49 protein-coding genes, 6 tRNA genes and 2 other annotated features (2 of these 57 running past the window's edge) are annotated in these 57,671 nt (G+C 26.5%); of the genes, 45 read left to right on the forward strand and 10 right to left on the reverse strand.

Features of this window, described 5'->3' with window-relative positions:
* The 18 genes from BN346_RS16550 to BN346_RS16630 form a co-directional block, all read left to right on the forward strand.
* On the forward strand, window positions 1–63 hold the final stretch of the coding sequence (locus BN346_RS16550) for a Bax inhibitor-1/YccA family protein (RefSeq protein WP_040330092.1). 681 nt of this gene lie to the left of the window's left edge; 63 of the gene's 744 nt are visible here — the last part of the coding sequence; its start codon lies off the left edge, out of view; the stop codon is at window positions 61–63.
* A gap of 246 nt (window positions 64–309) precedes the next feature.
* On the forward strand, window positions 310–723 hold the full coding sequence (locus BN346_RS16555) for a MarR family winged helix-turn-helix transcriptional regulator (RefSeq protein WP_040330093.1): 414 nt from the start codon (window positions 310–312) through the stop codon (window positions 721–723).
* 208 nt (window positions 724–931) lie between these two features.
* On the forward strand, window positions 932–1,993 hold the full coding sequence (locus BN346_RS16560) for an exonuclease/endonuclease/phosphatase family protein (RefSeq protein WP_040330094.1): 1,062 nt from the start codon (window positions 932–934) through the stop codon (window positions 1,991–1,993).
* A gap of 699 nt (window positions 1,994–2,692) precedes the next feature.
* Window positions 2,693–3,262, forward strand: coding sequence for a TetR/AcrR family transcriptional regulator (locus BN346_RS20695; RefSeq protein ID WP_051540468.1), 570 nt, complete (start codon window positions 2,693–2,695; stop codon window positions 3,260–3,262).
* 143 nt (window positions 3,263–3,405) lie between these two features.
* Entirely contained in the window at window positions 3,406–3,558 is a 153-nt protein-coding gene (locus tag BN346_RS21980; protein WP_187372147.1) for a hypothetical protein, read from the forward strand.
* 269 nt (window positions 3,559–3,827) lie between these two features.
* On the forward strand, window positions 3,828–4,310 hold the full coding sequence (locus BN346_RS16570; RefSeq protein WP_040330095.1) for an FUSC family protein: 483 nt from the start codon (window positions 3,828–3,830) through the stop codon (window positions 4,308–4,310).
* Window positions 4,311–4,682: 372 nt separating this feature from the next.
* A complete protein-coding gene (locus BN346_RS16575; protein ID WP_040330096.1) occupies window positions 4,683–5,249 on the forward strand; it encodes a helix-turn-helix domain-containing protein in 567 nt (188 codons plus the stop codon).
* 5 nt (window positions 5,250–5,254) lie between these two features.
* Window positions 5,255–6,157, forward strand: coding sequence for a glycyl-radical enzyme activating protein (locus tag BN346_RS16580; protein ID WP_040330097.1), 903 nt, complete (start codon window positions 5,255–5,257; stop codon window positions 6,155–6,157).
* Between the two features lie 3 nt (window positions 6,158–6,160).
* A complete protein-coding gene (hypD, locus tag BN346_RS16585) occupies window positions 6,161–8,530 on the forward strand; it encodes a trans-4-hydroxy-L-proline dehydratase (protein WP_040330098.1) in 2,370 nt (789 codons plus the stop codon).
* Between the two features lie 31 nt (window positions 8,531–8,561).
* A complete protein-coding gene (gene proC, locus BN346_RS16590) occupies window positions 8,562–9,371 on the forward strand; it encodes a pyrroline-5-carboxylate reductase (RefSeq protein ID WP_040330100.1) in 810 nt (269 codons plus the stop codon).
* Window positions 9,372–9,508: 137 nt separating this feature from the next.
* On the forward strand, window positions 9,509–9,868 hold the full coding sequence (locus BN346_RS16595; RefSeq protein WP_040330101.1) for an arsenate reductase family protein: 360 nt from the start codon (window positions 9,509–9,511) through the stop codon (window positions 9,866–9,868).
* 102 nt (window positions 9,869–9,970) lie between these two features.
* Window positions 9,971–10,047 (forward strand) — tRNA-Arg (locus BN346_RS16600).
* Between the two features lie 6 nt (window positions 10,048–10,053).
* Window positions 10,054–10,129: transfer RNA gene (locus BN346_RS16605), tRNA-His, on the forward strand.
* A gap of 6 nt (window positions 10,130–10,135) precedes the next feature.
* Window positions 10,136–10,210 (forward strand) — tRNA-Gly (locus BN346_RS16610).
* Between the two features lie 4 nt (window positions 10,211–10,214).
* Window positions 10,215–10,288, forward strand: a tRNA-Gly gene (locus BN346_RS16615).
* Window positions 10,289–10,311: 23 nt separating this feature from the next.
* Window positions 10,312–10,387, forward strand: a tRNA-Pro gene (locus BN346_RS16620).
* Between the two features lie 17 nt (window positions 10,388–10,404).
* Window positions 10,405–10,478 (forward strand) — tRNA-Gly (locus tag BN346_RS16625).
* Window positions 10,479–10,716: 238 nt separating this feature from the next.
* The gene (locus BN346_RS16630) at window positions 10,717–12,870 is read left to right on the forward strand and encodes a YhgE/Pip domain-containing protein (RefSeq protein WP_040330102.1); all 2,154 of its coding nucleotides are present in this window, start codon (window positions 10,717–10,719) and stop codon (window positions 12,868–12,870) included.
* Window positions 12,871–12,918: 48 nt separating this feature from the next.
* On the opposite strand, the gene BN346_RS16635 is transcribed toward BN346_RS16630, so the two are convergent.
* From BN346_RS16635 to cysK, 3 genes are all read right to left on the reverse strand, one after another.
* Window positions 12,919–14,661: an ATP-dependent metallopeptidase FtsH/Yme1/Tma family protein gene (locus BN346_RS16635; protein ID WP_040330103.1), complete on the reverse strand. Its 1,743-nt coding sequence runs from the start codon at window positions 14,659–14,661 to the stop codon at window positions 12,919–12,921.
* Window positions 14,662–14,860: 199 nt separating this feature from the next.
* Window positions 14,861–15,403 (reverse strand): serine O-acetyltransferase EpsC, encoded by a 543-nt coding sequence (gene epsC / locus BN346_RS16640; RefSeq protein WP_040330104.1) that lies wholly within the window; start codon window positions 15,401–15,403, stop codon window positions 14,861–14,863.
* Window positions 15,404–15,418: 15 nt separating this feature from the next.
* Entirely contained in the window at window positions 15,419–16,330 is a 912-nt protein-coding gene (gene cysK, locus BN346_RS16645) for a cysteine synthase A (protein WP_040330105.1), read from the reverse strand.
* Window positions 16,331–16,467: 137 nt separating this feature from the next.
* Window positions 16,468–16,723, reverse strand: a binding site (T-box leader).
* Between the two features lie 469 nt (window positions 16,724–17,192).
* Here cysK and BN346_RS16650 point away from each other — a divergent pair.
* A complete protein-coding gene (locus BN346_RS16650; protein WP_040330106.1) occupies window positions 17,193–19,952 on the forward strand; it encodes a hypothetical protein in 2,760 nt (919 codons plus the stop codon).
* Window positions 19,953–20,019: 67 nt separating this feature from the next.
* On the opposite strand, the gene BN346_RS16655 is transcribed toward BN346_RS16650, so the two are convergent.
* Window positions 20,020–20,565, reverse strand: coding sequence for a TetR/AcrR family transcriptional regulator (locus tag BN346_RS16655; RefSeq protein WP_040330107.1), 546 nt, complete (start codon window positions 20,563–20,565; stop codon window positions 20,020–20,022).
* A 74-nt stretch (window positions 20,566–20,639) separates the two neighbouring features.
* On the opposite strand from BN346_RS16655, the gene BN346_RS16660 reads away from it, so the two are divergent.
* The gene (locus tag BN346_RS16660) at window positions 20,640–20,888 is read left to right on the forward strand and encodes a DUF3892 domain-containing protein (RefSeq protein WP_040330108.1); all 249 of its coding nucleotides are present in this window, start codon (window positions 20,640–20,642) and stop codon (window positions 20,886–20,888) included.
* A 27-nt stretch (window positions 20,889–20,915) separates the two neighbouring features.
* On the opposite strand, the gene BN346_RS16665 is transcribed toward BN346_RS16660, so the two are convergent.
* A complete protein-coding gene (locus tag BN346_RS16665; protein WP_040330109.1) occupies window positions 20,916–21,944 on the reverse strand; it encodes an FAD:protein FMN transferase in 1,029 nt (342 codons plus the stop codon).
* Window positions 21,945–22,084: 140 nt separating this feature from the next.
* Window positions 22,085–22,540: an FMN-binding protein gene (locus BN346_RS16670; RefSeq protein WP_040330110.1), complete on the reverse strand. Its 456-nt coding sequence runs from the start codon at window positions 22,538–22,540 to the stop codon at window positions 22,085–22,087.
* 440 nt (window positions 22,541–22,980) lie between these two features.
* On the opposite strand from BN346_RS16670, the gene BN346_RS16675 reads away from it, so the two are divergent.
* From BN346_RS16675 to BN346_RS16705, 7 genes are all read left to right on the forward strand, one after another.
* On the forward strand, window positions 22,981–23,379 hold the full coding sequence (locus BN346_RS16675) for a NusG domain II-containing protein (RefSeq protein ID WP_187372148.1): 399 nt from the start codon (window positions 22,981–22,983) through the stop codon (window positions 23,377–23,379).
* A 10-nt stretch (window positions 23,380–23,389) separates the two neighbouring features.
* On the forward strand, window positions 23,390–23,908 hold the full coding sequence (locus tag BN346_RS16680) for a Gx transporter family protein (protein WP_040330111.1): 519 nt from the start codon (window positions 23,390–23,392) through the stop codon (window positions 23,906–23,908).
* 116 nt (window positions 23,909–24,024) lie between these two features.
* Window positions 24,025–25,359 carry a sigma-54 interaction domain-containing protein gene (locus BN346_RS16685; RefSeq protein WP_242838446.1) on the forward strand — a complete coding sequence of 445 codons (1,335 nt, stop codon included), beginning with the start codon at window positions 24,025–24,027 and terminating at the stop codon, window positions 25,357–25,359.
* 417 nt (window positions 25,360–25,776) lie between these two features.
* A complete protein-coding gene (locus BN346_RS16690; RefSeq protein ID WP_040330112.1) occupies window positions 25,777–26,958 on the forward strand; it encodes an acetyl-CoA C-acetyltransferase in 1,182 nt (393 codons plus the stop codon).
* A 295-nt stretch (window positions 26,959–27,253) separates the two neighbouring features.
* Window positions 27,254–28,798, forward strand: a complete 1,545-nt coding sequence (locus tag BN346_RS16695) for a VanW family protein (protein ID WP_051540469.1) — start codon at window positions 27,254–27,256, stop codon at window positions 28,796–28,798.
* Window positions 28,799–29,424: 626 nt separating this feature from the next.
* On the forward strand, window positions 29,425–30,066 hold the full coding sequence (locus BN346_RS16700; RefSeq protein ID WP_040330113.1) for an HDIG domain-containing metalloprotein: 642 nt from the start codon (window positions 29,425–29,427) through the stop codon (window positions 30,064–30,066).
* Between the two features lie 16 nt (window positions 30,067–30,082).
* On the forward strand, window positions 30,083–31,069 hold the full coding sequence (locus tag BN346_RS16705) for a biotin--[acetyl-CoA-carboxylase] ligase (RefSeq protein ID WP_040330114.1): 987 nt from the start codon (window positions 30,083–30,085) through the stop codon (window positions 31,067–31,069).
* Window positions 31,070–31,146: 77 nt separating this feature from the next.
* Here BN346_RS16705 and BN346_RS16710 read toward each other — a convergent pair whose 3' ends face one another.
* Window positions 31,147–31,650, reverse strand: coding sequence for a metallophosphoesterase family protein (locus BN346_RS16710; protein WP_242838447.1), 504 nt, complete (start codon window positions 31,648–31,650; stop codon window positions 31,147–31,149).
* Window positions 31,651–31,823: 173 nt separating this feature from the next.
* Here BN346_RS16710 and BN346_RS16715 point away from each other — a divergent pair, with 173 nt between their 5' ends.
* The 8 genes from BN346_RS16715 (at window position 31,824) to BN346_RS16750 (ending at window position 40,545) form a co-directional block, all read left to right on the forward strand.
* Window positions 31,824–32,084 carry a hypothetical protein gene (locus tag BN346_RS16715; RefSeq protein WP_040330115.1) on the forward strand — a complete coding sequence of 87 codons (261 nt, stop codon included), beginning with the start codon at window positions 31,824–31,826 and terminating at the stop codon, window positions 32,082–32,084.
* Window positions 32,085–32,699: 615 nt separating this feature from the next.
* Window positions 32,700–33,395, forward strand: a complete 696-nt coding sequence (locus BN346_RS16720; RefSeq protein ID WP_040330116.1) for a DUF8091 domain-containing protein — start codon at window positions 32,700–32,702, stop codon at window positions 33,393–33,395.
* 305 nt (window positions 33,396–33,700) lie between these two features.
* Entirely contained in the window at window positions 33,701–35,203 is a 1,503-nt protein-coding gene (locus BN346_RS16725; protein ID WP_040330117.1) for a YjjI family glycine radical enzyme, read from the forward strand.
* Window positions 35,193–36,032 (forward strand): YjjW family glycine radical enzyme activase, encoded by an 840-nt coding sequence (locus BN346_RS16730; protein ID WP_040330118.1) that lies wholly within the window; start codon window positions 35,193–35,195, stop codon window positions 36,030–36,032. Before BN346_RS16725 ends, BN346_RS16730 begins: the two co-directional genes overlap by 11 nt.
* Before the next feature lie 102 nt (window positions 36,033–36,134).
* Window positions 36,135–36,379 (forward strand) — a binding site (T-box leader).
* Window positions 36,380–36,498: 119 nt separating this feature from the next.
* Window positions 36,499–37,890 carry an asparagine--tRNA ligase gene (gene asnS, locus BN346_RS16735; protein ID WP_040330119.1) on the forward strand — a complete coding sequence of 464 codons (1,392 nt, stop codon included), beginning with the start codon at window positions 36,499–36,501 and terminating at the stop codon, window positions 37,888–37,890.
* A 403-nt stretch (window positions 37,891–38,293) separates the two neighbouring features.
* Complete coding sequence (locus BN346_RS16740) at window positions 38,294–38,740, forward strand: YtxH domain-containing protein (RefSeq protein WP_051540470.1); 447 nt, start codon at window positions 38,294–38,296, stop codon at window positions 38,738–38,740.
* Window positions 38,741–39,186: 446 nt separating this feature from the next.
* Window positions 39,187–39,522, forward strand: a complete 336-nt coding sequence (locus tag BN346_RS16745; RefSeq protein WP_040330120.1) for a hypothetical protein — start codon at window positions 39,187–39,189, stop codon at window positions 39,520–39,522.
* A gap of 171 nt (window positions 39,523–39,693) precedes the next feature.
* Window positions 39,694–40,545 (forward strand): YitT family protein, encoded by an 852-nt coding sequence (locus BN346_RS16750; RefSeq protein WP_040330121.1) that lies wholly within the window; start codon window positions 39,694–39,696, stop codon window positions 40,543–40,545.
* Between the two features lie 312 nt (window positions 40,546–40,857).
* Here the strand turns inward: BN346_RS16750 and BN346_RS16755 are convergent, their stop codons facing one another.
* A complete protein-coding gene (locus tag BN346_RS16755) occupies window positions 40,858–41,028 on the reverse strand; it encodes a DUF362 domain-containing protein (protein ID WP_040330122.1) in 171 nt (56 codons plus the stop codon).
* 514 nt (window positions 41,029–41,542) lie between these two features.
* Between BN346_RS16755 and ymfI the strand changes: the two genes are divergently transcribed.
* The 5 genes from ymfI (at window position 41,543) to BN346_RS16780 (ending at window position 46,380) form a co-directional block, all read left to right on the forward strand.
* A complete protein-coding gene (gene ymfI / locus BN346_RS16760; RefSeq protein ID WP_040330123.1) occupies window positions 41,543–42,283 on the forward strand; it encodes an elongation factor P 5-aminopentanone reductase in 741 nt (246 codons plus the stop codon).
* Window positions 42,284–42,366: 83 nt separating this feature from the next.
* A complete protein-coding gene (locus tag BN346_RS16765) occupies window positions 42,367–42,675 on the forward strand; it encodes a hypothetical protein (RefSeq protein WP_040330125.1) in 309 nt (102 codons plus the stop codon).
* 61 nt (window positions 42,676–42,736) lie between these two features.
* Window positions 42,737–43,429 (forward strand): response regulator transcription factor, encoded by a 693-nt coding sequence (locus tag BN346_RS16770; RefSeq protein WP_040330126.1) that lies wholly within the window; start codon window positions 42,737–42,739, stop codon window positions 43,427–43,429.
* A 1-nt stretch (window position 43,430) separates the two neighbouring features.
* Window positions 43,431–44,825 (forward strand): sensor histidine kinase, encoded by a 1,395-nt coding sequence (locus tag BN346_RS16775; RefSeq protein ID WP_040330127.1) that lies wholly within the window; start codon window positions 43,431–43,433, stop codon window positions 44,823–44,825.
* Window positions 44,826–44,838: 13 nt separating this feature from the next.
* Entirely contained in the window at window positions 44,839–46,380 is a 1,542-nt protein-coding gene (locus BN346_RS16780) for a hypothetical protein (RefSeq protein WP_040330128.1), read from the forward strand.
* Between the two features lie 37 nt (window positions 46,381–46,417).
* On the opposite strand, the gene BN346_RS16785 is transcribed toward BN346_RS16780, so the two are convergent.
* Complete coding sequence (locus tag BN346_RS16785) at window positions 46,418–49,405, reverse strand: vitamin B12-dependent ribonucleotide reductase (protein ID WP_423219657.1); 2,988 nt, start codon at window positions 49,403–49,405, stop codon at window positions 46,418–46,420.
* Between the two features lie 472 nt (window positions 49,406–49,877).
* Between BN346_RS16785 and BN346_RS16790 the strand changes: the two genes are divergently transcribed.
* The 3 genes from BN346_RS16790 (at window position 49,878) to BN346_RS16800 (ending at window position 52,156) form a co-directional block, all read left to right on the forward strand.
* Window positions 49,878–50,390: a gamma carbonic anhydrase family protein gene (locus BN346_RS16790; RefSeq protein ID WP_040330129.1), complete on the forward strand. Its 513-nt coding sequence runs from the start codon at window positions 49,878–49,880 to the stop codon at window positions 50,388–50,390.
* A gap of 412 nt (window positions 50,391–50,802) precedes the next feature.
* Window positions 50,803–51,288, forward strand: coding sequence for a GAF domain-containing protein (locus tag BN346_RS16795; protein WP_040330130.1), 486 nt, complete (start codon window positions 50,803–50,805; stop codon window positions 51,286–51,288).
* Window positions 51,289–51,316: 28 nt separating this feature from the next.
* Window positions 51,317–52,156, forward strand: a complete 840-nt coding sequence (locus BN346_RS16800) for a CvfB family protein (protein ID WP_040330131.1) — start codon at window positions 51,317–51,319, stop codon at window positions 52,154–52,156.
* Between the two features lie 30 nt (window positions 52,157–52,186).
* On the opposite strand, the gene BN346_RS16805 is transcribed toward BN346_RS16800, so the two are convergent.
* Window positions 52,187–54,847, reverse strand: coding sequence for a cation-translocating P-type ATPase (locus BN346_RS16805; RefSeq protein WP_040330132.1), 2,661 nt, complete (start codon window positions 54,845–54,847; stop codon window positions 52,187–52,189).
* 647 nt (window positions 54,848–55,494) lie between these two features.
* Here BN346_RS16805 and BN346_RS16810 point away from each other — a divergent pair.
* Together BN346_RS16810 and BN346_RS16815 are read left to right on the forward strand one after the other, a co-directional pair.
* The gene (locus tag BN346_RS16810; RefSeq protein ID WP_040330133.1) at window positions 55,495–56,829 is read left to right on the forward strand and encodes an MFS transporter; all 1,335 of its coding nucleotides are present in this window, start codon (window positions 55,495–55,497) and stop codon (window positions 56,827–56,829) included.
* A 696-nt stretch (window positions 56,830–57,525) separates the two neighbouring features.
* A protein-coding gene (locus BN346_RS16815) for an MFS transporter (RefSeq protein WP_040330134.1) crosses the window boundary here: on the forward strand, window positions 57,526–57,671 show its 5' end (the start). The gene runs 1,186 nt beyond the window's last position; the window shows 146 of its 1,332 coding nt (coding positions 1–146); it begins with the start codon at window positions 57,526–57,528; the stop codon falls past the right edge of the window.

A 57,671-nucleotide genomic window follows, 5' to 3' on the forward strand; every position in this document is an offset into this window, starting at 1 on the left:
TGGTTATATGTTGAGATACTAGAGTTATTAGTTAAATTATTACAAAACAATAGTGAAAAATAAAAAATATACATAGTGCATTATAATTTGTGATAAAATAGAATTGAATATACTATAGATTCAAATTAACTATATAAATAACTCATTTCAAAAATTGGACATTCTTATAAGTATTCAAGAGTAGTAATAAATACTAAGTTGAATTTTGTTAAATGAACAAATTTAGAGGTGAGAGTATTTTTCTATATATAGAAATTTGTTTAATGATATATATAAAATTAGTTGACTAAATATGTGGAGGAATAATAAATGGAGGAAAATTTAATATCTAATTATTTAAAAGTAGCAAATAGAACCTTCAAAAAATTAGATGAAGAATTAATTAAATTGGGGTTATATAGAGGACAACCATCATTAATTATGGTTTTATATAACAATGAAGGAACTACTCAAAAAGATTTGTGTGAAAAATTATCTGTTACACCAGCAACTATGACTAAAATGGTTAATAGAATGGAGAAAACAGGCTTTATAATAAAAAAGACAGACACAGAAGATTTAAGAGTTAGTAGAATTTATTTAACACAAAAAGCTAAAGATATAAAACAAGATATATTTAGATTATTTAAAAGCTTTGATGAACAATGTTTCTTAAATATAGATGAAAATGAAAGAGATATATTTAGAAATGTTCTAGCTAAAATAGTTAAAAACTTAAGTTAGTAAATTGTAACAAATTAAAGTATGTACTTTGATTTGTTATTTTTATGAGTAAAACTTTAAACAATTCATGTTTCTTGATAAAAGCAAAAATCTTTCAATTTATAAATACATTACTTTAAATTTGAACTTGGAACCCTATAGCTTTGTTCTAAATATTAAAATATGGTATTATTATAATAAAATAAAAAACATAGTGATGGGGGAAAAGATGATAAGAAAAACATTCAAAATACTTATGTGTGTAGTTGTAATTCTATTATTAATAGTAATTGCATATTTAGTTTTTATGACGATTACAGATTATAAACCAGAAGAAGTAATCAATATAGAAATTGAAAACAATCAAAATGATGTTGTTAAATTAGATAAAGAAATGACTTTAACCACTTACAATATTGGATACTGTGGTATGGATGAAGAAATCCATTTTTTTATGGATGGAGGAAGTTTATCGCGTTCCATAAGTAAAGAAAAAACAGAGGCAAATTTAAAAGGAAGTATAGATGCTCTTAAGGAAATAAATGGAGAATTTACGTTTCTTCAAGAAGTAGATATAAATGCAACTAGAAGTTATAAAGTAGATCAGTATGAAGAAATAAAAAATGAATTTAAAGACTTTACTACAAGTTTTGCTATAAACTATAAAACTCCATGGGTTCCAATACCGTTAACAAAGCCACATGGGAAAGTATTGGCAGGGCTTATGAACTTATCAAAATACAAGGTTAATGAGAGCACAAGATATAGTTTGCCAGGACAAGAGAAATGGCCGAGACAATTAGCTGAGTTAGATAGATGTATATTAGTGAATAGAATTCCAGTAGAAAACAGTAAAGAATTAGTATTAATAAATGTTCATTTATCAGCATATGATAAAGGCGGTTTCATAAGAAAGCAGCAGTTGGGTTTTTTACAACAATTTTTGAAGGAAGAATACGATAAAGGCAACTATGTTATTGCTGGTGGAGATTTTAATCATCAAATTCCCGGTAGTGATCCTGAAAAGTTTGAAGCAACAGAGGAATGGCCGTCATGGTTACAAATGATACCAAATGAATTTTTATTAGATGGATATACATGGAAGTTTGATAAAAATACACCAACAGTAAGAACTGCAGGAACACCATATGTAAAGGGAGAAAATTTTAGAGCTATAATAGATGGATTTATAGTATCAGAAAATATAAAAACTATAGATATAAAAGGAAAAGAATTAGATTTTAAGTACTCAGATCATAATCCGTTAACTATAAAATTTAAATTAAGTTAATTAAATTATAAATATGATAATCAAGGAAATTTATTTCTATATTTCCTTGATTATTTTATTTTTATATAAAAAAATTATATAGAATATGATAAAATCAATTTATATAGGAAATAAATTCATATTTTAACTTATAAGTTTTCAATTTTAATTGTAATTTTAGGATAAGTTTATAATATAAAAGGGAGATTTATAATGGATGTTAGATCTCTAACTTTAGGAATATTTCTAATAATTGAAGGATGAAAGATTAATAGTATATGTTTGAAATTATATAGGGTTCCAAGCTAAAATTTTAAATAATAGCTTTCTCAAATGATATTACTAATCGTATAGTTTATTCTATTATAATGTCTGGAACCAATTAACAATTAACAGTTAGCAATTAACAATGATGGTTAATATTATTCACTTCGTTCTTAATATTTATGAATAGAATTCCATGAAAACTATGTTTTTATATTGTTTTCAAACTAATTTGCTTAGCAAATTATCATAAAAATTGATTCAAATAAACTGAGACTTCAGTTTTATCCTTCATTGTTAATTTTGTATAACACTTCAAATTGCTCTTTCTCAACTTAAACATGAATAACTTAAAGTTTAAACTTAAATTCCTATAGTATTGATCAAATATGTATAAGTTAAAAAGTTAGAACCTATAAAAAATTACATATATAATTGAAAAAAAAAGGAGATATTATGCCCAAAATTATTAAGAATTTAGATGAAAATATTAGAAATAAAGCATTTGAGTTGTTTTCAAACAGAGGTTATGATGAAGTAGATATAAAATTGATAGCAAAAGAATGCGGTATGGCTGTAGGCACATTTTATAACTATTATAGTAGTAAGATGGAATTATTCATGCATATATTAAAAATTTCATGGCAAAAAACTTTTAATAAACTTGAGGCTATAGAAAAATTGGACTTAGATTTAAAAGAAAAATTAGAATTACAAATAGAAGTTCTTTATGATGGTATAGAGGATAGACGTGGATTGGGTTTTTATGTTCAACAAAAATACACTTTTTCTAATAATAAGAATATAGAGATGCATGAGTTTATAAAAGAAATATCTCAAAGAGTAACTAAAATTTTTACTCCTCTAAAAAAAATAGAGGCTCTTTCGGAGTTTGAAAATGTAAATGAAAGATTAGGACAGATATTAATTGTTGAAATAACAAAAAGTTTATCTATGAGTCCTAAAGATCGGGAAAATAATATTAAATTTATAAAAGTACTAGTGTTAGCGCTTATAGAAGAATAAACTTCAGGTTTTAGTGAATAAATATTATGCTTTAAGATAACAATAAAAATGAAAGTGTTAATTAAAACATATAGAATCTTTTGAAGCATATAAGATATTCAAAAGGTAAACTTAATTATAAAATCGAGAGGAGTTTATGATTGATGAGTAAAAAAATGCACAAAGGTGAACATGAAAAACTTTTAAAGAAAGCTAGAACGCTTTTAGAAAGAAATATGGGAATAACTGAAATAATGGAAGCAACAGGATTAGGTCAACAAGACATTATGAAAGAACAACAAAAGATGAGAAAATAGAAATTTAAAATTAAAAATAAACAAAAAAGTAAAGATTCTTATTGAGAGACATTTAAATGTTAAATATATTTGAACATATATTCAATATTTAATTATATTTTTCTGTCTTGAAATAAGAATCTTTATTTTTATGGTATTATAAGTTTAATAAATTATATAATATCATCATTTTATGTATAAAAATTTACATTTCATGAAAACATTATTTGAAAATGAAAAAAATTAGCGTATTATATAGTTTGTAAGTAAAATATGTTGAGGAGTTGCTTATGAAGAGAATAGGAATGCGAAATATGAAGACTGGAATAGCTGTTTTCTTGTGTATAGTTATATCAAGATTACTTGGGTTTAAATCTCCATTTTATAGCTGTATAGCAGCAGTTATCTGTATGCAATCTACTGTTGAAACTTCATTTGAAGTAGGAAAAAACAGAATGATAGGTACTGCTATGGGGACATTTATAGGAATATGTTTTTCTTATATAGCACCAAACAGTATTATATTTACATGTATGGGAGTGAGTTTAATTATTTATATATGTGATTCATTACATAAAAATAAATCAATATCGATTTCGTGTATTGTATTTATTGCCATAATGACAAATTTGAATGATAAATCTCCCTTAGAATATGGAACATTTAGATTTATAGAGACAGCATTAGGTATTATTATAGCTGTTCTTGTAAATAAATACATATGCCCATATAAAGAAGAAAAAATTAGTGAAGATAAAATATTAAAAAAATAAAATAAATTTAATTATATAAAAACTATAGAATGATTTTATAATATAAAAATAGTTTTGAAGTAAAATAAAATATATTTATTTTGTACTTATAGTTTAAATGAATAGTATAGACTTTTCTAGATTTTAGAAGAGTTTATACTACAAAATTATAAATTACTACTTATAAAAAGGTGTTGATTTAAGAGTTTAGATATGAAAAATTATAATAAAACTTAGATTTAAACGTTGATACATAATAAATATAACTTAAATTAGATATAATGAAATACATACTTAAAAATTTTACTGAATATATGGACTATTTAAATAAAGTGAAGTATCATAATATTATGAACTAAACATTTCTATAGGGATAATGATGAGGTGTGAAAGTTGAAAAAAGACATAGGAAATAAAATTAAAGAGCTTAGAACAAATAAAAAAATGACACTTAGAGAATTAAGTGAAGGGACAGGCCTTTCAATAGGATTTTTATCTCAACTAGAAAGAGGTCTTACAAGTATAGCTACGGATTCATTAATGAAAATTGCAGAAGCTTTAGATGTTGATTTAAATTATTTTTTTGCAAATCCAAAAAGGAAAAATAGAGTAGTATTAAGAAGTTATGAAAAAGAAGTATTCAAAATTGATAGTTCTACTTTTATAAACTACAATTTAACAACAAATAATAGTGATAAATTTATGTTGCCAAGACTAATAGAAATATTACCTAATAATACTGAAGAAAATATAAGCCAATATAAACATGATGGAGAAGAATTTATATATGTTTTAGAAGGAACCTTAACTTTATGCATAGATAATGATCAACATGAGTTATACCCAGGTGATAGTGCTCATTATAAATCTGATATTATGCATAATTATTCCAATTACACTAATAAGATGGTAAGGATTATTGAAGTAAGTTATCCAAATCAGTTTAAAGATAAGGAGTGATATGATTGAGTAGGGCGTTAATCACTAATATACAGAGATGTTCAACAAAAGATGGCCCGGGTATAAGAACAACTGTATTTTTTAAGGGTTGCCCTTTGCGATGTGTATGGTGTCATAACCCAGAAACACAAAGTTATAATAAAGAAATCATACAGAACAATGAGAAGTGTATTTTGTGCAAAAAGTGTTTACTTGCTTGTCCTAATGATGCTATATCTGTGCATAATAATACAATATGCACAGATTTAAATAAGTGTATTAAGTGTGGCAGGTGTGTAGAATATTGTGTTAACAATGCACGTGATATAGTTGGGGAGGAATATACTCCAGAAGAATTATTAATAGAGATAAAAAAGGATGAAATGTTTTATGAAGAATCAGGTGGAGGTGTAACTTTATCCGGTGGAGAAGTTATGTCTCAATTTGAATTTATAAAAGAATTTTTAGTGCTATGCTATAAAGAAAAGATATCAGTAGCAATAGATACTTGTGGTTATTGTGATTTTCATAAATATGAAAGTATATTAAAATATGTCGATTTATTTTTATATGATTTAAAAATTTTAGATTCAATATTGCATAAAAAATATATTGGGAAAACTAATGATATTATATTAGGCAATTTGAAAAGGTTAAGTGAAGCACATGCAAATATAAATTTAAGACTACCAATTATAGAAGGTATAAATGCAGATATATGCCAAATAGAAGAAATTATTAAATTTATAAAACCTTTAAATATTATAAAAATAAATTTACTGCCTTATCATGATATAGGGGTATATAAGTACTTTAATTTAAATAGGAAATACACAAATATTAAGCTCGAAAAACCAAATGATGAACTTATGAGAAAAATAAAACTATGTTTTGAAAAAGAAGGATATGATGTTCAAATAGGGGGTTAATATATGGAAAGAGGGTTTAATAATAGAACTAGAAATTTAAGAAAACTTAGTGTTGAAACAAAGCCATATATATCAATGGAAAGAGCTAAATTATTTACAGAGGCTTATAAAAAATATGAGGGGAAAGTAGAAGTTCCAGTTTTAAGGGCATTATCATTCAAATACTTCATGGAAAATAGAACACTTTATATAGGAAGGGGAGAACTTATAGTTGGTGAAAAAGGAGAAACACCTCAAGGAGCACCAACTTTCCCAGAATTATGCTGCCATACTTTAGATGACTTTGAAATAATGAATTCAAGAGATAAAATAGCATTTAAAGTGAGTGATAAAGATAAGAAATTTCAAAAACAAGAAATAATTCCATATTGGGAAAAGAGAGCTATTAAAGAAAAAATATTTAATAGTATGACAAAAGAATGGATAAAATGCTATGAGGCTGGTATTTTTACTGAATTTATGGAACAAAGAGCTCCAGGGCATACTGCAGGAGATGGAAAAATATATAATAATGGATTTTTAGACTTTAAAAAGCAAATACAACGAGCATTAAAAGAATTAGATTATAAAAATGATTTAAAAGCATTTGAAAAAAAATCGGAGCTTGAAGCTATGGAGATTTGTTGTGATGCTATAATAATATATGGAAAAAGGTATGCAGAATATGCAAGAGAGTTAGCAGCTAAATCTGAAGATGAAAAAGAAAAAAAAGATTTATTATTAATTGCAGAAAACTGTGATATTGTTCCAGAAAAAAAACCACAAAATTATCATCAAGCATTACAAATGTATTGGTTTGTACATGTAGCAGTTACAACGGAACTTAATATTTGGGATGCTTTTTCGCCAGGGAGACTAGATCAACACTTATACCCATTCTACAAAAGAGATATTGATAATGGAATTTTAAATAAGGAACGAGCAAGGGAACTTTTAGAATGTTTTTGGATTAAGTTCAATAATGAGCCAGCACCACCTAAAGTTGGTGTTACCCTAAAAGAAAGCAGTACTTATACAGATTTTGTAAATATAAATACTGGTGGTATCACAAAAGATGGAAGTGATGGAGTTAATGAAGTGAGCTATTTAATACTAGATACAATGGATGAACTTAAAATATTGCAACCAAGTTCAAATGTTCAAATAAGTAGAAAAACTCCACAAAAATTTTTAAAACGAGCATGTGAAATTTCAAGAAAAGGATGGGGGCAACCAGCTTTTTATAATACAGAAGCTATAGTTCAGGAATTATTACAAATGGGAAAGAGTATAGAAGATGCTAGAGGTGGAGGAGCAAGTGGCTGTGTTGAAACAGGTGCATGGGGCAAGGAGTGTTATAATCTAACAGGGTATTTAAATCTGCCTAAGATATTACAAATAACATTGTATAATGGATTTGATAATATGTCAGGCAAACAAATTGGGTTAGAATTAGGATATGCGAAAGATTTTGAAAATTACGAACAATTATTCCAGGCTTTTAAGAAACAATTGAATTATATTATTGATATAAAAATTAAAGGAAATAATATAATAGAAGCAATATATTCTAAAAATATGCCATCTCCATTTCTATCTATTATAATAGATGATTGTATATTAAAAGGTATGGATTATAATAGTGGGGGAGCTAGATATAACACAAGTTATATACAAGGAGTTGGAATAGGAACTATAACAGATTGTTTGAGTGCTATTAAATATAATGTATTTGATAAGAAAAAGTTTACAATGGAACAATTAATAAATGCTATGGATGATAACTTTGAAAATCATGAATTTATAAGAGGCTTAATATTAAATAAAACACCCAAATATGGTAATGATGATGATTACTCAGATAGCATAATGAAAGAGGTTTTTGAAAGCTTTTATTTAGAAGTTACAGGAAGAAAAAATGTTAAAGGTGGAGTATACAGAATAGATATGCTACCAACAACATGTCATATATATTTTGGAGAAGTAATAGGTGCAACAGCAAATGGAAGGCTTAAAAATAAACCTGTATCAGAAGGTATTTCACCTGAAAAAGGTGCAGATATAAATGGTCCCACAGCAGTTATAAAGTCAGCAGCAAAGATGGATCATTTAAAAACAGGTGGAACACTTTTAAATCAAAAATTTACACCAGAAGTAGTTGCAGGAGAAGATGGGCTTAGCAATATGGCAAATTTGATAAAAACATATTTTAATTTTGAGGGCCATCATATACAATTTAATGTAATTGATAGGAAAACACTTTTAAATGCTCAAAAGAATCCTGATGAATATAAAGATTTAATAGTAAGAGTTGCTGGGTATAGTGATCATTTCAACAATTTAAGTAAAGTATTACAAGACGAAATTATAGAAAGAACAGAACAAAGTTTCTAAAAGTTATAATTTAGGAGGATACGAGGATACTATGAATAAAACTATAGGATTTGTTGGTGCTGGAAATATGGGAAAAGCTATGATTGGAGGAATTATAAAATCAGAGCTTGTTAATCCTAAAAATATAATAGCATCAGTTAAACATGAGGAAAAACTAATTGAATTAAATAGAGAATTTGGAATTAAAACTACTGCTAATTCCAAAGAAGTTGCTAAATTATCAGATATAATATTTTTAGCAGTTAAACCTAATATTTATGATGAAGTTATGAATGAAATAAAAAGTGAAATAAATGAAAGTAAAATAATTATTAATATAGCAGCAGGAAAAACTATAGCAAGTATTGAAAATGTATTAGGAGAAAATGTTAAGGTTGTTAGAAGTATGCCTAATACACCTTCATTAGTCGGTGAAGGTATGTCATCCTTATGTAAGAATAAAAATGTAAGTGATGATGAGCTATTAGAAATTAAATCAATATTTGAAAGTTTTGGGAAAGCTGAAATACTACCTGAAAACTTAATTGATTCGGTAATAGGTGTTAGTGGATCTTCGCCAGCATATGTTTTTATGTTTATTGAGGCATTAGCAGATGGTGCAGTATTAGGAGGTATGCCAAGAAATATGGCATATAAGTTTGCAGCACAAGCGGTATTAGGTTCAGCAAAAATGGTTTTAGAAACTGGAATACATCCAGGTGAATTAAAGGATATGGTCTGTTCACCAGGTGGAACAACTATAGAAGCTGTAAGAAGTCTTGAAAAAAATGGATTTAAATCAGCGGTTGTAGAAGCTATGTCTAGCTGTATGGAAAAATCAAAGGAAATGAGTAAAAAGTAAATATTATATTAAAAGAAGTGTCTCCAATTGATTTTGACGACACTTCTTTTGATAAGTATGCATTGAAAATGCAATACAAATATGATTTAATAAATAATATTAATAAATAATAATTATTTTCAGAGGGAGTTGTAGATATGAAAAATTTATTTTTAGAATATCCCAAATGCACAACATGCAAAAAAGCATACAAGTTTTTGGTAGAAAATAATATAGAATTTGAGGATAGACATATAGTTGAGTTTAACCCTAGTACAGATGAATTAAAAGGATGGATAGAAAAAAGTAGTATGCCAATAAATAAATTTTTTAATACTAGTGGAATTCTTTATAGGGAAATGAATCTTAAAGATAAGGTTAAAAATGGAGATTTTGAAGAACTTATAGAAATATTAGCATCTAATGGAATGCTTGTTAAAAGACCAATATTAATTTTAGAGGACAAAGTTCTAATAGGATTTAAAGAAGAGCAGTGGAGAGAAGCTTTAAAATTATAATTAATAAAATTATAAAGTTTTTTAAAAAAGTACTTGCATAATAAAAATATATATGTTATCATTAATTTCGTCGCTGAGGGGGAATCTCCTCGGAGAAAATATGCGTTTTTAGCTCAGTTGGATAGAGCAACGCCCTTCTAAGGCGTGGGCCAGGGGTTCGAATCCCTTAAAACGCACCATATATGGTGGTCGTAGTTCAGTTGGTAGAGCACCAGGTTGTGGCTCTGGGTGTCGTGGGTTCGAGTCCCATCGGTCACCCCATATATTGCGGGAGTGGCTCAGTGGTAGAGCGTCACCTTGCCAAGGTGAACGTCGCGAGTTCGAATCTCGTCTTCCGCTCCAATATGCGGGTGTAACTCAATGGTAGAGTGCTAGCCTTCCAAGCTAGTTACGAGGGTTCGATTCCCTTCACCCGCTCCAATTTTAAAAAGTTAATATTGTCTCGGGGTGTGGCGCAGATGGGAGCGCGCGTGGTTTGGGACCATGAGGTCGCAGGTTCAATCCCTGTCACCCCGACCACTAAAACTTAATAATATGCGGGTGTAACTCAATGGTAGAGTGCTAGCCTTCCAAGCTAGTTACGAGGGTTCGATTCCCTTCACCCGCTCCAAAAAAAGATAGTCTTAAGACTATCTTTTTTTCATTTGGATTAAATATTATCAATATGAAATTAGAAAATGTTAAGTAAATAAAAAATACAAAGTTATTATATTAAATCATTAATCCTTAACTTATTTAATTTTAAAAAAAAATAATAAGTTGTATAGCTTTAAAAAATATAGCGAACAATAGTGACAAAGACAATTTTAAAACTATATATTTATTTAAAAATTAGAAGAGGTGGGATAGTGAAAAATATTTTTAGAATTTACAAAAGAGATATGAAAAAGCTTTTTACAAATTATGTAGCAATTATAATAATATTAGCATTAAGTATACTGCCATCACTATATGCTTGGTTTAATATTAAAGCAAGTTGGGATCCATATGGAAGTACAAATGGAATAAAGGTAGCCATAGTTAATAAAGATAAAGGATATAGATTTAACAATATGGAGTTAAAAATAGGCGATGAAATGGTTAGTGAACTTAAAAAAAATAATTCCATTGGATGGGTTTTTACAAATGAAATAGATGCAAGTTATGGTGTGTCGCATGGAAAATATTATGCAAGTATAGTTATTACAGAAGATTTTTCTAAAAATTTGACATCTTTTCTTAATAAAAATCCTAAAAAACCAGAACTTATATATAGTGTGAATGAAAAAAGTAATGCAATTGCACCTAAAATTACAGATAAGGGTGCATCTACATTACAGCAAACAGTATCAGAAAACTTTGTTAAAACAGTAAATGGTGTTATATTTGAAAATTTTAATAAGATAGGAGTTGAGGTTGAAAATCAAAAACCTAATTTAATAAAATTAATTTCAATTGTTTCAGATTTAAATAATAATATGGAGAATATAGACATCTTAGTAGATAAATTTTATAATGGTTCATTAACTCTAGATCAGTTTATTGGAAAAATACAAACTAATGTACCAGTTATGGAAGAAACTGTCAAATCAGCTATTGAGGTAGGAAATCAAAGTAAAAAATTTATTGAAGAGGGAAAAGAAACGATTGAAACAGTGTCACCATACATAAAAGAAAGTTTAGAGTTTGCAAGAGATACTGCAGTAGAGGCAAGTAATTTAATAGATTCTATCTTAAATAGTACAAGTGGAAATGAAACGGCTAAAATCTTAAATACAATAGAAACATTACTTAAAGCTACGGATTCTAAAATTATATCAATATATGAAAAAATAGATAAAATAAATAATTTAGTTCAAAATCCAACTTTGAATGAAGTATCAGCACAACTAAAAGATATTTCCACTGGGATAAAATCACAAATTTCAACAGTACAAGAATTAATTGTAGCTTCTGAAAAAGGTGATGAATTAGCTCAAAATACTCTTATGAAGCTAAAAAATGATATAAATCAAGTAATAGAATTTATAAATGAGAAAATAGATTCTTTTGACAATGAATTTAAACCAGCATTAACTGATGTAATTGAAAAATTATCTACTATAGCAGATAATTCATTGAAAATGCTAAATGATTTAAATAGTGATATGCCAACTATCACAAATCTGTTACGTTTAGCAGATGAGGGCGCAACATTAGGTAGTGAAAAATTAAAAGAATTTAAAGATGCTTTACCAGAAATAAAAGAATCATTATCAAAAGTTAATGATAAAATATCTGTTTTGAATGATGATGAGAAAATAAATAGTTTAATAGAGTTATTAAAAACTAATCCTGATAGTGCAAAAACATTTATATCAACTCCAGTAGAATTAGTGCAAAATAGTCTTTATAAGATACCAAACTATGGTTCAGCTATGTCGCCATTTTATACTGTACTTGCTATATGGGTTGGAACATTAATATTATCATCAATATTAACAGTTGAAGTTCATGAATTCGAAGGTGAAAGACCGTTAAAAAGTTATGAAAAATTTTTCGGGAAATATTTATTTTTTTTCACTATAGCAGTGACTCAAGGGTTAATAGTTGCAATTGGAGATAAATATTTATTAGGATGCTATGTTGTAGATGTTAAATTATTTATAGCTCTTGCAGCATTAACAGCTACAGTATTTTCAATGATAGTTTATTCATTAGTGTCAGTTCTTGGAAATGTAGGGAAAGCATTAGGTGTTATATTATTAGTATTACAAGTGGCCGCATCAGGTGGTACATTTCCAATAGAAGTTACACCTCCATTTTTTCAAGCAATAAATCCATATCTACCATTTACATATGCAATAGGAGCTATGAGAGAGGCTGTAGCTGGAGCTGTAGTAACAAATTTGAGAAGAGATATAACAAAACTTTTATTGTTTTTTATAGTATTTTTACTCATAGGAGTGCTATTAAAGAAACCTTTAGATAAAATAGTAGAGAAGTTTAATGATAAATTTAAAGAAAGTGGATTATCAGAATAAAAAAATAAAAAGATATATTACATTTTAAGTGTAATATATCTTTTTTTTCTATGATTTTGTTATATTTAAAATTTCATTATGATGAAGGGTTTCTTTTTCCATAAGACTTTGTGCTAGAACATTTAATGTATCTATATTATTAAGTATTATATTTTTCGTATCTAAATATAATGTTTCTATTGTTTCTTTACATTCGTCAAAAATCATTTTAGAACTAGCATTTTTAACTTCGTCAGGCATTCCTGAAACTCTTATGAGCCCTAAAGATTCACCCATACCGTATTCTGCTATCATATTATAAATTATATTTGTACTTTGTTTTAAATCATTATAAGCTCCGGTAGTTATATTTTTTTCACCAAAAATAATTTCTTCAGAAGCACGACCACCTAAGAATACCATTACTTTATTGGTTAAATACTCCATGGTTTGGAAGTTGCTATCTTGTGGTAATGATAATGTATAACCGCCAGCACCTTTTGTAGTTGGTATTATTGAAATTTTGCTGACTTTTTCATTTGGCAACTTTAATAAGGAAACTAATGCATGTCCAGCTTCATGGTATGCAGTAATTTCTTTATCTTTAGAAGTTAAAGAAGTTTTATCAATTTTTTCATAACCAGCTATAATATTAGAAAAAGACTTATCTAAATGATACTCTGTAATATAGGGTGCATTTTCTTTACAAGCCAGTATAGCTGCTTCATTTATTAAACTTTCAATTTTAGCACCAGAAAAATAAGCAGTTTTTATTGCTAGATCTTTTAAGTTAAAATTATTATATGGTTTGTTTTTTAAATGAAGGGAAATAATTTTTTCTCTAGCAGATATATCAGGTAATGCAACTTCTATATGTCTATCAAATCTTCCGGGTCTTAACAATGCAGAATCTAATACATCAAGTCTATTAGTTGCTGCTATTACAACTATATTATGACTTTCGTTGAAACCTGACATTTCGGTAAGAAGTGCATTTAATGTTTGATCTTTTTCTTCAGAACTTCCATTTGTACTATTACTTCTTTTTTTACCAATAGCATCAATTTCATCTATAAAAATAACAGCTTTTTTATTAGATTTAGCTTTTTTAAAAAGGTGTCGTATTCTACTAGCACCTACCCCTACATACATTTGTATAAAATCTGAACCAGAAACAGCGTAAAATGGAACATTTGCTTCGCCAGCAATGGCTTTGGCTATAAGAGTTTTGCCTGTGCCTGGATCACCATGTAATATAATTCCCTTTGGCATTCTAGCACCATATTTTTTATATTTTTCAGGATTTCTTAGATAATCTACGATATCTTTAACATTTTCTTTAACTTCATCATTTCCGGCTACAGAATTGAAATTAAAATTATTAGCCATAGATGAAGATACATCTTGTGTGTCTATACAAGAAATACCTCCCTTTGTTTTTCGATTTGACATAAAAAATGCAATTATAAATATAATTGATACAATAAAAGATAGGGATACAACAGTCTGAATTTTAGAAATAGAAGAATTTAAATTAACTTCTATATTATTCTTTAAAAGTGACTCTTTCAAATTTAAACTATTAGGATTATCAGTTAGATATTTACTACCATCATTGAGTATTATTTCAATTTTAGAAGATGGAGATAAATTAACAGAACGTACAATTTTATTATCAACATCTTTTAAGAAATTACTATAATTTTTAAAGGGCATATTTAAATTTGTAGAATTTATATAAACCATTATAAATAAAGACAAAAAAGCTATTACAGTTGGAATAGAAATAAGAAGTTTTTTATTAAGTTTCATAATATTCCTCACTTTCTTAAGAAAATATACTGTATAAAATATTATATAGTTTAAAATGTGTTTGTCTAATTAAAAGCATATAATATGGAAATGTAATTTATGGAATATAACTTGAAATATTAAAAGAGAAAGAAAACACATCTTTCTCTTTTAATAATGATTTGTACAATGAAATCTTATGAAATCTAATTATAATAAATTAAATTATATAAAAATTAGTGAATTGAACATCTGAATGATTAATAATTTTAGCTGGAATCCCAACTGCTGTAGAATTTGAACATAATGGTTTTAAAACTACTGAATTTGCTCCAATTTTGCAGTTATCACCAATTGTTATAGGTCCTAAAATTTTTGCTCCACAACCGATAATAACATTATTTCCAATTGTGGGATGACGTTTACCTTGATGTTTGCCTGTACCACCTAAAGTAACTCCATGATATATTACAACATCATCTCCAATAACGGAAGTTTCACCAATAACTACACCCATTCCATGGTCTATAAAAAGTCGTCTACCTAATGTAGCACCAGGATGAATTTCTATACCAGTTAAAAATCTAGCAACTTGTGATATAAATCTGGCTAAAAAGTATAATTTTAAGTTATATAATTTTTTAGCAAATCTATAAAATAATAAAGCATAAAATGAGGGGTAAAGGATTCCTTCAATATAGCTTTTTATTGCTGGATCCTGTAATTTAATAGTTTTAAGATCTTCTTTTATATATTTAAACATATAATATCACCTTCATTATTTAAAAATACCCATAGATAAGTATTTTTCACCTCCATCAGGGGCTATAGTTAATATTTTATGATTAGGTCCTAAAAGTTTTGCTAGTTGCAATGCCGCATAGATGTTTGCACCAGAAGATATTCCTAAAAATAGACCTTCTGAGGAAACTAGTGATTTAGTTGTTTCAATTGCATCTTCATCAGTAACTGCAATTATATAATCAACAAATTTTTTATTGTATATCTTAGGGATGAATCCAGCACCAATTCCTTGTATCTGATGAGAAGAAGGATTCCCACCAGACAGAACAGGAGAAGATTTAGGTTCAACAGCAACAATTTTTATATTAAAAGCTTTTTCTTTAAGTTTTTCACCAACTCCAATTAAAGTTCCACCAGTACCAACTCCAGCAACAAATGCAGATAAATCAGGAATATCATTTAAAATTTCTAATGCTGTGCTTTCATAGTGTTTTTTAGGATTGTTTAAATTTTCAAATTGATTTAATATAAAGCAATTTGGATTTTCAGAACATAATTCTAAGGCTCTATTTATAGCTCCGTTCATGCCTTTAGAACCATCTGTAAGAATTAACTCTGCACCGTAAGAACTTATAATATTACGTCTTTCAACACTCATAGTTTCAGGCATTATTATTATTACCTTATAACCTTTTAATTTTCCAATCATAGCAATAGCTATACCGGTATTTCCACTTGTGGGTTCAACTATAATGCTATCTTTATTTAAAAGACCATTTTTTTCAGCAGCCTCGATCATTCCTAGAGCAGCTCTATCCTTTATGCTGCCAGCAGGATTATATTTTTCGAGTTTTACATAAACATCAGCCATAGATGGTGTTGTTAATTTATTTAACTTTACAATAGGTGTATTACCAATTAAATCTAAAACATTTTTATATAACATAATTAAGCCTCCTAATATTTTAAGTTTTTAACAAATTTTAATAGGTACCATTAAATTAATAAATTTATATATAAGAATAATCATAGCTATGTATTGAAATTTATATTTATACAATAAAAAAACTTCGTCTCTAATAATATAGAGACGAAGTATAAAACTCCGTGGTTCCACTCTAATTGGACAAAAGTCCCACTCGAAAAATTCAGATACTAATATATCCTATCGCTATAACAGGCGAACCTGGAAAATCCTACACGGAACAATATAAAAATTGTTTATTCGGATATTCTGCTCCAAAGGGCACTTCTCATAAATCTATAGTAAAGACTTCTCACCAATGTCTTTTCTCTGTAACTTAGTAATTATGATACTTTTCTTTATCAATGCATTTATATAATATTTTAATATGTTCAAATTAAATATACATGTAAATTAATAAAAGTTTAAAATCATTATAGAATAAATATATTAATAATACTAGGAAAATGTTACAAAATAATGATAATAATTATTAATAATATTAATTATAATGATTAATATTATTAATTACAAATCTAATATATGAGGAAAATAAAGAATAAAGTAATAAAATTTTTTTATGTACAATGACTAGTGTTTGAATTTTATATATAATTAAATTTTGTTGTTATTTTAATAAATTTGACTTATGATAAAGAAGAATTAAGAAGTTTAAAATGAAACTTGCAATTATGAATGATTATTATAAATATGTTCTTAACTGTGAGTAAATAATGAGCTTATAATCAATAATATTAATGTTTAGCAACTAAAATGTCATAAAATAATATTATTATATAATATGACAAATATAAAACTATGATTATATGAGGAGTTGAAAAAAGTGAGATTAAAAAATCAAGTTAATTTTTTAAGAAAATCTTATGAAGATATAAAAAAATTTGATATATACTTAAGTTTATGTGAACCAGAGATTAGTTGTGAAGTATCTTTAGCATTAAAGAGATATTACACATGGGTGTTGAAAAATAATTTTAAAATAGAATTAGAAGATGATGATGTTTTAAAATATTTCAGCAATATAGTAAAGGATTTAAGTTACATTCCTACATCGAAATTAAATTATGCAGATATGAAAAAATTAATAGTTGCACATTTTTCATTAGGAGAATTATATATACATAAAAATAATAGAAGTTTTGCTGAGGAACATTTTGAAAAGGTTATAGAGATTTTAAATAATGCAAATAAAAATGATAGTAAGTTTTTCAATATGGTTCAAGATGAAGATGACATAACTGTATTTGAACTTTCTATGTGGGCAAGAAAAAACTTAGGTGACATATGTAGTAATAATGAAAAGGCGTTAGTATTTTATGAAAGTATAGTTAGTGATAGAGAATTATTATACTTAGAAAAAAATAAATCCATATATTATATATCAAAAGTTATGGAAGATGTTGATAAAGCATATGAAGCAGCTATTAATATTATAAAAGTTATGCCAGACTATGAAAATGTAGGAAAAGATGCCGTAGAATTTTTAAGAAACAGTAAATTTTATTTGAAAGCATTAGAAATTTGTTACAATGAATATTATAAAAATGAAGATATATACTGGGTAAATGTAGCTATAAGCTGTTGTAATGTTGATAAAAGCTTTAATATACAATGTTTAGAAAGAACAGTAAAATTTTTAGAACTATTATTGACAACTCAACATTTTGATGAATGGGGAAATTTAGTTGAGGCACTATATAATGCAGTGAAGAATTGGAGTACGGGACTTCAAAATTTATTAGAATATCTTAGTAGTACTTTAAATAAGATAAATTATAAGTCAATAGATTATAGCAACTTTAGTAATTGTTTACCAGTTTTAAAAAATATATATAAAGAAATTTTAGATAAAAAATATGAGAATAAAAAAATAAGGGGATTTGAAGAAGATTTTAATTTTTACTTTATGATGGCTTCATTTAGAAATAAAAATTATAATGATAGTTTTGAAGCTTCTACTAGATTATTGGCTATGAAAGTTCAAGGTAGTTTGAAATATGATATAAATTATATAGAGAAAGTTATGAAAGCTAGTTTAGAGAATGTTTCTCAAAATGAAGATAATGTAAAAATTTATCCTTGGATGGAATTAATAAATAAAGTAAATTTCATAGGTGAAAAATGCGATTTTAACAATGATATAACATATGATGAGCAATGTAGAATAGTAAACAGAAAAATAAAAATACTAATTTTATGTGAAGATTTAAAACGAAAAGAAGAGTTTTTAAATAGTATGCAACAAAACATATTTAAAATAGTAAATAAAATAGAAAGTGGAGAATTTGTTGTTGTAGAAGATCAAAATATAGATATTGCTGATATAGCTATAGTTTTATTAGAAAATAATAATATAGAAAAAGGCATAAAAGATAAAATTAGTGAGCTAGATTACAAGAATACAAGTAAATTTTTATGGATAGTTAGTAGTGATATCCCAGATGCAGAAGTGAAAGAAACTAAACAAATTTTGAAAAATAAGGGTATTTTATCTCACGAAGAAATTTATAAAGAATCAGATGTAGAAGATATATACAATAAAATAGAAGAATCAGTTCCTAATAGTATTACTATGTATAGATATAATGATTTTTCAAATTTAGTAAAAAAACATTTAAAAGATATAGATAAAGAAACAGAGAGAGAATTTCTTGAAAAAGGTTTAGAAGTACAGTCTGTTGAGGATTCAACTTTTAAATATGAAGAAGACTTAAAAATAATAAAAAATAATGTTGAAGATTTTAAGGATAAAATAAATAATGACTTAGAATCTTTGAAGGATTATGTTGGAAATAAAATAGATACAGTTGTACCTGCAATTATAGATTCAAATTCAAGGATTATTGACACTATAGAAGAAGGAAAAAATTTAAGAGATGAAGCAGAAAGTGCTATCAGTAATAAAATTGTAGAGTGGTGTAATGAAGAAATAGTAGATATGCTAAAAAATCAATTTAATATGTTTTTAAATAAATATGATAAGGTATATTTTTCTCAATTAGACTTAATTAGAAGTACAAATAATAATACTAGGAAGATTAAACCAATTGCTTTAGATTTTGCAGATGACATTAAAGAAGTCAATTTTATCTCAGAAGATGATTTAAAAATAAAAATAAATAATTACTATGAGGAATTTCTTGAAAACTTAGATTTCAAATTTAAAATGTTTCCAAGAAAAAATATAATAAAAAGTATAGCAACTGGTTTATCTGGAATTTTTTCGAAACAAGGGGACAAAATAAGTAATAAAAAAGAATTAGTAAAAGCTGAGTTAATTGAAGAAAGTGATATAGTTTGTGATAATATTTATAATAAAATATTTGATAAATTGGAAGAATTAACTTTAAAAATACACATGGAAATTGATGATATATTTAAAGAGCTAATTGATGATATAGAAAAAAATATATTAACATCTAAAAAGATTTTTGAAACTAAAAAAATAGAGAGAAATGGATTAGAAACAAGAAATAAAGAGATTGTAATAAATATATCATTTATAAATAGTGAATTAGAAAAATATAAAAAACAATTATTACTTGGAGTATTGTATTGTAACGGAACAGTTTATAAAATATAAATTTTAATGTTGAAAGTAAAGTCGTATTTTTACTAAATTTGACTTTACTTTTTTATTATACAATATTTTAAAATGTATATATCATAGAATGCATTTTATTAAATAGAATATCTAAATTTTTTTCTTTATCATTAAAATTAGATAAAAGTAATGAGTCAATGTTATTTAGTAAGTGTAAAATAAATGTTGAACTATACAAATAGTTAACTATAGAATTAGAATCTTGTTCAAGTGAATTAACTATATGGGAAATAGGTAAAGAAAGGTTAGTGTAATAACTTTGAATAAAAATATATTTTTTTATATCCTTAGTTAATGGATATAAGGTATACATATCATCATAAATTATTTCAATTATATCTTTAAGTTTTGATCTATTATCTAAAGAGGAAATTCCTTTGAGTTTTGAAAAAGTGTTTTGCCAATGATTATCTAAAATTTTTACAATTATTTTACGTTTATTGGGGAAATAATTGTAGAGAGTACCAATAGATAAATTGCACTTTTTAGAAATTGATTTCATGTCTACATTTTCGTATCCTCTTGAAATAAATAAAGTTTTAGAAGTATTTATAATATTATATTCTATGTCTTCGTTATTAATATTAGGCAACTTGTAAATAACCTCCCTGCAAAAAGAATAAATCTTCGTTATATAAAACATAATATTCATAAGGAGTGATAAATATGAAAGATAATTTTAATAATGAATGTAAAAATACTATTTCAAAAGTAAGAAAGAATTCTGATGGCGACATTACAGATGTTATGCTTTCAAATGGAGACACATACTCAATAAAAGAAGGAATAAACATGGCTAAGAATGGAATGATTGAAGGTGTAAATGTAGGAAAGGCTAAAAACGGAAGAGAATTTTTAAGAAGTAATCCAAATGGAAAAGAGGATGATAACTTAGACAATAAAGAGATGTTTTAAAAAAGAGCTGATTAGCATCAGCTCTTTCTATTCTTCCAATGAATATGATGAATTAGTTATTTTAAAGTTGTTTTTAATTCCATCAGTTATAAAGATCTTTTTATCTTTAGTTATAAAAATAGCATCTATATTATCTAAAGACTCTATAAATTCTAGACCTTTTTTAGAACCTAAAGCAAAAGTAGTTGTAGAAAGTGCATCTCCATCAATAGATTTATCACTTATTACAGAAACACTTAATAAATCATTATCAAAAGGATAGCCAGTTTTAGGATCTAAAATATGATGATAAATTTTGCCATCTACTTCTAAGTATCTTTGATATGTACCAGATGTAACTATAGATTTGTTCTTTACAAGTAAATTACCTACAGAACCTTTTGTGTCATTAGGATCTTGGATACCAATTCGCCAATCAGTTCCATTAGGTTTATTACCTAACATATATATATTTCCACCTAAATTTATCATAGCAATACTAACATTATGTTCTTTAAGCAAGTCAGTTAAAATGTCAGCAGCATAGCCTTTAGCTATTCCACCAAGATCTATTACCATATTTGGTTCTTTTAAAAATATAGTTTTATCATTTTCATTCAAATCAACATTTTTAAAACCTACATAAGATAAAGTATCTTTTATAAGTATATTTTCAGGGACTTTAGCATTCTCAGTTCCTATTCCCCAAAGTTTTACAATTGGGCCTATAGTTATATCGAAATTTCCATTTGAAAGTTGAGAATAATAAAGGCCTCTTTTTACTATATTAAAAGTATCATCACTGACTTTAATAGGCTTATTTCCTGCATTTTCATTTACTGTATCTAATTCTGTACCAGTTTTATTTATACTTACCAAATCTTCTAAATTCTTAAGTTCATCAAAACATTTATCTAAAATACTTGTATCTTTAGAATCAAATATTTGAATTGTACAAACAGTACCTATTATCATATCAGTTCTAGAAATGGGTTCAGAACTTTGTTTTGAACATCCAAATATGAAAAATGAAGATAAGATAGTACAAAATAATATACATTTCTTTAAAAAATTCATATGTAATAACCTCCTAACTGTATAGTTACAAAAATTATAAATATAATTTAAAATTATTATATCATAAAAAGAGACTTTAGGATAAAACCTAAAGTCTCATATTGGCTTGTACTATATTGAAAAAATATTGTACCAATATATTATTTTGCTGGTTTTACTTTAACTACATCAGTATTACCTTTTTCAGCTGCTTTTAAAGCTTCTGTAGCTAAAAGTTTGAAATCAGATGATGAAGTAGTAGCGCCTGTTATACTATCAACTTCTTCTATATTTCCTTTTTCTATTAATTGTTTGCTAAATTTTTCTGAAAATTCTTTTGGATAAGTCTTTGCAACTGGTTCCATTTGTGCTTTGTAGTCTTCATCTTCAGATTTTAATTTATCTTCTTCATTTTTGTAATCAGCTTTACAATCAACTATTTTTCCTTCTTCAATAGTTAATTCTACAAATCCAGTCCAACCATGGCTATCAGCTTCACTGAATTCAGCTTTGTATGTGCCATCTTGAGGGCCTTCAGTTTTAGAAGATCCACATCCTACTAGTAATGTTCCTGCTAATAATGCTGCTGAAACAGCACTTAAAAGTTTTTTATTCATTTAAAAGTCCTCCTATTAATAAAAAAAAGATGTATTGCTATTTTAAATTGTATATAATTTAACTAAAAAAGTAAATATAAAATATCGAAAAAATTCAAAAATATTAAAAAATATGTAGAAGTAGAAGAAAAATTTAATGAAAACAAATAATAATTTTACAGTTTAATACTTAATATATATATTAAGGTTAAATATCGAGTTGAATTTTAAATTAAATAAAACAATAAAGAAAAAATATTATATAAATTATAAAGTTGTATGACTAATTTATAACGATAATAAACATATCAATAAGATTATTAATTGAAAAATTAAATTATTATAATTATATGGAGAAACCATATGTAATGTCATTGTATTATTTAAAGCAATATTGTATTATGAAGAAAGCTAAAAGATATATAATTAAGAATATACTATTAAGGTTCGAAAGGGAAATTATGAAAATACTAAAAAAATTTGATATAGTGATAATAATAGTATTACTGTTGTTGTCTTTTATTCCATATGGAGCAATTATGATATTCAATATTAATGGAAATAGCAATGGTGTATATGCTAAAATAACTGTTAATGGAGAAGAATATAAGATTGTAAGATTAGATACACATAGTGGAGTTGAAGAATTTAATGTAAAAACCTCAAAAGGTTATAATACAATAAAATTAGAAGATGAAAAAATAGCAATAGTTGATGCTGATTGTAATGATAAAGTTTGTGAAAGAGTAGGGTACATATATAAAGTTGGGCAGACTGCGGTGTGTCTACCACATAAATTAATAATAGAGATTACCGGTGAGGTAAAAGAAACTGAAGAGGAAGACTTTATAGCTAGATAGGAGAGAAAAAATGAAAGATACTAAAAGATTAGTGTATATATCGCTCTTGATAGCAGAAGCTTTGGTTTTACATATAATTGAAGGAATGATTCCAGTACCATTTATTACTCCTGGAGCAAGACTAGGTTTTGCAAATATAATAACAGTAATTTCCTTATATACATTAAGTTATAAAGATACTGCTGTGGTTTTATTTGTTAGAATTTTATTATCAGTTATGTTTGGGGGAAGTATTTCAAGATTAATGTATAGCTTAGGTGGAGCTGTTTTTAGCTTTATATCAATGATAATTGCAATAAATTTATTTAAGGATAAAGTAAGTATTATAGGGGTAAGCGTTATAGGTGCAGTTTTTCATAATGTAGGGCAGTTGATAGTGGCATCATTAATAGTAGAAACTTTAGGTGTAATGCTATATTTGCCGGTAATGACAATAGCTGCAATAGGCACTGGAATATTTGTAGGATTAACTTCTAACTTTGCAGTAAATCATTTAAATAAAATAAATAAGAAGCTTAAAATGTATTAAGTTTGAATGAAAGTAAAATAAAAAAGTATATGAAGATTTTATCGGAGGGAGACCTCCGTAATTTATCTTTAGTAAAATTAAATTGTTAAATGGGAATTTTTGAATCAGGTGGGGATATGGGAATGAAATTGAATACTAACATATTAGAATCTATATTAGAGTCTTTAGATGAATATATAGTTATTATTGATAAAGATTTGAATATAGTTATGTTTACTGAGTTATTTAAAGATTTTTTTGGGGAAAAGAATATTTTGATAGGTCAGAAAATTGATAATATTATATATAATAATAATTTTAAAAAAGTTATGGCAAGTAAAGATAGAAAAGAACAGCTATTAGATGAAACAAAAGAAAAGAATGCTATATTTATACAAAGTCCAATTATTGAAAATAATATAGTTTTAGGAGCTGTAGGTAAAATTGTTTTTGAAGAAGATATAGGCAAAAGGGAAGATGAAATAGTAAATAATTCATTAGAGAATACAGCAAAATATAATTTTAACAATTTAATTGGTAAAAGTGATAAATTTATAACATGTATAAATTTGGCAAAAAAAGTTTCAAAAGGAGATTCAAATATATTGATAACAGGTGAAAGTGGAACTGGAAAAGAGCTAGTTGCACATTCAATACATAATGCAAGTAAACGTAAAAATAAACCATTTGTAAAGATAAATTGTGCAGCAATACCATCAGAATTATTTGAGTCTGAAATGTTTGGTTATGAGGAAGGAGCGTTTACAGGAGCAAAACGTAAAGGAAAAAAAGGGTTATTTGAAATCGCAGATGGAGGTACAATGCTTTTAGATGAAATTGGAGATATGGATCTTAATATGCAAGTAAAACTATTAAGAGTTCTTCAAGAAAAAGAGGTTTCAAGGGTTGGTGGAGGTGAAGTAAAAAAGATAGATGTTAGAGTAATAGCAGCAACTAATAAATCACTTCTTAAACTTATTGATGAAGGCAAATTTAGAGAAGATCTATATTATAGATTGAATGTTATACATATAAATTTACCATCTTTAAAGGATAGAAAAGAAGATATAGAACCACTTTGTGATATGCTTATCAAAAATATATGTGAAAAATATGGGGTATATTGCAAAGGGACATCTAAAGAAGCTATGAAATGCTTAGAAGAATATAATTGGCCAGGTAATGTTAGACAATTAGAAAATATTATAGAAAGAGCTATAAATTTGATTGATGAAGATGTTTTAATAAAAACTAAACATTTGCCTGAACAAATAATTGAATATAAAAATGTAAAAACTGTTTTTTTAGAGCAAGGAACACTAAAAGATTCAGTTGAAAAATTAGAAAAAACACTTATTATTCAAACACTTAAAGACGTTAGAGGGAATAAAAATAAAGCAGCTAATATATTGGGATTAAGTAGAGCTGGATTATATAAAAAAATTGAGAGGTATAGTATTAAGACAAATTAAAATAATAAAGAAACGCAAAAAGATAAAGCGAAAAATAAATTAATAAGGTATAGTAATTCAAAATATGTAAACAAAGTATACATGTATATTTTGTTTACATATTCAGAATTTTGTTAATTAAAAGACAAAGTAATTGCTAAAACCTTAACAAAGTATAATGTTGAAAAAAATGTAATCATTTACTATGTAAACAAAGTATACATAAAAAATAGCCTTTAATATTTAGATACAATATAAAATGGCTATATAGTGGGAATTAAGATAGTTGGCATGAGTATTGCTTATTAATATTAATGTAATAGGGAAATGAAAATTATGACTATAATTACGTGATTATTTTATTAAGGGGATTATAAAATTTATCATTTTGTAATTTAAAACATAATTTAAAATATTATTCATGGGGGTTTAAATATAATGAGAGAAGTAGTAATAGTAAGTGCAGTTAGAACTGCGATAGGATCATTTGGAGGAAGTTTAGCAAAGCTTTCAGCTGTAGATATTGGTGTAATAGCTGCGAAAGAGGCTATAAAAAGAGCTGGAGTTAATCCAGAAATAATTGATGAAGCTATAATAGGAAATGTTTTAACAGCAGGAGCAGGACAAAATACATCACGTCAAATAGCATTAAAAGCAGGTTTAAATCCATCATCAACAGCTATGACTGTAAGTAAAGTTTGTGGATCAGGACTTAGAGCTGTAAGTTTAGCAGCTCAAATAATAAAATTAGGAGATGCTGATGTAATTTTAGCAGGTGGAACTGAAAGTATGAGTAATGCACCATATGTATTACCAAGCAATAGATGGGGCCAAAGAATGGGCGATGGAAAAGTTGTAGATACTATGATAAAGGATGGATTATGGGAAGCATTTAATGATTATCATATGGGAATGACTGCTGAAAATATAGCAGAAGAATACAATTTTACAAGAGAAATGCAAGATCAGTTTTCATTGACTAGTCAATTAAGAGCTGAAAAAGCAATTAAAGAAGGAAGATTTAAAGATGAGATTGTTCCAGTGGAAATACCACAAAGAAAAGGTGATCCAATAATATTTGATACAGATGAATTTCCAAAAGCTAATTCAACAATAGAAAAATTAGCTAAATTAAAACCAGCATTCAAAAAAGGTGGAACAGTAACAGCTGGAAATGCATCAGGAATAAATGATGGTGCGGCAATGCTTATCATAATGGCAAAAGAAAAAGCAGAAGAATTAGGTATAAAACCTTTAGCTACTATAAAATCTTATGCATCAGCAGGTGTAGATCCAAAAGTTATGGGTTGTGGACCAATACCAGCTACTAAGAAGGCATTAGAAAAAGTAAACTTAAAAGTTGAAGATTTAGATTTAATCGAAGCAAATGAAGCATTTGCAGCTCAATCATTGGCTGTTTTAAAAGATTTAAATTTAAATCCTGAGATAGTAAATGTAAATGGTGGAGCTATTGCATTAGGACACCCAATAGGAGCATCTGGTGCTAGAATATTAGTTACTTTATTACACGAAATGGAAAAAAGAGATGCTAAAACAGGTCTTGCAACTTTATGTATAGGTGGAGGACAAGGAACTGCATTAGTAGTAGAAAGAAACTAATAGTTAACAAAAATTTATAATGATATTTAAGGCATTATTAGAATTGAATTAGATTCTAGTAGTGCCTTTTGAAATTATATAAATTTTAATCATAATTTGTAAAAATACTTATATAAATATTAAAGTATGATAATAAATTTAATAATATATTGAAGTTTAATTTATAAGTATAAATACATAAATTGTAATAACTAAATTACTGAAAAAACTAAATTTATATGGTATACTAAATAATGAATTTATAATGTTTTATCATACTTTAAGCTTTTAAAGAAAAGTGAAAGGAATTTGGTTTATGGATAAAAACTTAGAAGGCTCAGATAAAAAGAAAAAAAGAAAAAGAAAATCTAAAAATAAAACAAGGTTGTCGAAAAATGTTAAAATTTCAATAGGTGTATCGGCAGCAGTTATAATAGTTGGGTTAATTGGCGGGGGTGTTTATGTAAAAACAAGTGTTGAAAAATATAAAGAAGCCATATATCCTGGTATGAAGATTCAAGGTATGGATTTATCAGGCAAAAATAGGGAAGATGCTATAAAAATAATAAATGAAAACTATACTAAAGCAATGAATGAAAAAAGAATTGTAATTAAAAGCAAAGATAAAGAGTATGATATAAAATATTCAGACTTAGGGTTAACATTTGATTATGAAAACACAGTTGATGAAGTTTTAAAAGAAGGAAAAGATAAGGACTTATTTGAAAAATTTAAAATGATAAAGTACCCAAAGGAAAAAGATCATGAAATTAAATTTACTTATAATGAAGCACCTGTAAATGAAAAAATTAAAAATGTAGCAAAAGAATTAAATAAAAATAAAGTAGAAGCAACTATATCTGGATATGGTGGAAACTTTAATATTACTGATGAACAAGTTGGATATAAAGTTGATGAGGAATCTTTAAAGAAAGACATATTAAAGCATATAGCTGAATCAAAAATAGATGAAAAAGAAGTAGTTGTTGAGGTTAAATTAATAGAGGATAAACCTAAAATAACAAAAGCTGAACTGAAAAAGGTAGATACTTTAATGTCATCTTATAGTACAAGCTATGCAGGTGGAACCATAGATAGATCTACCAATATAGAAATATGTACTAATACAATTAATGGTAAAGTATTAATGCCAGGGGAAAGTTTTAGCTTTAATAATATAGTTGGAGATACTACACCTGATAAAGGATATCTAGAAGGTGGAGTATATGTAGGAAATAAATTAGAAAAAGGTTATGGTGGAGGCATATGTCAAGTATCATCTACTTTACATAATGCTGTTATAAAAATGGGTATACTTCCAGATCAAAGATTGAATCATAATATGACAGTTGGATATGTGCCACTAGGATTAGATGCTACTATTGCATATCCATATATAGACTATGTATTTACTAATCCTACTAAGTTTCCATTATATATAGAAGGAGTTGCTGGTGGTGGAACAGTTCAATTTAATATATATGGAAATTCAGCAGCTAAATCTTCAAAAACATATGAATTTACAAGTGAAACATATGAGACAATAGCTGCAACAGCTCAATATGAGGATGACCCAACATTACCAGAAGGTAAAGAAGTTGTAGTACAGCAAGGTGTTGATGGATGTAAAGTTAAAGCATATAGACTTACTTATGAAAATGGAGCTTTGATAAATCAAGAATTAATGAATAATGATACTTATGCAGCAATGCCAACTACTATAAAAAGGGGTACAGCTAAAGTTCAAAAACCAGCAGAACCACCAAAAAAAGAAGAACCACCTAAGAAGGAAGAACCTCAAAAACCAGCAGAAACACCGAAACCAACTGAAACTAAGCCACAAACAGGCAGCGGACAATAATATAAGAAGGAAACTAGAATTATACTAGTTTCCTTTTTTTATATTATCGATAACTATTATAAAAAATAGTATTATAATAAAGGATAGGAATAAATCTTTTACTATTTTAAAGATTGAGTTTAAAATATATAGAAATAAAGATAAATTTATTTTTATATTATATATATTGTTATTAATAAATATATATATGCAACAAATAAAAGTTGAAACACAACCGAGGATAGAAAGAAATTTAGCAATTTTATATAAATAATAATTGTTAGCATTAGAAGATAAATAAAAATATTTTATTAATAGAAACAGAAATAAACCAATAAGAAAAGATTCGAATCCATTGAAAATTACTAAAATTGAACAAAATATATAAGTTAAAATTAGTATGGTGTTATCATTTAAATGTAAAAGAATTTTACTAGATTTAAAAAAAATAAATTTATGATTAGGCAAAGAACGAATAAATAGATCAAATAACAACAAAAATACAATAATAGAAATTATAAAAATTATTAAATTATTCAATATAAATCACCTCGAATAATTTATAAAGTTAAGCTAAAAAATAAGATATTATAAGCTTTTAATATATATTACTAAGTTTTACATTAAAAGTTGCAAGGGAGATAATTATGGATAAAAAACAACAGTTTAATGAATTTGATAAAGTTTTACTAAACGAAGATAAACCATCTATTTTTTTTGAAAAATTAATGAATAATGGAAAATTCCCTAGTGAGTATCCTTTTAATATGTTAAGTGATTTAAAAAATGTAAATCAAAGCAAAGAACATCATCCTGAAGGAAATGTTTGGAATCATACAATGCTGGTAATAGATGAAGCTGCTAAAAGGAAAAACAATAGCAAAAACAAGAGGGTTCTTATGTGGGCAGCACTTTTACATGATGTAGGAAAAGCACATACAACTAAATTTAAAAAAGGAAGGTATACAGCATATAATCATGATAAAGTAGGGGCTGAGATGGCAGAAGAATTTTTAAAAGAATTTACAAGTGATTATGAATTTATAAGTGAAGTAAAGAAAATGATATTTTATCATATGCATATAATGTTTATAGTGAAGGAACTTCCATTTGGAGATATAAAATCAATGATAAAAGATATAGACTTAAATGAATTAGCACTTTTAGGATATAGCGATAGATTAGGTCGTGGAAACTTAAAGAAAGATATAATTGAAAAGGAAGAAAAAAATGTTAAAATGTTCTTAGAGATTAGTAAGAATTATAAAAGGAAATACTTGTATAGTTGAAAAGAGGTTAATTGCATTGAAGAATAAGATATTAGATAAATTGAAAGAAAATTCTACGGAATTTATATCTGGAGAAAATTTAAGTAAAGAGTTAGGTGTAACAAGAGCTGCAATATGGAAACATATAAATGGATTAAAAGAAGAAGGATATGAAATAGAATCTGTATCTAAAAAAGGATATAGAATTATTTCTTCACCAGATAAATTAAATGAAAATGAAATAAATGAAATTTTAGAAACAAATTACATAGGAAAAAAAATAATTCATTATGATACTATAGATTCTACCAATAAGGTTGCTAAAAATTTAGCATATAATGGAGCGGAAACAGGAACAGTTATAATATCAGAAGAACAAACACTAGGTAGAGGTCGTTTAGGGCGAAATTGGAGTTCGCCAAAGGGAAAAACAATTTCTATGAGTATAATATTAAAGCCTAATATACCTACTGTTATAGCGCCGAAAGCAACAATTTTAGGTGCGGCGGCAGTTTATTGTGGACTAGAGGATATGGGTATACATACACAAATAAAGTGGCCTAATGATATTATTTTAAATGGTAAAAAAGTATGTGGAATATTAACTGAAATGAGTGGAGAAATGGATAAACTTAATTATATTGTCATGGGTATTGGAATAAATGTAAATAGTGAAGAAGAAGACTTTGATGATGAAATTAAGATTAAAGCAACATCTTTAAAAATAGAAGAAGGAAGAGAAGTTAATAGAAAACAAGTAGTAGCAAAAACATTATACTATTTAGAAAAATATTATGAAAAATTTAAAGTGAACGGTGATATACAAGATGCAGTAGAAATCTGTAAAAAGCACTCAATTATAATGAATAAAGAAGTTAGAATTATAAGTTGTGGTATAGAAAAATTAGGCAAAGTAATAGATATGGATAATGATGGCGAATTATTAGTTGAATATGATAATGGTGAAAAAGAAAAAATTATTTCAGGGGAAGTTAGTATTAGAGGAATTAATGGTTATGTATAGTAAAGATTTATTATGTTAAGAATTAAAGTCAACCTAAAATATTAATAGGTTGACTTTGATTTTGGATGCAGTGATTTTTAAGAGAAAAAATCAAAGGATACATTTATAGTACTTTCAGATAATGTTAGACGAATATACGAAAAAAAACGCTCTTTTCTTTTACTTGTAGGTGACCCTGGATTTATAATTAATATATTATTTTTGGTAGTTAAAAAGGGTTTATGACTATGACCAAAAATTATTATATCTAAATCATCATTTTTAAAAACATCTAACACATTATCTAATGTATTTTTAAATATTCCATGTCCGTGATAAATTCCTATTTTGTAATTTTCAAGTGTGAAAATTTCCTTTTCATTAAGCAATCCTCTTGTTTTTTCTTTATCATTATTTCCAGAAACACCAATAACTTTGTAATTAGTTTTTAAATATGGTAAAAGTTCAGGATTGGTAAAATCACCAGCGTGAATTATAAAATCTATATCATTAAGTTTGTTTTCTAAAAATGGCTTTATTTTATCAAAATTTTTTCTAATATGGGTGTCAGAAAGAATAGCAACTGTAATTATTTTAATCACCACCTAATAAAAGTATCTGTTAATTTATTGTATTTAAGTTAGTAACTATATGTGATAAAACTACATAGTATAAGTATAGAATTACATTTTTGTTATGAATTAATACTGATTTTTTTATTTTAATATGATATTATAAAAATATATACTAGTCCATAAAAGTGGAGGTAATAGATATGGTAATATTAGATCTTTATTTAGTAACTATTATATTTAGTATATTGACAATAATGTTGATTTTTTATGCACTAAATAACAATGAAGAATTTCAAAATAAAATGTTAGATACAATGATGAAAAGTGAAGAGAGTGGACAAGAACCACCACAGAGTAAAGTTGTTGATTTTATAGTTTCAATATATTTTTTTGTACCAATTTTAAATATTATTGCGTCTATAGCTCTTTTAACTACTTTATATAGTAAAAAGCAAAACTAAATGCTACAAAATATACTTTGTAGTATCTAGTTTTGCTTTTTATTTAAATAAATATATAAATTTTTAATAGAGGGTTCCAAGTTCATCTTCATAATTATTAGTTCCAAAACTTGGATACCCTTAAGAGTGAGACTAGCTCAGAATCATTTTATAGTAAGTATTTCTTTTGAAAGCAATATATTTACAGCTAAAAAAATAGTTTTGAATTCGAGCTTGTTTCCCTATATATATAGGAATCCAAGTTGAAACTTTAAGTTATTCATGTTTCGGTTGAGAAAGTGCTATACAAAATTAACAATTAACGATAAACAATTAACAATGAAGGATAAAACTGAAAGCTCAGTTTTTTATGGATTTTTAAAATAATTTGTAGAACAAATTAATTAAGGATTATATAAAAACTTAGTTTTTATGGACGTCTATTCAAAAATATTAAGAACGAAGTGAATAATATTAACTACCATTGTTAATTGCTAACTCTTAGTTTTTAATTGGTTTCAATCATGATATAAGAATAAACTATAAGATTAGTATTATCATTTGAAAAAGAGATTATTTTGAATTTAAGCTTAGAACCCTATAGTTTGAAGTTTTTATAGTGAGGATGTAAATATTATGACACAAAAATTAAAAGATACTATTAGAATAGGACAATTAAAAGAAAAGTCAGTACATAAAAGTTTAAAAATGATTTACAAAGATAGTGGACAAGTTGAGGTTGAAGTACTAGGATATATCGTTGATGTTTTAAAAGAAAACACTATATATGAGATACAAACAAAAAATTTTTATAATATAAAAGAAAAAATAATTAATATATGTAAGGAACATCCTGTAGTATTAGTTCACCCAATAGCAATAGAAAAATATATTGTTACAGTGGATGAAAATGGGAATGAAATATCAAGAAGAAAATCACCTAAAAAAGGTAATAGATTAAATATTTTTGATGAGTTAGTATCAGCACCAGAATTTATAAAAGAAAAAAATTTGACTATACAAGTTTTACTTATAAAAAAAGATGAATATAGAATTAAAGATGGAAAGGGATCATGGAGACGAAAAGGAGTGTCTTTACTTGATAATGATTTGGTGGAAATAGTAAATGTAGTTGAATTTAAATCAATAGATGATTATATAGAGATAATTCCTAGCTATTTGTATGAGTTTACAAATAAAGAACTCTCAAAAGAACTTAATATATCGATTAATTTAGCAAGAAAAATAACTTATACTCTAAGAAAAGTAAATGTTTTAGATGGGAGTACTAAGCGAGGAAGGGAAATTTTATACAAGATAAACAAAAATTAATACAATAAACATATGTTTAAAAATATCGATATTTGTAGTATAATGAAGATAGTAGTATAGCATAAAAAAGAAAGTATACTACACTTTCTTTGAGGTTTACTATAAATTTGATATTCTTTTACAGTAATGGTCAAAGTTGTTGAAATTTATTAAAGAATAATTAATTTTCACAAAAAAACTGTAAATAATCAATATTATTTAATAAAAATTATTGTAAAAGTTAGAAAAAAACAATATACTTAGGTTAAATCTAAAGAAAAGTTAAAAAGTTTATACATAAATTTTATAAGATGGAGTGATTAAGTATGGATATGGAAAAAGAAGTATTATCAATAATTCAAAATAACACATTAACTTATCAAATGAAAGTTATATCATTAGCTAAATTAGCAGAGAATAGCATAAACATATTAGATATAAGTGACGAAATAAAGGAATATATGAATGATGAGATAATTTGTGATTTAGGTGAAGGAAATGCACCTTATAGACCAAGATACATTGTTCCTGATTATGAAAAATTTATGAAAGAAGGAAGCAAATTTTTAGGGTTAGAACCAGCTAAAAATATATGGGAAGCTACACATAACTTATTAATGCTATATAAGCATGTTCCGTCAGTAACTACATTTCCAGTATATGTTGGAAATATAGATACACTATTAGAACCATTTGTGAAAGATGAAGAAGAAGCATATAATGCTATAAAATTATTTTTAATGCACATAGATAGAACTATAACAGACTCATTCTGTCATGCAAACATAGGACCTATAGATACAAAAGCAGGAAGATTAATTTTAAAAGCTGAAAGGGAACTTCAAAATTCTACACCAAATATTACGCTAAAAGTTAGTGAGGAAACTTCAGAAGAACTTATGATTGAATCAGTTAACACAGCTTTAAGTTGTGCAAAACCAAGCTTTGCAAATCATGAAATGTTTACAAATGATATTGGTAACTATGCTATAGCAAGTTGCTATAATGGTTTAAATATAGGTGGAGGTAGTTATACATTAGTTAGATTAAATCTAGGAAAATTAACATCGAAAGTTAAAACTGTAGATGATTTATTTAATAAAGAGTTACCACATTCTATGGAACTTATGTTAGATTTAATGGATAAGAGAGTTAATTTTATAGTAGAAGAAAGTGGATTTTTTGAATCAAACTTCCTAGTTAAAGAGGGATTATTAGCAAAAGATAAATTTACAGCTATGTTTGGAATGGTAGGACTTGCTGATATGGTAAATCATTTATTAGGAGCGGAAAAACAAGAAGATAGATTTGGATATTCTAAAGAGGCTAATGAATTAGGACTTAGAATAGTTGAAAAAATGCAAGAAATAGTAGATGCTCATGAAAACAAATATTGTCTAGGAAATAATAAAAAGTATGTTTTACATGCACAGGTTGGATTAGATACAGACAAAGGTGTAGCTCCAGGATGTAGAATTCCAATAGGAGAAGAACCATCAATGCTAGAACATTTAATGCAAAGTGCACCATACCATAAATATTTTCCATCAGGAATAGGTGATATATTTAAATTTGATGAAACATCAAAAAGAAATCCAAAGGCCATAGTTGATATAATAAAAGGAGCATTTAAATTAAATATAAGATATATATCTGTTTATTGTGAAGATTGTGATGTTATAAGAATAACAGGATATTTAGTTAAAAGATCAGATATAGAGAAACTAGAAAAAAATGAGCAAGTTTTAAATGATACTGTTGTTTTAGGATATGGTGCAGCTAAAAATGCAAAAATATTAGAGAGAAGACTAAGACATAATGAAAACTAAAGCTTTAGTTAATAAAATAATTCCATTTAGCTCAGTAGATGGAGAAGGAAATAGGATGGCAATATTTCTTCAACAGTGTAATTATAATTGTTTATATTGTCATAATCCTGAAACTATAAATTTATGTATAAATTGTGGGAAGTGCGTAAGTGAATGTAAGTATGGAGCACTTTCCATAGTCAATAAGAAAGTTAGTTATGATAGAAGCAAGTGTAAAAATTGTGATGCTTGTATAGCTGCATGTAGTATAAATAGTACTCCTAAAACTACAGAAATGACAGTAGATGAAATAATAGAAGAAATTAAGAAAGTTCAAATGTTTATATCTGGAATAACAGTTTCAGGGGGAGAATGTACTCTTCAAAGTGATTTTCTTATAGAACTATTTAAAAAGGTAAAGGAATTAGGATTAACAACATTTATTGATACTAATGGATCAACAAATTTATATAAAAATGAGGAATTACTAAAAGTTACAGATAAAACTATGATAGATTTAAAAGCATTTAATGCAGATGAAAATAAGGAATTAACTGGACTTTCCAATGAGATAGTTATAAAGAATATCGAAGAACTTACAAAGCTTCATAAAGTTTATGAAATAAGAACAGTAGTAGTACCAGAACTTTTAGATAATGAATATACTGTTGATATGGGAAGTAAGCTTATTGCTAAATTAGATGAAAATATAATATATAAAATTATTAAATTTAGACAGTTAGGCGTTAGAGAAGAGCTTTTAAAAGCATACACACCTAAACAGGAATACATGGAAGAATTAAGAAAAATTGCAATTGAAAATGGTGTAAAAAACGTAGTTATCGTATAATATATTGAAAAATGTATATAATAATTAGTGATTTTAACAGTTTTAGGTCTTGACATTTCAATTGTGTCAATATAAAATCATATTAAGAATTCAAATTTAAATAAAAAGACGATGAAGAGAAGAGTAGATGTAAGAGGTAATTAAAGCGAGTTGACGATGGTGTGAGGTCAATATGAAACTTATGTTGAAGAACATCTTGGAGTTTCTAACCGAAATTGTAAAAGAGTAGGCTTAGACGGATTCAAACCGTTATAATTTTGAACAGTATCGATAAAAATCCGTACTGGTAGAGTGGTCATTTATGACAATTTGGGTGGTACCGCGAAATAATACCTTTCGTCCCTATTTGGGATGAAAGGTTTTTTTATTTACCCAAAATTAATTTGTTTAATTTAAAAATATTAATATATAAAGTATTTTATGCAAGGTATGTTGAATATGCCTAAATCAAGAAGGAGGAATAAATATGGAAAAGGTAGTTGTAAAACAACTTTACAGAGAACAAGAAAAATATGCAGATCAAGAAATAAGTATAAGTGGATGGATTAGAACATTAAGAGCTTCTAAAAACTTTGGGTTTATAGAAATTAATGATGGTAGCTTCTTTAAAAATATTCAAGTAGTATTTGAAGAGGAATTAGAAAATTTCAAAGAAGTATCAAAATTAAGTATAAGTTCATCTTTAACAGTAGAAGGAAAACTTGTTTTAACACCAGGAGCTAAACAACCATTTGAATTAAAAGCAACTAGAATTGAAATAGAGGGATTATCAGACAATGATTATCCACTACAAAAGAAAAGACATAGCTTTGAGTTCTTAAGAAGCATAGCTCATTTAAGACCAAGAAGTAACACATTCTCAGCTGTGTTTAGAGTTCGTTCATTAACAGCATTTGCTATACACAAATTTTTCCAAGAAAGAGGGTTTGTATACACTCATACACCAATAATCACTGGTAGTGATTGTGAAGGTGCTGGAGAAATGTTCAGAATTACAACTATGGATTTAGATAATGTTCCTAAAACAGAAGATGGAGCAATTGATTACAAGCAAGATTTCTTTGGTAAAGAGACAAATTTAACAGTTAGTGGTCAACTTGCAGCAGAAGCATATGCATTAGCATTCAGAAATGTATATACTTTTGGACCAACATTTAGAGCAGAAAATTCAAATACAGCAAGACATGCTGCAGAATTCTGGATGATAGAGCCAGAAATAGCATTTGCAGATTTAATGGATGATATGGAACTTGCTGAAGATATGATAAAATATATTATAAATTATGTTATGGAAAATGCTCCAGAAGAGATAGATTTCTTTAATAGTTTTGTAGATAAAGGACTAAAAGAAAGATTAATGCATGTTGCAAGTTCAGAGTTTGGTAGAGTAACTTATACAGAAGCAGTTGAAATGCTTAAAAAATCAGGAAAAGAATTTGAATATCCAGTTGAATGGGGTATAGATTTACAAACTGAACATGAAAGATATTTAACAGAAGAAATATTTAAGAAACCAGTATTTGTAACTGACTATCCAAAGGAAATAAAAGCATTTTATATGAGAATAAATGATGATAATAAAACAGTTGCAGCTATGGATTTATTAGTACCAGGAATAGGAGAAATAGTTGGAGGAAGCCAAAGAGAAGAAAGAATTGATGTATTAGAAAGCAGAATGGCTGAATTAGGACTTAAAAAAGAAGATTACTGGTGGTATTTAGAACTAAGAAAATACGGTGGAACTAAACACGCTGGATTTGGATTAGGATTTGAAAGAATGATAATGTATATGACTGGTATAAGCAATATAAGAGATGTAATACCATTCCCAAGAACAACAGGAACAGCTGAATTCTAAAAAATACTATATGAATAATAATAAGAGGGCAAAGATTTAATTTTGCCCTCTTATTAATTTTAATGCTTTTTTATTTTATATAATATAAATTTATATTTTTGAAACTTTATAGTATTTAAAATAGTAAATAAAAAATATTATATTATAATCAGAAAATAAATAAAAAAGGAAACACTGTAAATTTAAAGTTAAGTTTTAAAATAAAGAAAATTATATGAAAAAATGTTTATATAATTAAAGTTTTATGATAATATAGATATATTAGTAGTAATATTTTAGAAATTATTAAAAAAATATCTTATAAAATATAAATAAAATTAAAAAAATACGAATAAAGAATATATAAGATGTCCAAGCTTAAAATACTTAGCATCAAACAAAAATATATTTTGGAGGTAGTTTTATGGGATTAGTATCTGATATGAAAAGAAGAAAAATAGAACTGGAAAAGAAAGAGAAAAAGAGACAAAGAAGAAAAATAGCTATGACTGCAGCAGCAAGTACTACATTAGGGCTTATAGGAGGAATGTTATTAGCACCTAAGTCAGGAAAGGAAACAGTTGGAGATATAAAAGATAAAGCTAAAGAAGCTAATGATTTATTAAAAGATAAATCATTAGAATTAAAAGAAAATGTAAATGAAGCTAAAGAAAAAATAAGTGAATATATAGTTGAAAAGAAAAAATCTATGTGTAAATGTGATTTAGAGTCAGATGAAAATATTGAAGAAATTGTTGAAGAAGCTTTAGAAGAAGCATTCAAAGAAGTGATTAAAGAAGAACATAACATAGTTGATGATGAAGAAACACTTGGAGAAATTCCACAGGAAAATATGGAAGAAGAAAAATAAGATTAACATTGAGAGTGTTCAAGTTTTTAAATTAATAATTTAAAAGATAAATTTGAAATTCTATATATAGGAATATAAGTTTAAACTTTAAGTTATTTATGTTTTAGTTGAGAATTTTAATTTTAAGTTTTAATCTATATTTTTAAAAATTGACAATGGACAATTGACAGTGGACAGTGGACAGTGAAGGTGAAAATTGGATTTCCAATTAGTTAAAAACAATATAAAAACATAGTTTTTATGTATTTCTATTTTAAATATTAGGAATGAAATGAGTAATATTAACCATAACTGTCAATTATCAATTATCAATTTTCAATTGTCAACTGGTTCCAAATATAAAAATAGCAATAAACTGTAAGCTTAATAATATCATTTGATAAAGATGTTATTTAAAATTTTAGCTTGGAATCCTATATTATCACAAGAAATAAGGTGAAGTTTTAATGTATATATCAGTTGAAAATTTATTTTTTATAATACTAAGTATACTTGGTGGAACAGCATTAGTATTTTTAATTATTTTCTTAAGTAAAGGAATAAAGTTCCTACAAAATTTAAATAGTATTATAGAAAAAAATGAAGGAAATGTAACTAAAGTTATTGATTCATTGCCAGAAGCGGCAGAAAACATAGTAAATATAACTGATAATGTAAAAAATGTTAGTGAAGCTGTAAATGATGTTACAGAGGAAGTTGTTGAAACAAAAGACAGTTTGACTGAATATTTAAAGATAGGAAAAGACATATTTGCAATAGTTAAAGATGTATTTAGCAAGTAAGGATAATCATGGGAAAATTTTTTCTCATGATTTTTATTGAAGTTTTTTAAATGTTAACATTCTATTAACAAAAAATATATTACAAAATTAAACTATATGAAGAGTATTATTATGAACTAATGAAAATAATAACATTAATAGATGATGTTATTATACTGAAAGGAGAGAATTATGAGTAAGAAACTATTTAAAGAGTTATTTTTTATAACTATTGGATTAATATTTTTAGCAGCTGGATTATCTATATTTTTGGTTCCTAATAACTTAGCAGCAGGTGGAATATCAGGTATAGCCATAGTAGTAAATAATTATATACCAGCATTAAGTGTTCCAGTAATAATGCTAGGGTTAGATGTTATTTTATATATAATTGGATTTATATTTATAGGAGCGAGTTTTGGAGTAAAATCAATTTATTGCAGTTTAATGTTGCCTACATTAATGGCTGTAATACCAAAAGTACTTGGTTTAAATGGACCAATTGTAGATGATTTATTAATTAATTTAGTTTTTGGTATTATAATAGGTGCTGTAGGAATGGGAATTATATTTAATCAAGATGCATCAACTGGTGGTACAGATATAATAGCAAAAATACTTAATAAATATTTAAGATTAGATATAGGTAAAGGATTACTTATTACAGATTTTTCTGTAACATTAATGGCAGTTGCAGCCTTTGGACCGATGATAGGTATGTATTCTTTACTTGGTGTTATAATTAATGGATTTACAGTAGATTATATAATTGATGGATTTAATGTAATTAGAAAAGTTGAAATAGTAAGTTCAGAAAATGAAAAAATAAAGAAATTTATAATGGAAGAGTTAGGAAGAGGAGCTACAGTGTATGAGGCTAAGGGTGCATATACTGAGGAAAGAAAGCAAGTATTAACAGCAGTAATGGACAAGAAAGAGTTTATAAAATTAAGAGGATACATAAGAGAAAATGATAAAAATGCATTTGTAATAATATACAATGTTCATGAAACTTTAGGAGAAGGATTTGGAAGCATAGTATAAATTTAATTACATATAATAGATAAACAAATTTTAATTTATAAAAAATTTTTGCAAAATTTTAATTTAAATTAAGTTTTTGAATTTAACATCATTTAAAATATGTTTAGCTATTAAAGGAATTACAGTTCAAAACAATTATAAAACAAATCTTCAAAAATTAATTTTGTAATAATTTTATATTGCTACACATTTATAATTATAATGTGTAGCTTTTTTACTTTAAATGTAAAATATAAGCTTGTACAAAACAAAAGGCTGATTTTAAAAAAAATCAGCCATTTCCTATTAAATATAATAGGTTAATATGTTAAATTATTCTTGAGCTGGAGCTCCAACTGGACAAACGTTAGCACAAGCACCACATTCGATACAAGTGTTAGCATCTATAACATATAATCCGTCTCCTGCACTTATAGCGTTAACTGGGCATTCTGCTTCACAAGCACCACAGCTAATGCAAGCATCAGCGATTTTGTAAGCCATAATACAAACCCCCCTTACTACGATTTCTAGTTAATAATATCATAAATTTCAATAATAATAAAGGCTTTATCTAAATATTTTGAAGTTTATCAATAAATGGTATAATATTTATTGATAATAATAAAAAGTAAAATAATAAATATACATAAATATAGTGTTAATAGGGATACAAGTCTAAACTTTAAGTTATTCATGTTTCAGTTGAGAATTCTAATTAGTTTAATTGAAAATTGAAAGTGAATGTAAAAATTGGATTTCCAATTTAAAAGAATGATTTTTTATTAAATTTTCAAAGCAAATTATTTAAACGTAATATAAAAACTAGTTTTTATATATTTCTATTTTGGGATATTAGGAACAAAGTGAGTAATAGCTACCATAACTTTTCACTCTTACTTCTTAGTTCTTAATTGGTTCCAAATATAAAAACATGAATAAATTTCAACTCTAGAATTATCATTTGATAAATGTATTATTTAAAATTTGAACTTGGAACCCTATAGTAGGAGGAAAAATGAATTTACAAGGTAAGATTGCAATAATTACAGGTGCAAGTAGAGGAATAGGAAAAAGTATAGCTTTAGAGTTAACTAAAAGAGGTGCTAGTGTTGTAATTAATTATAAAGATAATGATGAAGCTGCAAGGAAAACATTAGAAGAAATAAAAGAAATTGGAGGGTATGGTATTTTAGTAAAAGGTGATGTATCAAATTATGAATTTTGTAATGAATTAGTAACCAAGACACTTAATACTTTTAGTAAAATAGACATATTAGTAAATAATGCAGCAATATCTAAAGTTGGATTATTTATAGATATGGATGAAAAAGATTTTGATGATATAATGAATATTAATATTAAAGGAATATTTAATATGTGTAGAAATGTTTGTCCACACATGATAAGTAGGTCCCAAGGTAGCATAATAAATATTTCTTCAATGTGGGGAAATGCAGGTGCAGCTTGTGAGGTGATTTATTCTACATCAAAAGGTGCAGTAAATTTATTTACTAAAGCACTAGCAAAAGAATTAGCACCAATGAATATAAGAGTTAATGCGGTAGCGCCGGGAGTAATAAATACAGAGATGAATTCATTTTTATCTGATGAAGAAATGAATGAGCTTATTAATGAAATACCAATAGGTAGATTAGGAGAAGGAAATGAAGTGGCTAATACTGTTGCTTTTTTAGCATCTAAGGAATCTTCTTATATAACAGGTCAAATAATTAATGTAGATGGAGCTTTTTTATAAATTTTTTCTATTGAAATTAAATTGAAACAAACTTATAGTATAATAATAATGCTAAGTTTATATAGGAAGAGGTGAATACAAGAATGAAAGGTAAAAATATAATATATGTAATATTAGGTATTATTCTTATTATAGTTTTAGGACCATCAATATTAACCATATTTGGTACGATTATAAGTGGTATTTTTACTATAATAGCTTTTGTTATATTAGTAGCCGTTTTAGGGCTTGTATATTTAAAATATAAAGCTAAAAAGGAAATTAATAAGTCTAATGAGAATTATAGTCAATACAACTATTCTAACAAAGAAAATTTAGGTACAGAAGAAAATGATAATGATGATTCTGTGATTATAGATGTTGATTATAAAGAAGTAGATAATGATAAGTAAAGTCACAGAAGTTTATGTGACTTTTTATTATATAAAAAATTAGAGAAAGGTGATATTGAGAATGGAGAAAATCTTAATTGTTGAAGATGAAAGTTCAATTAGAAAGTTTTTAAAAATAAGTTTAAAAAGAGAAAATTTTATAGTTATAGAAGCTGAAAATGGAGAAGACGGAGTTCAAAAAGCTAGAGAAGAAAATCCTGATATAGTTATACTGGATGTTATGTTAGGCAATGGAATTGATGGGTTTAAAGTATCTGAAATTTTAAAAAAGGAATATCCAGAGATGGGTGTTATAATGCTAACAGCAAGGGGGCAAGATACAGATAAAATTCAAGGATTAAGTTTTGGGGCAGATCATTATCTAGTAAAGCCATTTAACCCCATGGAATTAATTGCTATTATTAAATCCTTGCTTAGGAGATTAAAACAAACCAATAAAGATAAAAATAGCAACATGTTATTATCTGGAGAATTTAAAATAGATTTATATAGTAAGAAAGTATATAAAAATGGTGAAGAAGTAGATTTAACACCAAAAGAGTATATGCTAGTTAAAATGTTTATTGAAAATAAAGGAAAGGCATTTAGTAGAGATGAACTTTTAGATATGGTTTGGGGATATAATTATGTAGGTGATAATAAAATTGTAGATGTTAATATAAGAAGACTTAGAAGTAAAATAGAAACTAATGCTTCTGAACCAGAATATATTGAGACTGTTTGGGGTACAGGATATAGATGGAAGGAGATATAGATTGGCTTCAATAAAAAGTAAAATAGCGGGTGGATATTTAATTAGTATAATAATTACTATTGTATTTGTGGAAATTATAGCAATAGTAGCAATCAGAAGTTACTATTATAGGAGTCTTGAAGAAAGATTAACAAATCAAATATCCATTTCGAGTAATTTCTATAATACGTATTTTTATAATTCCACACTAAGAAGCAATGTTGCAAATGATGTAGATTTATTCTGGGAAGATACAGATGTTAAAGCACAAATTATTGATAAAAATGGAAATATAATAATGGATTCACAAGGAGAAATTTTTGATAAAATAGAACGAAATGATAACTTTAAAAATTTAATAAGTGGAAAAAACAGAATGTATAAGGAAAAGACAGATATAAATGGTGTATCAGTAATTAGTGTATATATGCCATTGTATTATAATAGTGAGATTGATGGAGTACTAAGGTTTATTTCATCAACAGAAAATATAAAAACAAGTATAATTAAGTTATCTAAATATGCAGTAATGTCAGGTATAGGAGTTGTTATTTTATCAAGTTTTGTAAGTGTTTTAATTTCTAATAGCGTAAGCAGACCATTAAAAAATATATCTGATGGTGCGGAGAAAATGGCTAAAGGAAACTTTAAAGAAAAAATTCCTAAGTTTGCAGATGATGAATTAGGAAAGTTATCAGATACATTAAATTATATGTCAGAAGAAATTCTTAAAAATGAAAAAGTTAAAAATGAATTTATTGCATCTGTTTCACATGAACTTAGAACGCCTCTTACTTCTATAAAAGGATGGTCTATAGTTTTAAAATCATCTGATTTTGAAGATGAAGAAGAAATTAAAGAGGGATTAGATATTATAGAGCAGGAAGTAGATAGATTAACATATTTAGTTGAAGATCTTTTAGATTTTTCAAAATTATTATCAGGAAATATAACTTTGAAAAAGCAAAATACTGATATGGAAGAGTTAGTTGAAAGTGTGTGTAGACAAGTAAATCCTAGAATTAGGAATGAAGGCTTAGGGTTGTCATTAAAAATAGATGGTCAAATACCAATAGTAATGGTTGATAAAAATAGGATAAAGCAAGTGCTTATAAACATAATTGACAATGCAATTAAATTTACTGATAAAGGTGGAAATATAGGTGTGCATTTAAGAGCAGATGAAAATAATATATATATGTCAGTAAAAGATAATGGAAGTGGAATTAGCAAGGAAGATTTACTGAAGGTTAAAGAGAAATTCTATAAAGGTAATAGTTCTAAATCTAGTAATGGAATAGGGTTATCAGTATGTGAGGAAATAATGGAGTTGCATAATGGAAAGCTAAAAATAGAAAGTGAAATAAATATAGGGACAGAAGTTACCCTTAGTGTACCTATAAAATTATTATCATAGAGGATATGAATTTATGAAAAAGATATTTAAGTATATATTAGTATTTTTAATAATAATTATATTCACTGGTTGTAAATATGAAGCAGATGAATTTGGAATAAATACAGAAAAACCAGAAGCAACACCAATAATTTCAGGACAATGGCTAATAAATAAACATACTGTATTGGAAAACAAAATAAAAGATGATAGTATACCTTCAGCAACATGGGATGAAAAGATAATTATACTAAATAAAGAAGTAGCTATATTTCCTAACAATACCTATAAAAATCCTAATTATAAATTAAAAATTGTAGATTCAAATGAGTATATTTTTAATAAATATGGAAAACTTCCAGAGGAAATAGGGATAAAAGAAGAAGAGGTGAAAGTTGTATCTATATCTTCAAAAGAACGATATTATGAAGAAATAATATTAATAGATGATAATAATGCTATTATAGAAAATAATGATATCTTATATCACTTATCTAGAATTAGTGAAGGTGATATGGATACTATTAAGAAAAAGAGACAAAATAGGGGTGTATCTATAAGTGGCTTTGAGAAAAGTTCAATTGATCACAATGATCAAAAAAGTGGTGTATTAATAGGATTAAAATCTAAAAATGAAAATTATAATGTACATTATCCAGAAAGATTTTTAAATTATACAGATAATATAAATAATTTTTTGTATAGAACAATATGGATTGGATATAATGGAAGCACTATAGAAATAAAAGAAATTCCATATATATTATTACCAAGAAAAAGTGGATTTTGGAAAATTAATTCTGAAAAAGTTGTGACAGAAGAAAAAATTTATGATGACATACTAATATCTCCTTTAGAAAAAGAACAGAGAAGGATTGCATTAGAAAGTGTATTGAAAACAAATAAGATTTTTTATGCTTCAACAGAAATAAATTTCATATGTAATGACTATGTTAGTATAAAAGCTTATTCAAGTATTTTAAGCGAAGAGGGAATAGGAAAAAGTTATGAAGATATAAGTATAATACCAGTAGATACTATTTATGCTGGTGATGTAAAAGATATAACAGCGTCAAAAATCTTAAATAAGGATGGAATGAAAGTTCTTGAGAAGTCTATAATAGGAGCATTAAACCAAGGATATGATAATAAAAATGTTAACATAGAAAATTTTACAAGTATGTCAGTAGAACGAGTTCCAGGAAAGTGGTCACTTAATGGAAGAATAAGTACTACAAATAGTAACTTTGATTATGTAGATTTTTGTATACCTATAGAAATACCTCAGACAATATTGAGATATGATTCGGTGTACTTGCCATTGAGTAAGGTTAAAGATCAAGTACCTAAATTAAAGGATATAATATTTTCTCCTAATAAAAGCTTAGCAGTAGGATTCACTAATGATAAAATGCTTATTTATGAAGTTAAAGGAAGTAATATACAAGAGGAAGCATTAGCTGAAATAGATTTAAAAAGTAATGAAAAAATTATAATGGCTGAGTGGGCTACTGATGAGTATGTTGATAATTGGAGTAAAGAAGTAAGTAAAGTTACAAAAGAGTTAAATAAATAAGAAGGAAATTTTCAAATGAAAATTTCCTTCTTATTTTTTAGCTACATCCTGTAGTGGTTCCGCAATCTTGACAAACCTTACAAGTACCATTTTTAACAAGGTGAGTACTTGAACAATTGGAACAAATTTCTGAGTAAATTCGTTCACCTTCAATAGTGCTACTTGAAATTTCATCAGTAACAGTAGCCTCTAAATTAGTTTTATGAAAGTTAATTTTTAAGTTAGTAAGTTGAGGTTTTACTTGACAACGAGAAAAGTCCCCAAGTTCAATATCTATAATTTTACTTATTAAATCTGAAATAGAAGTTACACTTTTAATATAAGGATGCTTTTGAACAAATCCATAAGGTTCATATTTTTGACCACGTAACATTTTTGAAATATCTGATGCTGGAACATGATATTGTAACATCACAGATATAGATTTAGAAAGTGAGTTTAAAAGTCCAGTAATAATAGTACCTTCTCTATCTGTAGTAATGTAAATTTCAGTTATATCGCCATTAACATTTCTATTGACTGTAGTATAAATTTTGACATCATCTATTTGAGCTGGATGAGTTGTTCCATATCTTATACCTTCAGGTTTCTCACGACTAGATATATGTGTTTTAAATTCTAAACTTTTAGCTTTATTTAATAGTTCATTATAAGTTAAGTCTTCTAAATTTAACTTTTTATCATCATTTAAAGTAGTATTTAATGGCTGGCTTGCTTTACATCCATCCCTATATAACGAAATACCTTTTACACCAAGTTTCCAAGAGTCAATAACAACTTTTTTAAAATCATCTATAGTTGCATTATTAGGTAAGTTAACGGTTTTAGATATAGCACCTGAAATCATAGGAGTTATACTAGCCATCATGAATACATGACCTTCTGGTGTTATATATCTTTCACCTGAACCACATTTATTTGCAGTATCAAATATAGCAAGATGTTCAGGTTTTAAATGTGGAGCACCTTCAATTTTGCCATCAATTATCTTTTCATATTCAAAACCATCTTCATTTACAATTTCTTTTCTTAAGATATAATTTAAAATATCATTTACTTCGTTTTTATCATATCCTAAGTTTTTAAGGCTAGCTTCAATAACTGGATTTACTATAGTCATAAATCCACCACCAGATAATTTTTTATATATAAAGTGTGAAAAATAAGGTTCAATAGACGTAGCACCACAGTCCATTGCAAAAGAAATAGTTCCAGTAGGCGCAATAACAGAAACTTGAGCATTTCTATAACCATATTTTTTACCTAAAGAATACGCATTAAGCCAAGATTCTTTCAAGCAATTACTTACGTTAGATAATCCCATTTTATCTAAAAGTGCATGATTAACTTCTAATGGAGTATAGTTTAAATCTTCATACTTAGTATCTAAAGCTTTAGCTGCTCTACAATGATTTCTAATTACTTTTAACATATGTTCTTTATTTAGTTCATACTTTTCAAATGAACCAAGTTTTTTAGCCATCATTGAAGAAGTAACATAAGAATTAGAAGTTAATATACCAATTAAACTAGCTGAAAATGCTCTAGCTTCTTCAGAATTATAAGGATATCCCATAACCATAAGTAATGATGCCAGATTAGATATTCCAAGCCCAGTTGTTCTGAAAAGATAAGTTTTTCTTGCTATATCTTCTGTAGGAAATTGGCCCCAATGGATTGAAGCTTCTAAAGCTAATTGAATAATAGAAACTATATGAACATATCCTTCTAAATCAAAATGGTTAGTAGTTTCATCAAAAAACTTATAAACATTTATTGATGCTAAATTACATGAAGTATCATCTAAAAATGCATATTCCCCACAAGGATTAGTAGAATTAATTCTATTATATTTGGCACCATAAACACCATCTTCTCCACAAGGACATGTATGCCATGCATTAAAAGTATCATCAAATTGAGGGGCTGGGTCTGCACATTTCCACGCGCTAGTATTAAACTTATCCCAAAGAGTTTTTACTTTAATAGTCTCATTAACTCTGTTATCAACTCTTCCTACAAGTTCTATTGTTTCATCTTGATTATTAGGTAAATTGTCTACTTTTTTCATAAATTCATCACTGAAACGTATAGAATTATTTCCATTTTGACCAGAAACAGTTTCATATGCTTCACCTTCAAAGCTTGCATCATACCCCATTTTGCCAAGAGCCTTAACTTTATCTTCCTCTTTAGACTTCCATTCGATAAAGTCCACTATTTCAGGATGATTTATATCTAGTGCAACCATTTTAGCAGCTCTTCTTGTAGTTCCACCAGATTTTATAGCACCCGCATTTCTATCTAGTCCTTTTAAAAAGCTCATAACTCCAGAAGAAACTCCACCACCAGATAATTTTTCACCTTTAGCTCTTATTGTTGAGTAATTAGTGCCAGTACCAGAACCACCTTTGAATAATTTAGTTTCGGTAACATATTGCTCAGAGATAGAATGATTACCGAGCAGTTTATCCTCAATAGAAAGAATAAAGCATGCAGAAGCTTGAGTTCTAGTATAAGCATCCTTGCTTTTTAATACTTTTTTTCCTTTAGGGTCAAAATAGAAAGTATTTAGTGAATTACCATGTATGTCATAAGAATGTTTTAATCCAGTATTAAACCATTGGGGAGAGTTTGGAGCATACATTTGATTTAAAAAACAATAAGCAAGTTCATCATATAAAATTTTATGTTCATCACCTGTACTTATTAAGCCTTCATCAATTAAAGCTTCACACCAAAAATTTACAATTCTGTGAACAACCATTTTTAGGCTGTTTTCATATCCACAATCATTAGGTACTAATGCTTTTCTGAAATATTTTGAAGCTATTATATCACATGCATTTTGTGAATAATGAGAAGGAAATTCTAAATCCTTCATATCTATCAAAATTTTATTAGTTTTATAATCTTTTAAAAACACATCAACTTTTTTCCATTGAAATAAATCATATACAGTAAGTTTAGTGTTGTTTTCTAATTCTTTAGTAAAATATCTTTTTAATATATTATTCATTATCATTGCTGAATGCTAAAAATAAGCATATAACAGCATTGTCACCTCCTAAAACTAAACACACTCATACACTATATGTAGAATAAGTGATATTTGAGTGCACTACATGTTGTATTATATAATAAGGGTGATTTTTAATCAAGAAATATTATTATGTAAAAATCATAATAAATAACGATAAAATAACAAAATTCGTTTAAAACCTCTTGTTTATATATAAATATAAAATAAATATATAATATAAAATGTAAATGTATAGATTTTTTTAATGTTATAAATTAAAATGTTATAGAGAATATTAAATGATATAATAAGATTTTATAGAAGTAAATTTTAAACAACACAAATTAGTTTTTACTAATATTTTAAGTCTATTCTTAAAATATTTTTCAAATATATAGTAATTTAAGAATAAGAAAGTATTTAAATCCCATTTTAGATGAAAGATACAAATTTATTAAATAAAGGAGGTTTTTTTATGATAAAATCAGTAATGGGGAAAACTCCAATAGTACATGAAAGTTGCTTTATTGCGGAGAATTCTGTGATAGTAGGAGACGTAGAGATAAATGAGGACGCAAATATATGGTATGGTGCTGCTTTAAGAAGTGATATGAGTTATTTAAAAGTTGGCAAGAATACTAATATACAAGAAAATTCAACAGTTCATAATGATTTTGGATTTCCTACAATAATAGGAGAGAATGTTACAATTGGACATAATGCAATAATACATGGTTGTAAAATTTCAAATAATGTCCTAATTGGAATGGGTTCAATAATACTTAATGATGCAGAAATAGGTGAAAATACTATAATAGGTGCAGGCAGTTTAGTTACACAAGGAAAAAAGATTCCTTCAGGTGTTTTGTGTATGGGATCACCAGCCAAAGTTATAAGAGAACTTACTAAGGAAGAAATAGAAAGTATTGATAAATCAGCAAAAGAATATGTAAAACTTTCTAAAAAACATAAAATGGGAAATTTATAGGAATACAAGTTGAAACTTAAAATTATTTTTATTTCAGTTGAGAAAGAGCAATTTGAAATTTTGTACAAAAATTAACGATGAACAATTAACAATGAAGGATAAAACTGAAGTATCAGTTTTTTAAATCAATTTTTATAATGATTTGCAAAGCAAATGATTTAAACATCATATAAAAACATAGTTTTTAAGTATTTTTATTTTTAGATATTAGGAACAAAGAGAGTAATATCAACCATCACTTTTCACTCTTACTTCTTACTTAGTTCCAAATATAAAAATAGGAATAACTTATAACTCTAGAATTATTATTTGATAAAGATATTATTTTAAATTTGAGCTTAGAAAACTATAATAAGTGTGTATAAACTAAAAACTTATAGTTGGAACGTATATGATGATTGGGGATGGAAATATGTTTAAGCTTAGCAATATAGAAAAGATGACTAGGGAAGAAAGATATAAATTAATGATAAATTTTGTTACATCTCAAATGAGTAGTGAAAATGATATATTAGCAAATTTAAGCAATATCAGTGCTATAATATATGTTATGCTTGATGATATAAATTGGAGTGGATTTTACCTAAAAAGAGGTGATGAATTAGTTTTAGGGCCATTTCAAGGTAAACCGGCATGTAACAGAATAAAAATAGGACATGGAGTTTGTGGAACAGCAGCTAAACTAAGAAAGATACAAAGAGTAGAGAATGTAGAAGAATTTCCGGGGCATATAGCTTGTGACTGTGAATCAAAGTCTGAAATAGTAATACCAATTATTAAAAATGATGAATTGTATGGTGTTTTAGATATTGATAGTCCATTCTTAAAAAGATTTTCAGATTTAGAAGAAAAGTATCTAGTTAAGTTAGTAGATAAATTAGTAGAGTATATGAAATAGGAAAAATATAAAAATTAGGAGAATTTAAATGATAAAAATTGGAGAAATAAATAAATTAAAAGTAATAAGAAAAGCGGAGTTTGGATATTATTTAAATGCAGAGACAGGAAACACATCTGATGATGTGTTATTACCTAACAAGAGTGCATTAGGACAAAAAATAGAAATTGATGATGAAATTGAAGTATTTATATATAGAGATTCAGAAGATAGAATAATTGCAACTATGAATATGCCATTGGTAACAGTAGGAAATATAGCATATTTAGAGGTTGTTGATAAAGCTAAAATTGGTTCATTTGTAAATATAGGATTAGAAAGAGATGTGTTAGTTCCATTTAAAGAAGTTACTAATAAATTAGAAGTTGGTGAAAAATATTTATTTGCCTTATATTTAGATAAAACAAATAGGCTAGCAGCAACCATGAAGATTGACAAATATTTACATGATACAAACTCATATGATATAGGACAAGAATTAGAAGGAACAGTATATGGATTTCAAACAAATGGCTCAGCAGAAGTTGCTTTAGAAAATACTTATAGGGGTGTAATACTAAAAAATGAGTATTATGGAAGATTAAAAGTTGGAGAAGAAGTTAAAGTAAGAGTTAAGAAATATTATGAAGATGGAAAAGTTGGAGTTTCATTAAGAAAAGTTAGATTAGAAGAGAAAAAAGATTTAGAAACTCAGATATATGAATATCTTAAATCTAACAATGGATTTATGACTTTAAATGATAAGTCAGCACCACAAGATATTGAAAAGATATTTAAAACAAGTAAAAATGCGTTTAAAAGAGCTTTAGGTGGGCTTATGAAAAGAAAACTTATAGTTCAAGATTCAAATGGAACAAAGCTTTTGTAATTAGGTTATTGTAAATAAGAAAACACTCATTTATGAGTGTTTTCTTATTTTAGATCTTTTAAATATTTTAATAAGCTCATTTGAAATTATTGGAATTAGGCTTATAATTATAACAAAAATCCAATCATTAATAGTAAGTTTATAGACACCAAATAAAGAAGCTATAGGTGGAATAGTTATTACAAGTAATTGAAGTAAAAATCCTAATAAAATAGCACCTATTAAGTATTTGTTAGAAAAGACACCAATTGAAAATATTGATTTACTTTCATTTCTCATATTTAAAGAATGAGCTAGTTGAGTTCCACTTAAAACGGTGAAAGCTAGAGTTTGAGCATGAATTAATACCTTGGCACTTACATTAGATAAAGTCATAGTACTACCGCCATAAACCCTAACACCATATATAAATGCAACCAATGTTAATATACCAATTAAAAATCCATTGAAAATAAGTGATAATATAGAGTTTTTAAACAGACTATCTTTAGGATTACGAGGTTTTTTATTCATTACTTCTTTATCACCAGGGTCAATACCTAAAGCAAGAGCTGGAAAAGTATCTGTAATTAAATTTACCCATAATATATGAGTAGCACTTAGTGGTGATGCCCACCCAAGTAATATTGCTAAAAATAGTGCGACAATCTCCCCAGCATTGCATGAAATTAAGAAAATTACTGATTTTTTTATGTTATTAAAAATATTTCTTCCTTCTTCAATAGCTGAAACTATAGTAGAAAAATTATCATCAGTTAAAATCATATCAGAAGCACCTTTAGCTACATCTGTACCTGTTATACCCATAGAAACACCAATGTCAGCAGCTTTTAAAGAAGGGGCATCATTTACACCATCACCAGTCATAGAAACAATATTTCCCTTTGATTTAAAAGCTTTTACAATTTTAACTTTATGCTCAGGTGAAACTCTAGCAAATACTCTTAAGCTATCAATTTTATTTGTCAATTCGTCATCAGATAAATTATTCAATTCTGATCCAGAAATTACTTCATCAATATTTTCAGCTATGTTTAATTCTTTAGCTATAGCGAAAGCTGTATTTTTATGATCACCAGTTATCATTATAGTTTTTATACCAGAATTTTTACAAAGTGCAATAGAATCTTTAACCTCAAGTCTTGGTGGGTCTATCATTCCAACTAAACCTATAAAAATTAAATCTTTTTCTATGTCTGAATCAGTCAATGTATTAAAATCAGAAATTTCTTTAAAGGCTGCACCTAATACTCTTAATGCATCATCTGACATTTTATAAGATGCATTTAAAATTTCTTCTTTGAGAGATTCAGTAAAATCTAAAATATCATTATTAATATAAATTTTATTACACAAATTTAAAAGGTTATCTGTAGCACCTTTTGTAAAAATATAGTAAGCGGAATCATACTTATTTATAGTGCTCATAAGCTTTCTATCAGAATCAAAAGGTAATTCTCTAACACGAGGATGTAGATTATTAAGTTCAGATTTTTCTATATTGTAATTATTACCCACATCAATTAGAGCGACTTCAGTTGGATCACCAGTTTGATTGCCATTATTAGATGTTGCATCATTACATAAAACTAAGTTTTCAATTAATAATCTTTCTATAGAATTATTAAGATTAAGACTGTTAATATCTTTTAATAAATTGTTAGCATAAAATTTTTGTACAGTCATTTTATTTTGTGTTAATGTTCCTGTTTTATCAGAACAAATTATATTTACTGATCCTAGAGTTTCAACAGCAGGAAGCTTTCTAATAATTGCATTTTGTTTAATCATTTTTTGGACACCAATTGCAAGTACTATAGTAACTATAGCAGGAAGACCCTCTGGGATTGCAGCTACAGCTAAACTTATAGAAGTTATAAACATATCTAACATGTTTCTTCCTTGAATCATTCCAACAATGAACATTAAAACACTTATGCCAACAGCTAAGAAACCAAGGTATTTCCCTAGTTGCTCTAATTTTATTTGAAGTGGTGTTTGTTCATTTTCACTTTCATCTAACATTTTAGCAATTTTGCCAATTTCAGTATTCATGCCAGTAGAAACTGCGATACCGATTCCTCTGCCATATGTAGCAAGAGTTGACATGAAAGCCATATTTTTTTGGTCGCCTAAAGGAACATCATCACTACTCAATGTTATATTTGCGTCTTTATTTGTAGGAACAGATTCTCCAGTTAGAGCAGATTCTTCTATTTGTAAATTTGCACTTTCTATAAGACGCAAATCACAAGGAATATATCTGCCAGCATCTATTATAACTATATCACCCGGAACAACTTCTTCAGATGGTATTTCATATATAGAATTGTCTCTTTTTACTAGAGCCTTAGGTGTAGATAATTCTTTTAAAGCTTCCAATGCTTTTTCAGCTTTAGATTCTTGAATCATACCAACTATGGCATTAATAAGAATTACTATAGCTATAATTATAGTATCACTGACCTCGCCAACTAAAAAAGATAATATAGCTGCTATTATAAGTATATAAATCATTATGTCATTTAGTTGAGCAAAAAACATTTGAAGTTTTGTTTTAGATTTTTTGGTAGAAAATTTGTTTAAACCATATTTAGTTCTTTGTTCTGCAACTTGGCTAGATGTAAGTCCCATATCTAAATTTGAATTTAAATCTTTAACTACATCTCCAATACTTTTTTTAAACCACATTAAATAATCACCTCTATTAATGGTATTTATTATATCTTATGATTGAAATAATATTATTAGCATAATATTTAGTATCAACTAAAAAAAGAAAAATATTTATAGATTAAATTATATGTTGTATTAAATTTTGTATTAATTTTTAATTCATAAATTCAATACAATATATAAAATATTGATTAGTGATGGGTGAAAAACAAATAAATATTAATAAAATATTAACGGACTTAAAAAGAAGATTAAGTTTAATTTAATATTTAAAAGAAAATATTATTTTAAAAAATTAAAAATAATAAAAAAATATAACACAAAAAACCCTAAGAATATAGAAAAATATACTAAAATAGCCAAAAAAATAATAAAATAAGACATAAAAAGTCAAAAATACAGAAAATTATTAATAGTATTAATTTTTTTTAATGTGTTGCTTTTATAAAAAGTATGTATTATATTATTAATTGTGAGATTGATATATTAACAAAATGTTAATAAGAAAAATAAAATTAATAATTTTCTTTTGGCCAAAAAATAAAAATATTAATTACATAAAATAAAGCAAAATAAAATCAATTACATAATAACATTTTGAATAATCTCAATATTTATAAAAGAAATTATAGTTTTAATTCGAACAATAGGAGGAATATTTAATGAACGAAGATTTACAAAAACGTTATAAACATAACAGTAATATGTTTTTAATTAGTTACATATTCATGGGAATAATGAGTGGTATGGCTTTTGACGTACTAGTTACATTCTTAAACCAAGTAGCTCCAACAGTTGCAAAAAGTTATTCAGTTTGGATGGGTGCTGCAACATTATTAACAGCTTTAATGGTTGCATTAGCTCCAAAAATTGGTTATAAAAAAATAATAATATCAGGACCAATTATATCAATAGCGGCACTTGTATTAGTTAAATTTTCAGATAATACATTTTCATCAATAGCAATAACATTAGGATTATTAATAGGTGTTGTATTATTTGATGCTATATTACCACCATTTTTAACACAATATACAACGGTAGAAAATAGAGATAAAGTTTTCTCAAGAGTTATGTATACTAACGTTATGGGTATGGCACTAGCTAGTTTTACAGGCGGTATGTTAGTTGTTTATAGATTTGCAACAAGATTAGGTATATCATACTCAGAAGCAAAAGCATTATCAGGAAAAATTGCAGAATTTACAAAAGAGCAAAACTTAGGATATACACTTGCACATAAAGATGCATTATTAATGTTTATAATAGTATCAATTGCAGCATTAATACCACTATTCTTATTAAAAGAAGTAAAAGAAGATTATGCAGCTAAAGAAGAATCTGGTAAAAAGAAATTTGATTTAAAAGTACTTGCAAACAAATATGCATTATTATACTTAGTTTATAACTTCTTAATAAGATTTGGTGCAGGACTTATTACTCCATATTTCGCAATATTCTTAGGTAGTTTAGGAATAGATAGAGCTACAGTTTCAATGCTTGTTACATTACAAACATTAGCAATGTGCATATTCATGATGTTCTCACCATGGCTTGTTAAAAAGTTTGGTAGAGTTGTATCAATTGGAGGACTTGCATCAATATCAATACCATTCATGTTAATCATAGGAAACGGAGATAAATTTGGTAGCATGATGGTACTTGCAGTAGGAGCAGGATTATTCTTTAGATCAGGATTCATGAACGCAGCAAATCCAATAGTACAATCATTACCAATGGAATTCGTTACAAAAGAGTTAAGACCGGCATATAGTTCAATAATATTCGTATCACAATCAGTTGCAACTACACTTGCAGGTTTCTTTACAGCAGGTTTCTTATTTAATGATAAGTTCTTTGGAAACTCAGGATATAGAATAGCATACTATGTAACAGCTGTAATGTATACTATAGCTATAGTAATTATGCTAACTCAATTTACTAAGAAGTTTAATAGACCACAAACAGACGATAAAAAAGAAGAAAAGGCAGCATAATAATATATATTATTATGAAGCAATAAAAATTTGATATAGTTCACAACGTTTACATTGTTTTAAAAAATACCAATCATTTTGATTGGTATTTTTATTTTATGGAAGTTTAAACTTTTACTAATAAATCAAAATGTAATTAAGCATTGAAATTAATATATCTAAAATTAGATTATAAATGTATAAAATGAAAATTTAGAATAGAATTTTATAATGCTTTAATATAAGATAACTGCAATAAAAAACAGAAAATTAATAAAAAAAAATAAATTTATAATATAATTAAAATTTTTAATATAGGTAAAATATATTTAAGTTCAATTACATCATATTATTGTAATAAAACTAAATAATTGGTAGTGATTACAGTGATTTATATGAAATATAATAATTTTAATAAAATTAAGTGTAAGGATAAAAAAAGAATATAAAAGTTTAATTTATAAAAACACAAAGAATAAAATTGAAAATTAAGAATATTTTTAATTTTAAATAATGTCTTGATTTTAGCATTTGTGTATATTATATTACTAATTGAGCGAAATTATTAATAAATTATGAATTATTTAATAATATGTATACAATTCTGGCCGGAATTTTATAAAAATTTAATAAAGGTTAATTTAAAAATAAAAATTAATTAATAGTAAGCTTAAAATTAGAAATTATTAATATCTCATAAAGCAGGGGGAGAATTTAATGAACGAAGAGTTATTAAAGCGTTATAAACATAATAGTAGAATGTTCTTTTTAAGTTATTTATTCATGGGTATATTAAGTGGTATTGTTAATGATACATTAATAACATTCCTAAAACAAGCTCAACCAGGAATAGCAAACAGTTA

The organism is Clostridium ihumii AP5, assembly GCF_000612845.1.
Taxonomy (GTDB): Bacteria; Bacillota; Clostridia; order Clostridiales; family Clostridiaceae; genus Clostridium_J; species Clostridium_J ihumii.

Bases quoted from the DNA above. Each gene is read 5' to 3' on its own strand.
- BN346_RS16555 (WP_040330093.1), top strand. From the start codon at position 310: ATGGAGGAAAATTTAATATCTAATTATTTAAAAGTAGCAAATAGAACC.
- BN346_RS16560 (WP_040330094.1), top strand. From the start codon at position 932: ATGATAAGAAAAACATTCAAAATACTTATGTGTGTAGTTGTAATTCTA.
- BN346_RS20695 (WP_051540468.1), top strand. From the start codon at position 2,693: ATGCCCAAAATTATTAAGAATTTAGATGAAAATATTAGAAATAAAGCA.
- BN346_RS21980 (WP_187372147.1), top strand. From the start codon at position 3,406: ATGAGTAAAAAAATGCACAAAGGTGAACATGAAAAACTTTTAAAGAAA.
- BN346_RS16570 (WP_040330095.1), top strand. From the start codon at position 3,828: ATGAAGAGAATAGGAATGCGAAATATGAAGACTGGAATAGCTGTTTTC.
- hypD (WP_040330098.1), top strand. From the start codon at position 6,161: ATGGAAAGAGGGTTTAATAATAGAACTAGAAATTTAAGAAAACTTAGT.
- proC (WP_040330100.1), top strand. From the start codon at position 8,562: ATGAATAAAACTATAGGATTTGTTGGTGCTGGAAATATGGGAAAAGCT.
- BN346_RS16595 (WP_040330101.1), top strand. From the start codon at position 9,509: ATGAAAAATTTATTTTTAGAATATCCCAAATGCACAACATGCAAAAAA.
- BN346_RS16635 (WP_040330103.1), bottom strand. From the start codon at position 14,661: ATGAAACTTAATAAAAAACTTCTTATTTCTATTCCAACTGTAATAGCT.
- epsC (WP_040330104.1), bottom strand. From the start codon at position 15,403: ATGTTTAAATATATAAAAGAAGATCTTAAAACTATTAAATTACAGGAT.
- cysK (WP_040330105.1), bottom strand. From the start codon at position 16,330: ATGTTATATAAAAATGTTTTAGATTTAATTGGTAATACACCTATTGTA.
- BN346_RS16660 (WP_040330108.1), top strand. From the start codon at position 20,640: ATGAAAGATAATTTTAATAATGAATGTAAAAATACTATTTCAAAAGTA.
- BN346_RS16665 (WP_040330109.1), bottom strand. From the start codon at position 21,944: ATGAATTTTTTAAAGAAATGTATATTATTTTGTACTATCTTATCTTCA.
- BN346_RS16670 (WP_040330110.1), bottom strand. From the start codon at position 22,540: ATGAATAAAAAACTTTTAAGTGCTGTTTCAGCAGCATTATTAGCAGGA.
- BN346_RS16675 (WP_187372148.1), top strand. From the start codon at position 22,981: ATGAAAATACTAAAAAAATTTGATATAGTGATAATAATAGTATTACTG.
- BN346_RS16680 (WP_040330111.1), top strand. From the start codon at position 23,390: ATGAAAGATACTAAAAGATTAGTGTATATATCGCTCTTGATAGCAGAA.
- BN346_RS16685 (WP_242838446.1), top strand. From the start codon at position 24,025: ATGGGAATGAAATTGAATACTAACATATTAGAATCTATATTAGAGTCT.
- BN346_RS16690 (WP_040330112.1), top strand. From the start codon at position 25,777: ATGAGAGAAGTAGTAATAGTAAGTGCAGTTAGAACTGCGATAGGATCA.
- BN346_RS16695 (WP_051540469.1), top strand. From the start codon at position 27,254: ATGGATAAAAACTTAGAAGGCTCAGATAAAAAGAAAAAAAGAAAAAGA.
- BN346_RS16700 (WP_040330113.1), top strand. From the start codon at position 29,425: ATGGATAAAAAACAACAGTTTAATGAATTTGATAAAGTTTTACTAAAC.
- BN346_RS16715 (WP_040330115.1), top strand. From the start codon at position 31,824: ATGGTAATATTAGATCTTTATTTAGTAACTATTATATTTAGTATATTG.
- BN346_RS16720 (WP_040330116.1), top strand. From the start codon at position 32,700: ATGACACAAAAATTAAAAGATACTATTAGAATAGGACAATTAAAAGAA.
- BN346_RS16725 (WP_040330117.1), top strand. From the start codon at position 33,701: ATGGATATGGAAAAAGAAGTATTATCAATAATTCAAAATAACACATTA.
- BN346_RS16730 (WP_040330118.1), top strand. From the start codon at position 35,193: ATGAAAACTAAAGCTTTAGTTAATAAAATAATTCCATTTAGCTCAGTA.
- asnS (WP_040330119.1), top strand. From the start codon at position 36,499: ATGGAAAAGGTAGTTGTAAAACAACTTTACAGAGAACAAGAAAAATAT.
- BN346_RS16740 (WP_051540470.1), top strand. From the start codon at position 38,294: ATGGGATTAGTATCTGATATGAAAAGAAGAAAAATAGAACTGGAAAAG.
- BN346_RS16745 (WP_040330120.1), top strand. From the start codon at position 39,187: ATGTATATATCAGTTGAAAATTTATTTTTTATAATACTAAGTATACTT.
- BN346_RS16750 (WP_040330121.1), top strand. From the start codon at position 39,694: ATGAGTAAGAAACTATTTAAAGAGTTATTTTTTATAACTATTGGATTA.
- BN346_RS16755 (WP_040330122.1), bottom strand. From the start codon at position 41,028: ATGGCTTACAAAATCGCTGATGCTTGCATTAGCTGTGGTGCTTGTGAA.
- ymfI (WP_040330123.1), top strand. From the start codon at position 41,543: ATGAATTTACAAGGTAAGATTGCAATAATTACAGGTGCAAGTAGAGGA.
- BN346_RS16765 (WP_040330125.1), top strand. From the start codon at position 42,367: ATGAAAGGTAAAAATATAATATATGTAATATTAGGTATTATTCTTATT.
- BN346_RS16770 (WP_040330126.1), top strand. From the start codon at position 42,737: ATGGAGAAAATCTTAATTGTTGAAGATGAAAGTTCAATTAGAAAGTTT.
- BN346_RS16780 (WP_040330128.1), top strand. From the start codon at position 44,839: ATGAAAAAGATATTTAAGTATATATTAGTATTTTTAATAATAATTATA.
- BN346_RS16785 (WP_423219657.1), bottom strand. From the start codon at position 49,405: ATGATAATGAATAATATATTAAAAAGATATTTTACTAAAGAATTAGAA.
- BN346_RS16790 (WP_040330129.1), top strand. From the start codon at position 49,878: ATGATAAAATCAGTAATGGGGAAAACTCCAATAGTACATGAAAGTTGC.
- BN346_RS16795 (WP_040330130.1), top strand. From the start codon at position 50,803: ATGTTTAAGCTTAGCAATATAGAAAAGATGACTAGGGAAGAAAGATAT.
- BN346_RS16800 (WP_040330131.1), top strand. From the start codon at position 51,317: ATGATAAAAATTGGAGAAATAAATAAATTAAAAGTAATAAGAAAAGCG.
- BN346_RS16805 (WP_040330132.1), bottom strand. From the start codon at position 54,847: ATGTGGTTTAAAAAAAGTATTGGAGATGTAGTTAAAGATTTAAATTCA.
- BN346_RS16810 (WP_040330133.1), top strand. From the start codon at position 55,495: ATGAACGAAGATTTACAAAAACGTTATAAACATAACAGTAATATGTTT.